This is a genomic window from Limnohabitans sp., assembly GCF_031538885.1.
In the GTDB taxonomy this organism is placed as follows: Bacteria; Pseudomonadota; Gammaproteobacteria; order Burkholderiales; family Burkholderiaceae_C; genus Limnohabitans.
Genome location: NZ_JAVKLW010000052.1, coordinates 1 through 42,314 on the forward strand (window position 1 = coordinate 1; position 42,314 = coordinate 42,314).

The 42,314-nt window shown below is 57.9% G+C and carries 31 protein-coding genes, 4 pseudogenes and 1 riboswitch; of the genes and pseudogenes, 3 read left to right on the plus strand and 32 right to left on the minus strand.

The window, feature by feature from the left end:
* Positions 1-107, minus strand: a pseudogene (locus RMS03_RS03220) (50S ribosomal protein L13); the annotation flags it as partial.
* Between the two features lie 212 nt (positions 108-319).
* Between RMS03_RS03220 and RMS03_RS03225 the strand changes: the two are divergent.
* Complete coding sequence (locus tag RMS03_RS03225; protein ID WP_310625668.1) at positions 320-1,198, plus strand: 23S rRNA (adenine(2030)-N(6))-methyltransferase RlmJ; 879 nt, start codon at positions 320-322, stop codon at positions 1,196-1,198.
* 65 nt (positions 1,199-1,263) lie between these two features.
* On the opposite strand, the gene metF is transcribed toward RMS03_RS03225, so the two are convergent.
* From metF to ahcY, 3 genes are read right to left on the minus strand one after another with little or no spacing between them, the layout of a single operon-like run.
* A complete protein-coding gene (metF, locus tag RMS03_RS03230) occupies positions 1,264-2,103 on the minus strand; it encodes a methylenetetrahydrofolate reductase [NAD(P)H] (protein WP_405023494.1) in 840 nt (279 codons plus the stop codon).
* A 22-nt stretch (positions 2,104-2,125) separates the two neighbouring features.
* Complete coding sequence (locus RMS03_RS03235) at positions 2,126-2,881, minus strand: TlyA family RNA methyltransferase (protein WP_310625669.1); 756 nt, start codon at positions 2,879-2,881, stop codon at positions 2,126-2,128.
* 19 nt (positions 2,882-2,900) lie between these two features.
* Positions 2,901-4,361 (minus strand): adenosylhomocysteinase, encoded by a 1,461-nt coding sequence (gene ahcY / locus RMS03_RS03240; RefSeq protein WP_310625670.1) that lies wholly within the window; start codon positions 4,359-4,361, stop codon positions 2,901-2,903.
* Positions 4,362-4,451: 90 nt separating this feature from the next.
* Positions 4,452-4,536: riboswitch (S-adenosyl-L-homocysteine riboswitch) on the minus strand.
* 96 nt (positions 4,537-4,632) lie between these two features.
* Between ahcY and RMS03_RS03245 the strand changes: the two genes are divergently transcribed.
* Positions 4,633-6,264: a peptide chain release factor 3 gene (locus RMS03_RS03245; protein ID WP_310625671.1), complete on the plus strand. Its 1,632-nt coding sequence runs from the start codon at positions 4,633-4,635 to the stop codon at positions 6,262-6,264.
* A 266-nt stretch (positions 6,265-6,530) separates the two neighbouring features.
* Here RMS03_RS03245 and RMS03_RS03250 read toward each other — a convergent pair whose 3' ends face one another.
* From RMS03_RS03250 to RMS03_RS03290, 9 genes are all read right to left on the minus strand, one after another.
* Positions 6,531-12,488, minus strand: a complete 5,958-nt coding sequence (locus RMS03_RS03250) for an excinuclease ABC subunit A (protein ID WP_310625672.1) — start codon at positions 12,486-12,488, stop codon at positions 6,531-6,533.
* A 141-nt stretch (positions 12,489-12,629) separates the two neighbouring features.
* Complete coding sequence (locus tag RMS03_RS03255; RefSeq protein ID WP_310625673.1) at positions 12,630-12,812, minus strand: hypothetical protein; 183 nt, start codon at positions 12,810-12,812, stop codon at positions 12,630-12,632.
* 87 nt (positions 12,813-12,899) lie between these two features.
* Positions 12,900-14,558, minus strand: coding sequence for an MFS transporter (locus RMS03_RS03260; RefSeq protein WP_310625674.1), 1,659 nt, complete (start codon positions 14,556-14,558; stop codon positions 12,900-12,902).
* Between the two features lie 514 nt (positions 14,559-15,072).
* Entirely contained in the window at positions 15,073-15,705 is a 633-nt protein-coding gene (locus RMS03_RS03265) for a 2-hydroxychromene-2-carboxylate isomerase (protein ID WP_310625675.1), read from the minus strand.
* Between the two features lie 24 nt (positions 15,706-15,729).
* Positions 15,730-16,002, minus strand: a complete 273-nt coding sequence (locus tag RMS03_RS03270) for a DUF1289 domain-containing protein (protein WP_310625676.1) — start codon at positions 16,000-16,002, stop codon at positions 15,730-15,732.
* Positions 16,003-16,031: 29 nt separating this feature from the next.
* The gene (locus tag RMS03_RS03275; RefSeq protein WP_310625698.1) at positions 16,032-16,940 is read right to left on the minus strand and encodes a hydroxymethylglutaryl-CoA lyase; all 909 of its coding nucleotides are present in this window, start codon (positions 16,938-16,940) and stop codon (positions 16,032-16,034) included.
* 8 nt (positions 16,941-16,948) lie between these two features.
* Positions 16,949-19,012 (minus strand): acetyl/propionyl/methylcrotonyl-CoA carboxylase subunit alpha, encoded by a 2,064-nt coding sequence (locus tag RMS03_RS03280; RefSeq protein WP_310625677.1) that lies wholly within the window; start codon positions 19,010-19,012, stop codon positions 16,949-16,951.
* Positions 19,013-19,079: 67 nt separating this feature from the next.
* On the minus strand, positions 19,080-19,874 hold the full coding sequence (locus tag RMS03_RS03285) for an enoyl-CoA hydratase/isomerase family protein (protein ID WP_310625678.1): 795 nt from the start codon (positions 19,872-19,874) through the stop codon (positions 19,080-19,082).
* A 12-nt stretch (positions 19,875-19,886) separates the two neighbouring features.
* Positions 19,887-21,515, minus strand: coding sequence for a carboxyl transferase domain-containing protein (locus tag RMS03_RS03290; RefSeq protein WP_310625679.1), 1,629 nt, complete (start codon positions 21,513-21,515; stop codon positions 19,887-19,889).
* A gap of 98 nt (positions 21,516-21,613) precedes the next feature.
* Between RMS03_RS03290 and RMS03_RS03295 the strand changes: the two genes are divergently transcribed.
* A complete protein-coding gene (locus RMS03_RS03295; protein ID WP_310625680.1) occupies positions 21,614-22,669 on the plus strand; it encodes an AraC family transcriptional regulator in 1,056 nt (351 codons plus the stop codon).
* Between the two features lie 40 nt (positions 22,670-22,709).
* Here the strand turns inward: RMS03_RS03295 and RMS03_RS03300 are convergent.
* From RMS03_RS03300 to glmS, 19 genes and pseudogenes are all read right to left on the minus strand, one after another.
* Positions 22,710-23,349 (minus strand): annotated as a pseudogene (locus RMS03_RS03300) (HAD family hydrolase).
* Complete coding sequence (locus RMS03_RS03305; RefSeq protein ID WP_310625681.1) at positions 23,346-23,750, minus strand: YchJ family metal-binding protein; 405 nt, start codon at positions 23,748-23,750, stop codon at positions 23,346-23,348. The pseudogene RMS03_RS03300 and the gene RMS03_RS03305 overlap by 4 nt, the downstream one beginning before the upstream one ends.
* Positions 23,751-23,764: 14 nt before the next feature.
* Positions 23,765-24,640 (minus strand): cupredoxin family protein, encoded by an 876-nt coding sequence (locus tag RMS03_RS03310; RefSeq protein ID WP_310625682.1) that lies wholly within the window; start codon positions 24,638-24,640, stop codon positions 23,765-23,767.
* Between the two features lie 68 nt (positions 24,641-24,708).
* Positions 24,709-25,875 (minus strand): acyl-CoA dehydrogenase family protein, encoded by a 1,167-nt coding sequence (locus tag RMS03_RS03315; RefSeq protein ID WP_310625683.1) that lies wholly within the window; start codon positions 25,873-25,875, stop codon positions 24,709-24,711.
* Between the two features lie 11 nt (positions 25,876-25,886).
* Entirely contained in the window at positions 25,887-27,077 is a 1,191-nt protein-coding gene (locus tag RMS03_RS03320) for an acetyl-CoA C-acyltransferase (RefSeq protein WP_310625684.1), read from the minus strand.
* Between the two features lie 38 nt (positions 27,078-27,115).
* Complete coding sequence (can, locus tag RMS03_RS03325; RefSeq protein WP_310625685.1) at positions 27,116-27,769, minus strand: carbonate dehydratase; 654 nt, start codon at positions 27,767-27,769, stop codon at positions 27,116-27,118.
* 12 nt (positions 27,770-27,781) lie between these two features.
* Complete coding sequence (locus tag RMS03_RS03330) at positions 27,782-29,779, minus strand: LTA synthase family protein (protein ID WP_310625686.1); 1,998 nt, start codon at positions 29,777-29,779, stop codon at positions 27,782-27,784.
* Between the two features lie 46 nt (positions 29,780-29,825).
* A pseudogene (locus tag RMS03_RS11620) lies at positions 29,826-30,461 on the minus strand (acyl-CoA dehydrogenase family protein); the annotation flags it as partial.
* Positions 30,462-30,532: 71 nt separating this feature from the next.
* A pseudogene (locus tag RMS03_RS11625) lies at positions 30,533-31,076 on the minus strand (acyl-CoA dehydrogenase family protein); the annotation flags it as partial.
* A 21-nt stretch (positions 31,077-31,097) separates the two neighbouring features.
* Positions 31,098-31,529: a PaaI family thioesterase gene (locus tag RMS03_RS03340; protein WP_310625688.1), complete on the minus strand. Its 432-nt coding sequence runs from the start codon at positions 31,527-31,529 to the stop codon at positions 31,098-31,100.
* Positions 31,526-31,969, minus strand: coding sequence for a MerR family DNA-binding transcriptional regulator (locus RMS03_RS03345; RefSeq protein WP_310625689.1), 444 nt, complete (start codon positions 31,967-31,969; stop codon positions 31,526-31,528). Before RMS03_RS03345 ends, RMS03_RS03340 begins: the two co-directional genes overlap by 4 nt.
* 60 nt (positions 31,970-32,029) lie before the next feature.
* On the minus strand, positions 32,030-32,947 hold the full coding sequence (locus RMS03_RS03350; RefSeq protein WP_310625690.1) for a SprT family zinc-dependent metalloprotease: 918 nt from the start codon (positions 32,945-32,947) through the stop codon (positions 32,030-32,032).
* A 10-nt stretch (positions 32,948-32,957) separates the two neighbouring features.
* A complete protein-coding gene (locus RMS03_RS03355; RefSeq protein WP_310625699.1) occupies positions 32,958-33,704 on the minus strand; it encodes a lysophospholipid acyltransferase family protein in 747 nt (248 codons plus the stop codon).
* Entirely contained in the window at positions 33,704-34,297 is a 594-nt protein-coding gene (gene gmhB, locus RMS03_RS03360; RefSeq protein ID WP_310625691.1) for a D-glycero-beta-D-manno-heptose 1,7-bisphosphate 7-phosphatase, read from the minus strand. Before gmhB ends, RMS03_RS03355 begins: the two co-directional genes overlap by 1 nt.
* Positions 34,298-34,306: 9 nt before the next feature.
* On the minus strand, positions 34,307-36,523 hold the full coding sequence (glyS, locus tag RMS03_RS03365; protein ID WP_310625692.1) for a glycine--tRNA ligase subunit beta: 2,217 nt from the start codon (positions 36,521-36,523) through the stop codon (positions 34,307-34,309).
* Between the two features lie 17 nt (positions 36,524-36,540).
* Complete coding sequence (gene glyQ / locus RMS03_RS03370) at positions 36,541-37,461, minus strand: glycine--tRNA ligase subunit alpha (RefSeq protein WP_310625693.1); 921 nt, start codon at positions 37,459-37,461, stop codon at positions 36,541-36,543.
* Positions 37,462-37,525: 64 nt separating this feature from the next.
* Positions 37,526-39,160, minus strand: coding sequence for an apolipoprotein N-acyltransferase (lnt, locus tag RMS03_RS03375; RefSeq protein WP_310625694.1), 1,635 nt, complete (start codon positions 39,158-39,160; stop codon positions 37,526-37,528).
* A gap of 3 nt (positions 39,161-39,163) precedes the next feature.
* Positions 39,164-40,048: a CBS domain-containing protein gene (locus RMS03_RS03380; RefSeq protein ID WP_310625695.1), complete on the minus strand. Its 885-nt coding sequence runs from the start codon at positions 40,046-40,048 to the stop codon at positions 39,164-39,166.
* Positions 40,049-40,193: 145 nt separating this feature from the next.
* Positions 40,194-42,086: a glutamine--fructose-6-phosphate transaminase (isomerizing) gene (gene glmS / locus RMS03_RS03385; RefSeq protein ID WP_310625696.1), complete on the minus strand. Its 1,893-nt coding sequence runs from the start codon at positions 42,084-42,086 to the stop codon at positions 40,194-40,196.
* Positions 42,087-42,314: the final 228 nt, after the last annotated feature.

The following is a 42,314-nucleotide window of genomic DNA, read 5'->3' on the forward strand; positions in this document are numbered from 1 at the left end:
AAACGGAGAGCAACTTCGCTGGCTACTCGTCCGAGCACCTTATCGGTGGCGTCAATCACAAACCACTCATGCACCACGTCAGCGGGTTTTGCGCTGAATGTAGACATAGTTAAATCCTAAAAGGAGAGTTGGTTTGTAGGGTCCTTTTCCACGGTCGGCGTTCTTCTGTTGAGAACCTCTTAGGTGGGATGTGCCCTCTTTCGAAAGCCTCTGCCGCGGGACTACTTAAACGCTGCAAAGTCGAATATTATAAGCAAAATCAATCGCTTAGCGCAAATTTCGCCCAAACAAGGTGATTTGGCGAGTTACCATTCTCGTTATGTTCAGTTATCGCCACGCTTTTCACGCTGGAAACCACGCCGACGTCCTCAAACACCTCACTTTGATTGCCACTTTGAAGCATTTGATGCACAAAGACGCGGGCATTCAGTTTGTGGATACCCATGCGGGCGCGGGCCTCTACCGCTTGGACGGCGACTATGCGGAAAAAAGTGGCGAAGCCGCCGAAGGCATTTTGAAGGTACTCAACCTCAAAGGCCCAGCGGCCCTGACTGACTATCTAGACATGGTGGCCAGCTTCAACGCCAAGGGCAGCTACAAGATTTACCCTGGCTCGCCATTCATCATCCACAAGCTGTTACGCCACGAAGCGCGTGACCGCCTCAAGCTGTTTGAGTTGCACCCCACAGACCACAAATCCCTCACAGGCAATGTGCAGCAACTCGAAGCGGGGCGCACCGTCAGCGTGGCGCGCGCCGATGGATTTGAATCGCTCAAAGCCTTGTTGCCGCCGCCCGTGTCGAGCACCGGTTCACGCCGCACCTGCGTGCTGATTGACCCCAGCTATGAAATCAAGAATGACTACTACCGCGTGATTGATTGCATTCAAGACAGCTTGAAGCGCTTTGCCACTGGCACCTACATCGTGTGGTACCCCATCATTCCTCGCCCTGAAGCGCACGATTTGCCACGCAAACTCAAAGGCTTGTGCAGCCAAGCCAAAAAACCATGGCTGCACGCCACCTTGGCGATTGGCCGCGAAACGGGCAGCAAAGACGCCGGCCTCAGCGCCAGCGGCATGTTCATCGTCAACCCCCCTTTCACCCTCAAGCCTTTGCTCAACGAAGCCCTGCCCGTGGTGGAAGAAGCCTTGGCACGCGGCCCCGGCCGCGGTTGGGTGGTGGAGTCTGGGGACTAAACGCGCACTGTAACTGGCGCACAAAAAAAGGCCTCGCACTGCGAGGCCTTGTCGGTTGGATCGCCTTAAGCGCTCAGACCCAAGTCCTTGCAAATAGCCAAGATCGGGGCGCTTTGGTTCATGCTGTAAAAGTGCAACCCGGGCGCGCCACCGGCACGCAACTGCTCGCACAAGTCGGTCACCACCTCTAAGCCAAAGGCCTTGATGGACGCGATGTCGTCGCCATAGCCTAGCAAGCGCAAACGAATCCAACGTGGAATTTCGGCACCACAGGCGTCCGAGAACCGCAGCAGCTGCGAGGAGCTGGTGATAGGCATGATGCCCGGCACAACGGGAATGTGTACACGCAACTTGTCGGCATCTTCCACAAAACGGAAATACGCATCGCTGTTGTAAAAATATTGCGTGATGGCCGAGTCGGCGCCCGCCTTCACCTTGGTGGCAAAGGCTTGCAAGTCGGCCTCGGTAGATTTCGCTTGTGGGTGAATCTCGGGGTAGGCCGCCACTTCAATGCCAAAGTCATCACCCGTTTCTGCACGGATGAAGGCCACCAAGTCGCTGGCGTATTGAAACTCGCCACCAGCCCCATAGCCACTGGGCAAGTCGCCACGCAAAGCCACCAAACGCTTCACCCCCATGGCTTTGAACTCAGACAGTTGTTGACGCACGCTGTCACGCGTGGCGCCAATGCACGAAAAGTGCGATGCAGCAGCCGTGCCCTCGCCCAAAATTTCTTTCAAGGTGGAAATCGTGCCCGCTTGGGTCGAACCACCCGCACCATAAGTGACCGAGCAAAACTGAGGCTTAAGTGGATAGAGCGCTAGGCGAACTGTGCGCAACTTCTCGGCACCCTCTGGGGTTTTCGGTGGGAAAAACTCAATGCTCAAGCTGTTGTTTGCGGTCATATCCATCTCACGTGTTGGCGCGTCACGCACGACGCGCACCGATCCAAAATTCTTGGTTGCCATCACCACCGGCAATGGCGCTGGGCCAATAACCCAGCACATCTAAATTCAATGCAGCACAGGCTTCGCGTAAACGCGCTTCGACCTGCACATAGCTGGCCGGGTCTTTGACCAAGCCGCCTTTGCCAATGTCACTGGGCTGCAGTTCAAACTGCGGCTTGACCAACATCAGCAGCGCCCCGCCCTGTTTCAACACAGGCAGCAGCGCGGGCAATACCAAGGTGAGCGAAATGAACGACAAATCACCCACCACCAAACCAAATCCAAGCTGCACCTCTGGCACACGCGCATCATTGGCTTGCAACTCACGGGCATTGATGCGTTCCACACACACCACACGCGCATCGTCGCGCAAGCGTGGATGCAACTGTCCATGCCCCACATCCAACCCTACCACTTGCGCAGCGCCTTGCTGCAACAAGCAATCGGTGAACCCGCCAGTGCATTGCCCCACATCGAGGCAATGCACACCTTGGGCCGACAGGCCACTGCTGCGCAGCGCGCCTTCGAGCTTCAAGCCACCGCGAGACACATAACGTGCCTCAGCGTTGTCCAACAAACGCAGCTCACTGGGCCGTGGCAACTCGTCCCCATTTTTGGCCACGCGTTGCCACGGCTTGGTGTCCAAGCGCCACTCGACGCCCGAAGCAATCAGCCGCTGCGCTTGAGAGCGCGAAACGGCCAATCCACGTTCGAGGAGCAGCTGGTCAGCACGCATCGGTGACGTGGGTCAGTGCTTAGTAGCGGTAGGTGTTGGCTTTGTAAGGGCCGTTCTTTGACACACCGATGTAAGCCGCTTGTTCGTCGGTCAATTCGGTCAGCTGTGCGCCTACTTTCTTGAGGTGCAAACGGGCCACTTTTTCGTCGAGGTGCTTAGGCAACACATAAACCTTGCCAGACTCGTATTGGTCTTGCTTGGTGAACAACTCGATCTGAGCGATCGTTTGGTTCGCAAAGCTAGAGCTCATCACAAAGCTGGGGTGGCCTGTGGCGCAACCCAAGTTCACCAAACGGCCCTTGGCTAACAAAGTGATCTTCTTGCCGTCTGGGAAGATGACGTGGTCGACTTGAGGCTTGATCTCGTCCCACTTGCACTTCTCCAAAGCAGCCACATCGATTTCGTTGTCGAAGTGCCCAATGTTGCAAACAATCGCTTCGTCTTTCATCACAGCCATGTGCTCGTAACGGATCACGTTCTTGTTACCCGTGGCCGACACAAAGATGTCGCACTTGTCAGCTGCGTATTCCATGGTCACGACTTTGTAGCCTTCCATGGCAGCTTGCAAAGCGTTGATCGGGTCAATCTCGGTCACCCACACCTGGGCGCTCAAAGCGCGCAAGGCTTGTGCAGAGCCCTTGCCCACGTCGCCATAACCAGCCACGCAAGCCACTTTGCCAGCGATCATCACGTCAGTCGCACGCTTGATGGAGTCCACCAAAGATTCGCGGCAGCCGTACAAGTTGTCAAACTTGCTCTTGGTCACCGAGTCGTTCACGTTGATGGCACGGAACATCAGGCTGCCCTTGGCGGCCATTTCGTTCAAGCGCAACACGCCGGTGGTGGTCTCTTCGGTCACGCCGATGATGTGCGCACCCTTGCGGCTGTACCAAGTGGGGTCCACAGCCAATTTGGCTTTGATGGCGTTGAACAGACAAGTTTCTTCTTCGCTGGTGGGGTTGGCAATCAACGAAGCATCGGTTTCAGCGCGCTTGCCCAAGTGCATCAACAACGTGGCATCGCCGCCGTCGTCCAAGATCATGTTGGGGCCTTCGCCTTCAGTGCCTGGGGCACCTACTGGTGCGCCTTTGACACCTTCGCCGAATTCAAAAATACGGTGGGTGTAGTCCCAGTACTCAGCCAAGGTTTCGCCTTTGGTGGCGAACACAGGAATGCCAGCTTCGGCAATGGCAGCAGCAGCGTGGTCTTGGGTAGAGAAGATGTTGCAAGAAGCCCAACGCACATCAGCGCCCAAAGACTTCAAGGTTTCAATCAACACAGCCGTTTGAATGGTCATGTGCAAAGAGCCGGTCACGCGAGCGCCTTTGAGCGGTTGCGCTTTGGCGAATTCTTCGCGAATGGCCATCAAACCAGGCATTTCGGTTTCGGCGACTTTGATTTCTTTGCGGCCCCAAGCAGCCAAAGACATGTCGGCCACGATGTAATCCGCGGCGACGTTGGTTTTAAGAACAGCGTTCATGAATAAATACTCCAAACAGTTGGTCAGACCAATGTCAGGGCGCAAGAAAAAGCAGCATGAAGAATCACGAGGTGCTCACCTCACGTTGACAGTGGGTGAGCGCGGTTGGAAACCCGAGCCTCGCCTGATAAATAGACCTATTGCCAGTCTGCAGGCTGCAGCGCTCCTCGGATAAGTAAGATTTTAAACGAACTTCTGGTGGCCGTGCTGGGCCAAGGGGTGGCGGCTATGATCTTGCCCTTTGACCTGCCGTGCGTTCGCGCACACCGCCATGAGCTCTTTCCTCAACGAAGTGCGCCGCCGCCGCACCTTTGCCATCATCTCGCACCCTGACGCGGGCAAAACCACGCTCACTGAAAAGCTGTTGCTGTTCTCGGGTGCGATCCAAATCGCGGGCGCCGTCAAAGGCCGCAAAGCCTCACGCCACGCCACCAGCGACTGGATGGAGATTGAAAAGCAGCGCGGCATCTCGGTGGCTTCGTCGGTCATGCAAATGCTGTATCGCGACCACGTCATCAACCTGCTCGACACCCCCGGCCACAAAGACTTTTCAGAAGACACCTACCGCGTGCTCACCGCCGTGGACTCTGCCCTCATGGTGATTGACGCGGCCAACGGTGTGGAAGCGCAAACGCGTCGCTTGATTGAAGTGTGCCGTCAGCGCGACACCCCCATCATCACCTTCGTCAACAAAATGGACCGCGAAGTGCGCGACCCACTCGACATCCTCGACGAAGTGGAGCGCGAACTCGGCATGCCCTGCGTGCCCATGACTTGGCCTGTGGGTCAAGGCAAATTGTTTGGTGGCATCATCAACTTGCGCACGCAAGCCATGACCGTGTTTGACTCGGGCTCAGAGCGCTTGCCGCAAGATTTTGAAACTCACCCACTGACAGAGCAAGCCAAACTGGCCGAACGCTTCGGCGCAGAATGGGCCACGGCCATGGAAAGCATGGAGCTGGCCACGGGTGCATCCCCCAAGTTCGACAAAGAAGCCTTCTTAGCGGGCAAACAAACCCCCGTCTTCTTTGGCTCGGGCGTGAACAACTTTGGTGTGATGGAAGTGCTCGATGCCTTGGTCGACCTCGCGCCCTCGCCTCGCCCGCGCTTGAGTCATCTGGTCATCAACAAGCAAGTCATTGAGAAAACCATTCAGCCCGAAGACGAAGGCTTTGCAGGCGTGGTGTTCAAAGTGCAAGCAAACATGGATGCCAACCACCGCGACCGCATTGCCTTTGTACGCGTGGCCTCGGGCAAGTTCACGCCTGGCATGAAGCTCAAGGTGCAACGCACCGCCAAAGAGCTGCGCCCCACCAGCGTGGTGACCTTCATGTCGCAACGCCGCGAAGCCGTGGAAGAAGCCTATGCCGGCGACATCATCGGCTTCACCACCCACGGCGGCGTGCAGTTGGGCGACACCATCACCGACGGCGCCGCACTGCAATTCACGGGCTTGCCCTTCTTCGCCCCTGAATTGTTCATGACCGTGATTTTGAAAAACCCCTTGCGTACCAAGCAACTGCAACAAGGCTTGGACCAACTGGGCGAAGAAGGTGCGATTCAAGTGTTCAAGCCCGAAGCCGGCGGCGCCATGCTGCTAGGCGCGGTCGGTCAATTGCAGTTTGAAGTGGTGCAACACCGCTTGAAAGCCGAGTACGACTGCGATGTGAAGCTAGAGAGCTGCCAATACACCGGTGCGCGTTGGATCACGGCTGACACGCCTGCGGAGCTGCGCGAGTTCACGTACGCATACCCACAGCGCATGGCCTTGGATGCGGCCAACACTTTGGCGTATTTGTGTACGTCGCCTTATGACGTGCGCTTGGCGCAAGAGCGTTTTTCAAAGATTCATTTTCACCCGCTGCGCGAGCATGCAGGGTTGGCGTTGTCGACGGCGGGGTAATTTTTCTTTCGTTGCTTTTGTAGTGAAGAGAGGGAGCGAGTACAACTCCATACGAAGGTACCGACCGCCGACGGAAACGCTACACATTCGGGGCAGCAGTTAAACACCACGCTGATGGAGCAAAACCTACGTTCACAAACAAGTGCTGCGAGATAAGCCGTAGCGACATTCTGAGCGCAGCGAAGAGGAGCCTAGGCTTATCCCGCAGCACGCAGTCACGTCAACGAAACGCGCAGAACCCAAAACGCAACGCAACAGAAGAAGCGTTACGTGCGAGCCAGCACAGGCTGCAAAGCCACCCCCGTGTGCGTCCCCAACGCCACCACCGCCTCGGGCGTATCCGCTGCCACGATCAAACCCCCGCCGTTGCCACCTTCGGGGCCGAGGTCAATGATCCAGTCGGCTTCGGCAATCACATCGAGGTCGTGCTCAATCACCACCACGCTGTGACCGCCATCCACCAAACGGTGCAGCACACGAATGAGTTTGTCCACGTCGGCCATGTGCAGGCCCACGGTGGGCTCGTCCAACACATACAGTGTGTGCGGTGCTTTGTTGCCGCGTCGCGTCACGTCGTCGCGCACCTTGCTGAGCTCGGTCACCAGCTTGATGCGTTGCGCTTCACCACCACTGAGGGTGGGTGACGGTTGACCCAAGGTGAGGTAGCCCAAGCCCACGTCTTTGAGCAGTTTCAAGGGGTGGGCAATGTTGGGCATGGTGGCAAAGAAGTCCACCGCCTCATCCACTTCCATTTGCAACACATCGCCAATGCTTTTGCCGCGCCAGCTCACCGCCAAGGTCTCGGGGTTGAAGCGTGCGCCACGGCAGGTTTCGCACGGCACTTTCACATCGGGCAAAAAGCTCATTTCAATCGTGCGCAGGCCTTGGCCTTCGCAAGTGTGGCAGCGGCCCTCGCCCGTGTTGAAACTAAAGCGCCCAGCGCCATAGCCACGCGCTTTGGCTTCCAGCGTTTCAGCAAACAGTTTGCGAATCGTGTCCCAAAAACCAATGTAGGTGGCGGGGCAGCTGCGTGGGGTTTTGCCAATGGGGGTTTGGTCCACTTCCAGCACGCGGTCGATGGTTTGGTAACCGTCCAAGCCCGTGCAGCCCACCCACGCAGGATGTTTGCCTTCGTCGTCGAGCTTGCGCCCTGCTTGCGTCGAGCGCTGCGCCACCGCTGCCGCCACGTTGTGCAGCAACACATCGCGTGCGAGTGTGGATTTGCCCGAGCCCGACACACCTGTCACCGCCACCAAACGTTTGAGCGGAATCAATACGATCACATCACTCAAGTTATGCAATGACGCACCTTCGAGCGACAGCCACTGAAGCGCAGCAACCACCTTGGCAGAAACAACTTCAGTAACAGGCGCAACCGCCTTGCGCTTACCCACCTTCGCAGCGAGTGCAGCCGCCGCAAAAGCAGAAAGCGCAGCCTCAGAAACAGGCCGTCTCGCCTGCAACGGGTGGCGCATCGCATGCAACAAATAACGCCCCGTCTGAGACTCACTCTGCGAGGTGATGTCCTTCACCGAACCTTCGCCCATCAGCCGCCCACCGCGCTTACCGGCGCTAGGCCCAATGTCAATGATGTGATCGGCACGGCGAATCGTGTCTTCGTCGTGCTCCACCACCACCAAGGTGTTGCCCTTGTCGCTCAGCAAGTGCAAGGCGTTCAACAAAATTTGGTTGTCCCGCGCATGCAAGCCAATGGTGGGTTCGTCCAGCACATAGCACACGCCTTGCAAGTTGCTCCCCAGCTGCGCTGCCAAGCGAATGCGTTGCGCTTCGCCACCGCTGAGGGTGGGTGCGCCGCGGTCGAGGGTGAGGTAGTTCAAGCCCACTTGCTCTAAGAACTCCAAACGGCTCTTGATTTCAGGCAACAGGTCGCGCGCAATGTCGGCGTCGCGGCCTGTCATGGTCAACTTCTCCACCCACTTGCGAATCTCGGTCACGCTCAAGCGCGCTATGTCGGTGATGCCCACGCCCGCAAACTTCACCGCACGTGCGGTGGCGTTCAAGCGTGTGCCCTCGCAGGTGGGGCAGGCGGTACCGACCAAGTCGTCCACATCAGGTTCGGCAAAGGTTTGCTCGCGGCCTGTGCTTTGTCCTTTATCTTTGGAGTCTGGTACCGAGTCGTCCAACACTTGGCGTTGGTCTTTGCTGAGCTTCACGCCTGTGCCCACGCAGTCGGGGCACCAGCCGTGTTTGCTGTTGTACGAGAACAAGCGTGGGTCTAGCTCGGCATACGAGGTGTCGCACACGGGGCAGGCACGCTTGGTGGAGTACACATCCAAGCGGCCAATGCTGTTGGTGTCAGCCCCCGCTTCCATCGCTTCGCGCAAGCCATCCAGTTGGCTCAACACATGCACCACGCCTTTGCCATGCTCTAACGCCGTGGTCAGTGCTTGACGCAAGGCAGCTTCGTTTTGCGCAGAGACTTCCAAACTCGCGACAGGCAACTCAATGGTGTGCTCTTTGAAACGGTCCAAACGCGGAAAGCCATTGGTGGGCAAAAAGTGGCCATCCACACGCAAGTGCGTGTAGCCACGCGGACGCGCCCAATCGGCCAGTTCGGTGTACACACCCTTGCGGTTCATCACCAGTGGGCTCATCAGGCCGATGTGCTGACCTTTGAACTCGCGCATCAGTTGCGCAGCAATGCGCTCTGCGGTTTGCGGCTGCACCGCCGCACCGTCTTGTGTGCAATGCTGGGTGCCGAGCTTGACATACAACAAACGCAAAAAGTGCCACACCTCGGTGGTGGTGCCCACGGTGGATTTGCGACCACCACGGCTCAAACGCTGCTCAATCGCCACAGTGGGCAGAATGCCATACACCGCATCGACCTCGGGGCGACCTGCGGGCTGCACGATGCTGCGCGCGTAAGCGTTGAGGCTTTCTAAATAGCGGCGCTGGCCTTCGTTGAACAAGATGTCAAACGCGAGCGTGGACTTGCCCGAGCCCGATACGCCGGTGATGACGTTGAACTTGCCGCGCGGAATGTTGACGCTCAAGTTTTTGAGGTTGTGCTCTTTGGCGTTGATGATTTGAATCGCCCCATCGGCCACAGACACCCCACGCGCTGCTTTGGCAAACCGTGCGGCACCTTCGGCCGCGAGCAGACCCGCAGAGGCTTTTTCGCCATCAATCTCGTACACCACGCCCATGGACGCGGCGTAGTCGCGCAGGGCTTTGCCCGTGTGCGAGGTGGGGTGTAAGCGCACGTCTTCGGGCGTGCCTTCGGCCACCAATAAACCACCAGCGTCACCGCCTTCGGGGCCGAGGTCGATCAACCAATCGCTGGCACGGATGACATCGAGGTTGTGTTCAATGACGATGAGCGAGTTGCCGTCTTCCAGCAAGCGGCGCATGGCACGCATGAGTTTGGCGATGTCGTCAAAGTGCAAGCCGGTGGTGGGCTCGTCAAACAAAAACAGCACGCCTTTTTTGGCAAGCGTTTGGCGACTGGATGTTTTGGCTTTGGCGGCTTCGGCGAGGAAGCCTGCGAGTTTCAAGCGTTGCGCTTCGCCGCCGCTGAGGGTGGGCACGGGTTGGCCGAGCTTCACATAGTCCAAGCCGACATCGACGATGGGTTGCAGGGTGCGCACGATTTCGCGGTCGTTGGCAAAAATCTCTAGCGCTTCGCCGACGGTGAGATCGAGTACATCGGCCACGTTGAGGGTGATTCGTGTCGTGGCTGCGGGGGTAACGTCTTGCTCCTCTTCGCGTTGTTCAGAATGTCGCTGCGCCGTCACCCCCGCAGCCACGCCACGAATTTGGCGTTCGATACGGACTTCTAGGATTTCGGGTCTGTAGCGTTGACCGTTGCAATCTTGACAGCGCAAATACACGTCGCTCAAGAACTGCATTTCGACGTGTTCAAAACCGGAGCCACCGCAGGTGGGGCAGCGGCCATCGCCGCTGTTGAAGCTGAACTTGGAGGCGGTGTAGCCGCGTTGCTTGGACAAAGACGCAACTGCAAAAATTTCACGCACGGCGTCCCACGCGCCTACATAGCTGGCGGGGTTGGAACGTGCGGTTTTGCCAATGGGAGACTGGTCGACAAACACCACATCGCTCAAGTAATCGGCGCCCAGCAAACGGTCGTGCGCGCCCGGTGTTTCGGTGGCGCGGCCATAGTGGCGCAGCAAGGCGGGCGTGAGCACGTCTTGAATGAGGGTGGATTTGCCCGAGCCGCTGACGCCGGTGATGCACACCAAACGTTGCAAGGGAAATTCGATGCTCAGGTTTTGCAGGTTGTGCTCGCGCGCGCCTTCCAAAATCAAACGCGGCGTGTTGTCGGTCACCAAACGCTTGAGGCCTAGGCCAATGGTTTTGCGTGCACCCAAGTAAGCACCCGTCAAAGTGTCGGCCGACTTCAAGGCCTCGGTCGTGCCGTCAAACACAATCTGCCCGCCCTTCACGCCGGGGCCGGGGCCCATGTCGATGATACGGTCGGCGCACAGCATGACCGCGGGGTCGTGCTCCACCACCACCAGCGTGTTGCCCGCGTTGCGCAAGCGCAGCATGGCTTCGTTGATGCGGTTCATGTCGCGCGGGTGCAAGCCAATGCTGGGCTCATCCAACACAAACAAGGTGTTCACCAACGAAGTGCCGAGAGCGGTTGTGAGGTTGATGCGTTGCACCTCGCCACCACTGAGGGTGCGGCTTTGGCGGTCGAGGGTGAGGTAGCCAATACCCACATCGCTGAGGTATTTCAAGCGTGTGCGAATCTCGTCCATCAGCAAGTGCAGGGCTTGTGCGTCAGCGCCCGCCACGTCCACCTGCGTGGCGTTGAAGAACTGGTGCAGTTTGTCGATGGGCAAGAGCATCAAGTCATGCAGGCACAGGCCGGGCATGGCTTCGAGTTGGGCACGCGTCCATTGCACGCCTTGCGGCATGAAGCGCTTGGCGGGTGGCAGCACGGCGTCCGCGTGGGCTTGGGTGCCGATGCGCCACAGCAAGCTGTCGGTTTTCAAACGTGCGCCTGCACAGGTGCCGCACGGTGTGTAGCTGCGGTACTTGGACAGCAACACACGGATGTGCATCTTGTAGGCCTTGCTCTCCAAGTACTCGAAAAAACGTTTGACGCCGTACCACTGGTGATTCCATTTGCCCTTCCACAAGGGCGAGCCGTGGATGACCCAGTCTTTGTGCGCTTGGCTCAGCTTGCACCAAGGCGTGTCGCGCGGAATGCCCTCGGCTTCGGCGTGGCGCATCAGGTCATCTTGCGTCTCCACCCATGCAGGGGTTTGGATGGTTTTGATGGCGCCCGCACGCAAGGTGAGTTTGTCGTTCGGAATCACCAGCCCATAGTCCACCCCAATCACACGGCCAAAGCCACGGCAGGTGTCACAGGCCCCCACGGCCGAGTTGAACGAAAACATCGAGGGGATGGGGTCGCTGTAGCGCAAATCACTGTCGGGACAATGCAAGCCGGTGGAGAAGCGCCAGAGCGAAAAACTGGGGTCAGCGCCCGAGTTTTGCTGCGCCAAATCGGGGTCTGGCCCCAGTTTTTCCCAATACGCATTCAATCGGCCGCCACCTCGTTTGATGGCCAGCTCAATCGCTTCCACCACGCGGGCTTGCTCAGTGTTGCCTAACTTGAAGCGGTCAGCCACCACGTCGAGCAATTTGCGCGGGCCGGTGGGCGTGGCCACTTCGCGCTCGGCATAGACCCGCGTGAAGCCACTGGCACTGAGCCACTGCTCCACCTCGTCCGCCGTGGTGTTGGCGGGCAGCTCCACCGGGAAGGTCATGATGAGGCGCGGGTCTTGCGGCAGCGCCGCACAGCGGCGTTGCAACTCGGCATAAATGGTTTGCGGTGTGTCGTGCTGCACAAGCTGCGCGGTTTGACGGTCAAACAGCTGGCCCGCACGCGCGATGAGCAGCTTCAAGTGGTCATTCAACTCCGTCATCGTGCCCACGGTGGAACGCGAGCTGCGCACGGGGTTGGTTTGGTCAATCGCAATCGCGGGTGGCACACCCTCCACCTTGTCCACCGCGGGTCGGTCCATGCGGTCTAAGAACTGACGGGCGTAAGCGCTAAAGGTCTCGACATAGCGGCGTTGGCCCTCGGCATACAAAGTATCAAACACCAGGCTCGACTTGCCCGAGCCACTGGGGCCGGTGACCACGGTGAGCTCACCAGTGCGAATGTCGAGGTCTAAGTTTTTGAGGTTGTGCTGGCGTGCGCCACGGATACGAATGGTGCCTGTCATGGCGGGGCCTTTGGAAGTGTGGCAAATATTTTAGAGAGTCGCACAGGTCCGCATCGGCGTGGGGCATTGCGGCCGGCCGGGCACAGAACGCAAAACGCCACGGACAGGCCGTGGCGTTTAAGCAAACAAGGTCGCTAGCAGTTACTTGGCAGCAGAGGCGTCTGTTGTCGTGGCCGAGGCAGCGCCCGAAGCCGCTTCTGACGGCGCATGAATCGCTTCATCACCGTGCTTTTCTCCGCCCATGTCCAAACTGTTACCACCTTTGAAAATGACGAACATCGCCAGTGCAGCGAAGATCACAAAGCCTACAAAAATTTTCAACATGTCATATCTCCGAAATCAGTAAAAAGCCCTCCACAAGGGAGGGCTTAAATGTAGCACTCTGGTCTCCCAGCGTACTGGCATGAGCGCTTAGTCGTGCTCGTAAATATCGACGTCTTTGGTTTCCTTCACAAAGATCATACCGATGACGAAAGTCATACCCGCGATGATGATGGGATACCACAAGCCGTTGTACATATTGCCCGTCTGCGCCACGATCGCAAAGGCAGTGGTGGGCAGCAAGCCGCCGAACCAGCCGTTACCGATGTGATAAGGCAGTGACATCGAGGTGTAACGGATACGTGTGGGGAACATTTCCACCAACATGGCAGCAATAGGACCGTAGACCATGGTCACCAAAATTACCAAGTAAGTGAGGATGATGGTGATCTTGACTTGGTCCACTTTCGCTGGGTCAGCTTTGGCTGGGTAGCCTGCTTCTTTCAAAGCATCAGCCACTGCCTTTTTGAACTCTGCAGATTTGGCCTTGGCATCGTCTGCCGACAAGCCTTTAGAGCTGTAGCTTGGGATTTCCGTCTCGCCGATCTTAATGCTCGCAGGTGTACCCGCAGCGCTCAAGGCGTTTTCATAGCTCACAGAGCTCGAAGCCAACACTTGCTTGGCAATATCGCATGAGCTGGTGAACTTCACGGTGCCCGTTGGGTTGAACTGGAATGAACACTCGGCTGCATCAGCAGTGACCACCACTTTGTTCTTTTGTTGTGCGGCATACAGGTCGGGGTTAGCAGCCTTGGTCAACGCTTCAAACACAGGGAAGTAGGTCAGCACAGCCAACAAGCAGCCCAGCATGATGATGGGCTTGCGGCCAATCTTGTCAGACAGCGAACCGAACAAGATGAAGAACGGTGTACCGATCAACAGCGACACGGCCACCAAAATATTGGCCGTTGCGCCGTCCACTTTCAACGCCTGTGTCAAGAAGAACAAGGCGTAGAACTGGCCTGAGTACCACACCACGGCTTGACCAGCAGTCAAACCGATCAGCGCCAAAATCACGATCTTCAGGTTTTTCCATTGACCGAAAGATTCGGTCAGAGGTGCTTTGGATGTTTTGCCTTCTGCTTTCATTTTCTGGAAAGCAGGCGATTCGTTCATCGATAAACGGATATAGACCGACACGGCCAACAGCGCAATCGACACGATGAACGGCACGCGCCAACCCCACTCAGCGAAGGCAGCTTCGCCGATGGCGGTACGTGTACCCAAGATCACCATCAGTGACAGGAACAAGCCCAGCGTCGCCGTGGTTTGGATCCATGAGGTGTAAGCACCTCGCTTGTCATGCGGTGCGTGCTCTGCCACATAAGTTGCAGCACCACCGTACTCACCACCCAAGGCCAGACCTTGCAACAACCGCAGGCAGATCAAGATGACGGGAGCCGCCACGCCAATGCTGGCGTAGTTAGGCAAGATGCCCACGATAAAGGTGGACAAACCCATGATGAGGATGGTCACCAAGAAGGTGTACTTGCGACCGATCATGTCGCCTAAACGGCCAAAGAAAATGGCACCAAAGGGGCGAACGATGAAACCCGCCGCGAACGCCAGCAACGCAAAGATGAACGCAGAGCCTTCATCCAAACCGCTGAAAAATTGCTTCGCAATAATTGCGGCGAGTGAGCCGTACAGGTAAAAGTCATACCACTCGAAAACGGTACCCAGAGAAGAGGCAAAAATGACCTTCTTCTCTTCCGCCGACATCGGGCGGTCTACATCTAGTGTTGCCATCTGTTTTGTCTCCTTAGACTGTTTATCCACCACCCTGGCTGGGTGCTGTGCCGCGCAACTATCTCGGTACTTGCTGACCAATTTCTGACGAACTTAATCAGCTTTGAATCACGTAAAAAAAGCGAACCCACACAAACACAGTAGTAACCCTTTGTTATTTTTTCTGAATGCGAAAAAAATACCAAAATGAAGCCGCTTCTGTGTAAAAAACCACGCGCAATCGCAAGGGTTTACACCGACAAAATTTGTTTATTTCTAAGCGTTCTCATCCGAAAACAAGCCACTAAACCATAACCAAAGTAAGGACATAGCCAGTCCCCCTTCACACAATGGATCGGTTGCTGGTTTTGCCAGCCACCAAGCCGCGTCCTCCGTCAAAGGCGCCATTAGGGCCGTAAGTGACGATGGTTCATCGCCCTCGTACTGCGTGACAAAGCCTTTGATGATGACAAACAAATGCCTTGGTGCCGCGCCTACATCGAGGATAGGACGGGGCAAAACCCAAGTCCTCCATTCACCGCTTCGTGCCTTGCTGAATGCTTGCGGCAGCGTCCCAAGCCGTATCGAACCATTGATCTCCGTCAAGGTAAGCACGCATCATGGGCAAGGCATCCAAGCCCCAAAACACTTTGTCATCCACGCAGAAAGTGGGCACACCAAACGCGCCCCGTGCAATCGCTTCTTCGGTGTTGGCCTTGAGTTGCGCTTTCACCGCAGGGTCGTCCACCGAACGTGCGGGCGCGAGTTGTGCGGTCAACGCAAGCAAGCGCGTGGCGTCATCCGCCGCTGCACCGCCTTGCCACACATGCTTGAAAAGAGTGTCACACACGTAGCGGTTAGGCTCCCCGTCAGAACTGCACGCCACGGCCAAGCGCAACAAAGCCAATGGGTTGAACGGGTGAGACAAGGGCATGTCCAACACCACGCTGAGCTGCTTGGCCTGCCACAGCACTTGGCGATAGGTCCACTCACGCTTACCCGCAATTTCAGCGGGGCCCAGCTGACCGTGGTGTTTGAGCATGGCCGCAAACAACACGGGTTTGTAAACCATGCAATGGCTCACGCCCATCAAACTTTGCGGCAACGCCTCAAACGCTAGGTAGGCATAGGGCGAAATGAAGTCAAGGTAACAAGTGATGGTTTTCATGGTGTCATTCTCGTAGGCATCCACTCACACAGCCGTCGCGTACGCGGCCAATCGCTCACCCAACAACTGCCATACCACACGCTTGTCTGGCGTCGTGCGTTGCGCCCAACCCGCAATCTCATCCAAGGTACGCCAGCACCCTTCGCAGTACGCGGTGTCGTCCGACATGCGACAGATAGAAATACAAGGCGAGGGCGGTGTATCGGCGCTGTTGAGCACACGTTTGACCTGCGCTTGCAAACGCAGATCAGACGGCTTGAGTCCTGCCACTTTTGGGGTGAGTTCGCTTCCACACATGGACTGTATTGTCAGCGAACGCCGCACACTTAAACGGCACGTTTGTTCAAAACCGCCCTTGCCACCAGGGAATTGGGCTGACGGCCTAAGGCTTGGCTGATGAACACACCCGCATCAATCAGCAAATCCAAGTCGATGCCGGTGTCGATGCCCATGCCTTGCATCAGGTAGACCACATCTTCGGTGGCCACATTGCCCGTGGCCCCTTTGGCATACGGACACCCGCCCAACCCCGCGACTGACGACTGAAAATTCCACACGCCCATTTGCAGCGCAGCCAATGTGTTGACCAAGGCTTGGCCATAGGTGTCATGGAAGTGGACCGACACATCGTTGAGTGCGTAGTGCTCGAGCGTGGCCTCTAGAGCCGCTTGCACTTTGCGCGGGGTACCCACGCCAATGGTGTCGGCCACATCCACACGTTGAATGCCGATGCCCTTCATCAGCCCAGCCAAGTAGCCCACACGCTCAGGTGCAATCTCGCCCTCATAAGGACAACCCACGGTACAGCTCATCGCGCCACGCACGGCAATGCCTGCATCACGAGCGGCTTGCACCACGGGCGCGAAGCGCTCGATGCTTTCAGCGATGGAGCAGTTGATGTTCTTTTGACTGAACGCCTCGCTGGCCGCACCAAACACCACGATTTCGTCGGGCTTGGTTTTGATCGCGGCTTCAAAGCCCTGCAAATTGGGCGTGAGCACCGAATAACGCACACCGGGTTGCCGATAGATGCCGGCCATCACCTCGGCGTTGTCCGCCATTTGCGGCACCCATTTGGGTGACACAAAACTGGTGGCTTCAATTTCTTTAAGCCCCGCCGCTTGCAGGCGGTGTACCAGCTCCACCTTGACAGCGGCAGGCACAGGTTGTTTTTCGTTTTGCAGGCCATCACGCGGGCCTACATCCACCAACTTCACACGACGCGGCAAATTCATCACCATGGTTACACCTTCAATTTCAAAAGTTCCGCGCCTTCGGCCACTTGGTCGCCCGGCGCATACATCAACTCCAGCACTTCACCATCGGCGGGCGCGGTGATGGTGTGCTCCATTTTCATGGCTTCCATGACCGCCAATGCTTGCCCAGCTTTCACCTTGTCACCCGCGGCCACCGCAAATGACACCACCTTACCCGGCATCGGTGCCGTCAAGCGCCCCCCCGCCTCTTGCGCTTCGCCGGCATGGGCCAAGGCATCGACCACGGTGATGCGTGTCGCGCCTTGCGGCGCAAACACATGGGCCACCTCTTCGTGGCCTTGGGTTTCGTGAAACACCTGCACACGGGCTTGTTGACCCGCAAAGCTGACGTGCAGCGCGTCGCCATCTTGGTGGTAGGTCAAAGCCCCCGACACACGCGCTCGCAAAGCGCCATCCGCATCGCTGCGGGGCTCGACGATGCACAACTGCAAGCTGCCGTCATGCAGATAGGTCAGCACCGCCTCAACCGCAGCGCCGTGAAAGACAAAACCAAAGTTGCGTGTGGCCACACCATAAGCTCGCCAGCCATCGCGGCGGCTGAACGGGTCGTGGTTTGTCAACGCTTGCTCTTGGTGCAAGGTGTTGGCCATCACCGAAGCAGCGGTGAGAGCCAAGCCCAACGGCTCTTGCGCGAACAAGGCTTTTTCTTCACGTTGAATCAACGCGGTATCGAGCTTGGCCGTGGCGAATGAATCGGTGCGAATGATGTGACGCAAGAACTGCACGTTGGTGGTCAAACCGACGATGCGGGTTTGCGACAGGGCTTCGTCCAAACGCGCCAAGGCTTGTTCGCGCGTGTCCCCGTGGACGATGAGCTTGGCCACCATCGAGTCGTAAAACGGGCTGATGCTGTCGCCCTCGCGCACGCCGTCGTCAATGCGTACACCGCCATGCCCATCGCTGGGCAATGCAAAGCTGCTGCACACGGGCTTGCGGTACACCGCCAAAGTGCCGGTGGCGGGCAAGAAGTTGTTGTCGGGGTTCTCGGCGCAAATGCGCGCTTCAATCGCGTGGCCGTGAGTGCGCAAGTCGCTTTGCTTCAGCGGCAGCGGTTCACCGCTGGCCACACGCAGTTGCCACTCCACCAAGTCCAGCCCCGTGATGGCTTCGGTCACGGGGTGTTCCACCTGCAAGCGCGTGTTCATCTCCATGAAAAAGAACTTCATCGAGTCGGGTTGGTCATAACCGGTTTGCTCCACGATGAACTCCACCGTGCCCGCCCCCACATAGTTCACCGCTTTGGCAGCGGCCACAGCGGCCTCACCCATCTGCTTGCGAAGTGCGTCGGTCATGCCGGGCGCGGGCGCTTCTTCCAACACTTTTTGGTGGCGGCGTTGCACCGAGCAGTCGCGTTCAAACAAATACACGCAGTTGCCGTGGGTGTCGCCAAATACTTGGATCTCAATGTGCCGTGGGCGTTGCACGTATTTCTCGATCAACACCGCATCGTCACCAAAGCTGTTAATAGCTTCGCGTTTGCAACTGGCCAAGGCGTCGGCAAACTCGGCGCTGCTATTGACCACGCGCATGCCTTTGCCGCCGCCGCCCGCGCTGGCTTTGATGAGCGCGGGGTAGCCAATGCGGTCGGCTTCGCGTTGCAGCAAGGCGGGGTCTTGGTCGGCTGCGTGGTAGCCGGACACCAGTGGGACGCCCGCTTTTTCCATCAGTTGTTTGGATTCGGCTTTCAAACCCATGGCCAAAATAGCCGACGCGGGCGGGCCGATGAACACCAAGCCTGCTGCGGCACACGCTTTGGCAAAGTCTTCGTTCTCGCTCAAAAAGCCATAGCCTGGGTGCACCGCTTGCGCGCCTGTGTCTTGGGCCGCTTGCAAGATGCGCTCCCAACGCAAGTAACTGTCCTTCGGTGCGCTGCCGCCAATGTGCACGGCTTCGTCGCACACCTGCACATGTTTGGCTTGCGCGTCGGCGTCCGAATACACGGCCACAGTTTTAATGCCCAGACGGCGGGCAGTAGCGGCAACTCGGCAGGCAATTTCGCCACGGTTGGCGATGAGGATTTTTTTAAACATGGCAGTGTGTCTTTCTAAATTCAAGGCGAGGCATGAAATTGCGAATGGTCAAGCGATGTAGGCCACATCAAAGCAGCCAGTTGGGTTTGCGTTTTTGCAAGAACGACTGCACGCCCTCTTTGCCTTCTGCGCTTGAACGAATGTCGGCAATCCCTGCCACGGTGTGCGCCACCAAAGCGTCGTCGATCTCGCGCTCGGCCACGTCTTGCACCAAGCGCTTGCAGGCACACACGGCGTTGGGGCTGGCACTGACCAAGGCGCTGGTCAGCTCGGCCACTTTGGCATCCAACGCATCCGAAGTCACCACCTCATGCACCAAGCCCATGCTGTGTGCCTCGCCTGCGCTGAAACGCTCGGCCGTTAAAAAGTAGCGATGCGCCGCGCGTGCGCCCATGGCGCGAATCACATAGGGGCTGATGGTGGCGGGGATGAGGCCAAGCTTCACTTCACTCAAACAATAGGTAGCAATGTCCACACTCACCGCCATGTCGCACGCAGCAACAAGGCCCACACCGCCCGCAAACACATCACCTTGCACGCGGGCGATGGTGGGCTTGGGGCATTCGTAAATCGCACGCAGCATGGCGGCCAACTGACCTGCGTCGGCGAGGTTTTCGTCACGCGTGTAGTCGGCCATGCGGCGCATCCAATTCAAGTCGGCACCTGCGCAAAACGCGGGGCCTTCTGCGGCGAGTACGACACAGCGCACCTCGTCGGCAAGGCCTGCTTCAGAGAAAGCGGCTGTCAGCTCGGCAATCACCTCGTCGTTGAACGCGTTGCGCACCTCGGGGCGGCAGAGCGTGAGGGTGCGAATGGCACCTTGGTTTGTGATGCTCAGTGCAGTGGGTGTCGTTGCGCTCATATCCATCGTCCCTCACATGCGGAACAAACCAAATTTGGTTTCTGGAATCGGCGCGTTGAGTGACGCGCTCAATCCCAATGCCAAGACGCGGCGTGTGTCGGCGGGGTCAATCACGCCGTCGTCCCACAGACGGGCTGTGGCGAAATAGGGGTGGCCTTGGTGTTCGTACTGTTGGCGAATGGGGTCTTTGAAGGCTTGCTCTTCTTCGGCACTCCACTGGCCGCCTTTGACTTCAATGCCATCGCGCTTGACCGTGGCCAACACGCTGGCCGCCTGCTCGCCGCCCATGACGCTGATGCGTGCATTCGGCCACATCCACAAAAAGCGCGGGGCGAATGCACGGCCACACATGCCGTAGTTGCCCGCTCCAAAACTGCCGCCAATGATGACGGTGAACTTAGGGACAGCGGCGGTGGCGACAGCGGTAACCATCTTCGCGCCGTTACGGGCGATGCCTTCGTTTTCGTATTTGCGCCCCACCATGAAGCCGGTGATGTTTTGCAAAAACACCAGTGGGATTTTGCGTTGGCAACACAGCTCAATGAAGTGCGCGCCCTTCAAGGCGGATTCGCTGAACAAGATGCCGTTGTTGGCAATGATGCCCACCGGCATGCCTTCGATGCGCGCAAAGCCGCACACCAGCGTGGTGCTCCCACCGGAGGGGGCTCCGCCCCAGCGCGATTTGAACTCGTCAAACTCAGAGCCATCGACGATGCGGGCAATGATTTCGCGCACATCAAAAGGCTTGCGCGTGTCGGTGGGGATGACGCCATACAACTCTTGCGCGTCGTACTTCGGAGCCACAGGTGCATGGATGGCGATGTTGGGCTGCTTGTGTTGGTTGAGGTTCTTCACCGCTTGACGCGCCAGCGCCAGCGCATGCACATCGTTGTGCGCCAAGTGGTCGGCCACGCCCGACAAACGTGTGTGCACATCGCCACCGCCGAGGTCCTCTGCGGTCACCACCTCGCCTGTGGCAGCCTTCACCAAAGGCGGGCCACCTAAAAAGATGGTGCCTTGGTTTTTCACAATGATGGTCTCATCGCTCATGGCCGGCACATAGGCGCCGCCTGCGGTGCAACTGCCCATCACCACGGCGATTTGTGCAATGCCCTGCGCACTCATGTTTGCTTGGTTGAAGAAGATGCGGCCAAAGTGGTCACGGTCTGGGAACACCTCGTCTTGGTTGGGCAAGTTGGCACCGCCCGAGTCCACCAAGTAGATGCATGGCAAGTTGTTTTGTTGCGCAATCTCTTGCGCACGCAAATGCTTCTTGACGGTGAGGGGGTAGTAGGTGCCGCCCTTCACGGTGGCGTCGTTGCACACGACCATGCAGTCCACACCGCTGACGCGACCAATGCCGGCAATCAGGCCCGCGCACGGCGCGTCGTCGTTGTACATGTGCAGGGCAGCGAGTGGGGCCACCTCTAAAAACGGGGTTCCGGGGTCGAGCAACATCTGCACACGGTCACGGGGCAAGAGCTTGCCGCGGGCTGTGTGTTTGGCACGGGCGGCTTCGCCACCGCCGACCGCAATTTTTTCAAGATGGACTTTGAGGTCGTCCACCACGGTGCGCATGGCAGCGGCGTTGGCCGTGAAATCGGCAGAGCGTGGGTTGAGCTGAGAGTGCAAAACAGTCATCGTGCTTTCCTTGAAAGGCGTATGTCTGCAAGCTTAGGCTGTTTGACGCTACGGCATGTGTCAGATGGGTTGCAAATCCTGCCACAATGATGACTCCTATGGTTCACCCTGCCCCTGCCCCTGCCCCTGCCCCTACCCCTACACCCACGCCAACGCAAGGCCGCGCCGAAACGCCTATTGCTTTTATTCAGGCGATTACAGCCGCCTATGCACAACGCGGCTTGGATGTCAGCGAGGCTTTGATCAAGGCACAAATCGAGCCAAAACTTCTCAAGAAAAATAATACCCGCGTCACCGCCATGCAAATGGAGTTGTTTTCGGGATTGGCCATGCAAGAGCTGGATGACGAAGGCTTAGGCTGGTTCAGCCGCCGCCTGCCGTGGGGCAGCTATGGGCTGCTGGTGCGCGCCTCGCTCACCTCGCCCACGTTAGGCTTGGCGCTGACGCGCTGGTGCCGCCACCACGGTTTGTTGACCGAGGACATTCACCTCTCCCTCACCGAGCGCAACGGCGTGGCCACCTTGCAACTCGACGAGGTGCGCGACCTCGGCGTGTTCCGTGAGTTTTGCGTGGTGTCGGTGTTACGCAATGCCTTGGGCGTGGCGTGTTGGCTGACCGATTCGCGCATCCCGCTGCTGGCCACGCAGCTGCGTTTTGCGCCGCCCGCGCATGCCGACAGTTACCGTGTGTTGTTTGACGGTCCCACGCATTTCAAAGCCAGCGCGAACAGCTTGGCGTTTGATGCGGGCTACCTCGCCTTGCCGGTACGCCGCGACGAAGCGGCACTGCAACAGATGCTGCAACGCGCCTTGCTGCTGACGGTGCGGCCCTACCGACGTGACCGATTGCTGGTGGCGCGCGTGCGACAAACCTTGGGCCAACACCCAGCGCACAGTCGCAATGCCGACGACTTGGCCGCATGGCTGAACATGTCTGCCCGCACGCTGCACCGCCAACTGCAAGAAGAAGGCGCCAGCCTGCAGCAACTCAAAGACAGTGTGCGTGAGCAACGTGCACGCGCGCTGCTGCTGCGCACCAGCAAACCCCTCAAGCAAATCGCCACAGAAGTGGGGTTTTCGAATGAGAAAAGTTTTATTCGGGCCTTCAAAACTTGGACGGGGCAAGCGCCTGAGTCATTCAGACAAAGCGCGTGAGCCCTGCGTGTGCTTAGGCCAGTCGCGTGCAAGGGTGGCGTTAAAAGCGTAAGTCGTTCATGTGCGCAAACACATGCGTGGCACTGGCCTGCGTCAGCACATCCGTGGGTGCAAGCGGCGGGGCATAGGCCCACACCGTCGCGCCAGCCGCCACACCCGCCGTGATGCCCAGAGGCGTGTCCTCCACCACCAAGCACCGCGACGGGGCAACCTGCAAATGCGCCGCGGCGGCCAAGTACACATCAGGGTGCGGTTTACTGCGTGGCATTTCGTGGCCACTGAAAATGCGGCCTTCAAAAAACTGAGCCAAGCCCACGCGCTGCAACATCATCTCCACCTTGAGTCGGTCGGCGCCTGACGCCACGGCGATGCGGCCTTCGCAGCGCTCGTGCACATGGTGCACAGCGTCGTGGACGCCGTCGATGGCGGTGATTTCGTTGTCAAGTCGTACGTTGCGGCGGCGGTAGAACTCGTCCATGAACGCCTCCGTCAAGGGCTTGCCCGTGTGCGCTTCAATCAAGTCGGCGCGGCTGCGCACGGTGTGCCCCACAAAGTGCGTCATGCACTCGGCTAGCTCCAAGCGCCAGCCGTTTTCATCCAGCATGTCGCGCAGCGCAGGCGATGGCTTCGCTGTCGATCAGCACCCCGTCGCAATCAAATAAAACCGCTTGAAATGTCATCTCGGGTCGCCATCCACATAAAACCAACGATCGGCTTCGCGCACGAATCTGCTGCGCTCGAGCAGGCGAACTGCTTTGCCATCAAGACGGTAACGCGCCACAAACGCCACCTCGGCTGTATCCGCGCCTGTGACTTTGTGCTCTCGAACCTCAAGACCTAGCCACTTGGCACCTGCATCCAAGTCAAACGACGCAGGACATGTGCTGTTGTGCCATGTGGTCCGCAAGTAGTCAGCTCGCGCCAACACAAACGCGCAGTAGCGGGATCGCATGAGATGCTCGGCATCGGGAGCTGGCGTAGTGGCGAAATGTTCCACAAAGCGGCCGCAACAGTCGGCGTAAGCCACGGCTCGCTTCTTGGCATTCACGCGTCCGCAAGGGCAGCTAGCAAGTGCGGTCATGTCAGCTGTAGAAATTAAGGCAATACCAAAATAGTGCCACGCATGCCTGCGTCGTAATGGCCGGGCTCGAAGCACGCGATGTGCAACACGCCTGCATCAGTGAAGGCCCACACCAGCTCACCCTTGCTACCAGCAGCCACGCTCACGGCGTTGCCAGCGTGGTGGTTGTGGCTGGTGTTTGGCTTTTTCATTTCTTCGGCATGGGCTTGCAACTCGGCCTCTGTGCCAATGATGAACTCATGGCGCACTTTGCCCGTGTTCACCAGTTGGATTCGAACGGTTTCGCCTGATGTGGCTTGCCAGTTGTCAGGCGTGAAGCGCATATCGTCACTGAGCGTCACCGTCACGGTGCGCGTCGGGGCTACTGCGCCCGCGCCACTGTGCTCGTGAGCATCTTGTGTTTGTAAGGTAGCTTCCCCATGGCTGTGACCGTGACCATCGCCCGCTTGCCCTATCAGCTGCAACCACGCCAAAGCTGAGCAAGCACAGACCACTGCAATTGAGAACAAAGCGTAGGTGATGAGTCGATTGACCGACATGCGCGTGCGCCAATCCATGTAGTACATGGCCAGCAAACTCAAGGCAAAGCCCAAGGGAACGACCCACACGCTACGGTCAGGTGAATCAGGAAAGTGTTGCAGGCCGCCCGTGAAGAAACCAAGCCCAATAGACGACACAATGCCGACGCCTAACACATCGGCCCAGCTTTGACGCTGCGCGTCTTGCACGCGCATTTCTAGCCACGAGCCGAGCAAGTAAAAGCACACGCCAAATGCGGCGGTGATGGCCGAGCGGCTTTCGCTGAACATGCCGTGGTTTACTGCGCCCGCAATGAAGCTGATGCCGCCGTATTTCAGCAAAGTGGCGGTATGGGTAGTGGCGAAGGACATAGACAGCTCCGTTTTCAAACTACCGCCATTGTCCTGCACGTAGTGTCAGCCTTGGCTGGCAGGGGGCTTTAAGCCAGTGCGCGTTGGATGATGATTTTTTGTACGTCGCTGGTGCCTTCGTAAATTTGGCACACGCGCACATCGCGGTAGATGCGCTCCACGGGGAAGTCGCTGACCACGCCATAACCACCCAAGGTTTGAATGGCGACGCTGCACACCTGTTCGGCGGTTTCGCTGGCAAAGAGTTTGGCCATGGCCGCCTCTTTCAAGCAAGGCAAGCCAGCGTCGCGCAAGGCAGCGGCGTGGTACATCAACTGACGTGCGGCTTCGAGTTGGGTGGCGCAATCGGCCAAACGAAAGCCCACCGCTTGGTGGTTGAAGATGGCGGTGCCAAAGCTCACGCGTTCTTTGCTGTAGTGCAAAGCGGCTTGAAATGCGCTGCGTGCCATGCCAATGCTTTGTGCGGCGATGCCAATGCGCCCGCCTTCTAAAGCAGACAGGGCAATCTTGTAGCCCTCGCCTTCCGAGCCAATCAAGTTCTCGGCAGGGATGCGGCAGTTGTCAAAGTTGATTTGCGCGGTGTCGCTGCTGTGTTGGCCCAGTTTGTCTTCGAGGCGCGCCACTTGGTAGCCGGGTGCGCTGGTGGGCACGATGAAGGCGCTCATGCCTTTTTTGCCTGCGCCTTTGTCGGTGACGGCGATGACGATGGCGACGTGGCCGTTTTTGCCGCTGGTGATGAATTGCTTCACCCCGTTGATGACGTATTCGTCGCCTTGTTTGGTGGCAGTGGGCCCTTCCTGTGACGCGGACACCCGCGTCGCGGTTGTCCTGAGTGCAGAAGCGTCAGAGCCGACATGCGGCTCGGTCAAACAAAACGCGCCCAGCATCTGCCCTTGGGCCAAGGGCGTGAGCCATTGTTTCTTTTGTGCGTCGTTGCCGTAGCGCATGAGGATGGCGTTGACGGGGCAGTTGGTCACGCTGATGGCGGTGCTGGTGCCGCCGTCGCCTGCGGCGATTTCTTCTAAAACAATCGCGAGTGTGGTGTAGTCCAAGCCTGCGCCGCCCAAGTCTTCGGGCACACAAATGCCATAGGCACCGAGCGCGGCCAAGCCCTGGTGCACCTCATGCGGAAAGGTGTGCGCTTTGTCCCACTGGGCCGCGTTGGGCCAGAGTTCTTGTTGGGCAAAGTCGCGCACCGCGTCGCGAATCATGGTTTGGTCTGGGGTGAGCAACATGGCACGCGTCCTTAAATAATTTCCAACGCCACCGCCGTGCCTTCACCGCCGCCGATGCACAAGGTGGCCAAGCCTTTTTTGAGGCCACGTGCTTTGAGGGCGTGAATCAAAGTGACCATGATGCGCGCACCCGATGCGCCAATGGGATGACCCAAGGCACACGCGCCGCCGTTGACGTTGACCTTGTCGTGCGACACGTTGAGCTCTTTCATCAAAGCCATGGGCACCACCGCGAACGCTTCGTTGACTTCCCACAGGTCCACGTCTTCCACTTTCCAGCCGGCTTTGGCCAAGGCTTTTTGTGTCGCGCCCACGGGGGCGGTGGCAAACCATTCAGGTTCTTGCGCGTGGGTGGCGTGACTCACGATGCGGGCCAATGGCTTGCAGCCTAACTTTTTGGCTGTGCTCTCGCGCATCAACACCATGGCTGCGCCGCCGTCGTTGATGGACGAGCTAGAAGCGGCGGTGATGGTGCCGTCTTTTTTGAACGCAGGTTTGAGCGAGGTGATTTTGTCGAGCTTGATTTTTCCTGGGCCTTCGTCAATCGAGACCACGGTATCGCCCGCACGAGTCTTGACCGTGACGGGGGTGATTTCGGTGGCGAAAGCGCCACTCTCGGTGGCGGCTTTGGCGCGCTGGACGCTGGCGGTGGCAAACGCATCTTGCTCGGCACGGGTGAAGCTGTATTTGGCCGCGCAGTCTTCACCAAAGGTACCCATGCTGCGGCCTGGCTCATAAGCGTCTTCCAAGCCATCGAGCATCATGTGGTCAAAGATGCGGTCGTGGCCAATGCGATAGCCGCCGCGGCCCTTGAGCATGAGGTAAGGCGCGTTGGTCATGCTCTCCATGCCACCGGCCACCAACACATCGTGTGTGCCTGCGATCAACATGTCGTGCGCAAACATCGCGGCGCGCATGCCTGAGCCGCACATTTTGGACAGGGTCACTGCGCCAGCCGACTTGGGTAACCCGCCTTTGAACGCGGCTTGGCGAGCAGGGGCTTGACCTTGACCCGCCATCAAACAGTTGCCAAACAACACCTCCGTCACCCACTCTGGGTTGATACCCGCACGCTCGACAGCAGCCTTGATGGCGGCGCCGCCTAGGTCGTGTGCGGCGAGGCTAGAGAAGTCGCCTTGAAAACTGCCCATAGGTGTGCGCGCAGCGCTGACGATGACGATGGGGTCTGTGTGGGTGGTCACGTGAGGGATCCTGCTGCGGGTTTGAAAAATGAAAACGGTTATGCGCCGCGTGGGTATTTCTTGAAGGCGCGACGAAAGACATCGACGACTTCGCCGGGACGGCTCATCGTCACATCCAAGTCATGGGCCAAGCCGTCGGAGACGCGGTAAATCCAACCATGAATCGCGACTTTTTGCCCACGGCTCCAAGCATCTTGCATGACGTTGGACAGCGCGACGTTGCCCACTTGCTCAATGACGTTCATCTCACACATGACTTCTTCGAGTTGCGCTTGCGGCAAATGGTTGAGGCGCTGACGATGGCGCAAACGCACGTCTTGCACGTGGCGCAGCCAGTTGTCGGCCAAACCAATGCGCGTGCCGCGCGTGGCGGCCAAGACGCCACCACAACCATAGTGGCCCACGACCATGATGTGTTCGACCTTCAAACAATCGACGGCGTATTGAATGACAGACAACGCATTCAGATCCGAATGCACCACCACGTTGGCGATGTTGCGATGCACGAACACTTCACCAGGATCGAGGCCCGTAATTTGGTTGGCCGGCACGCGGCTATCGGAGCAACCGATCCACAAATACTTAGGTGACTGCTGTTGCGACAAACGCGAGAAGAACCCAGGCTGCTCGCGCTCCATGCGCTCGGCCCATTCACGGTTGTTGTCGAAAAGATGTTTGAGAGAGTGAGGCATGTTTGATGTTTCCTACCGTTTGGGGTGCGCAGCTTGATGAATGTGGTGACGGACATTCCAGTCCATCAATGCCACGCGGGCACGCGCTTTGGCGTCTTGCTGAGGCGCCCATTCACACACACTTCCGACAGGTTGACAAGCCAAGGTGTTGGCGCTGCTCATACTCCAAATCGCGTCGTTGGTGCGTACTTGGCCAATGAAGGTGACGGCCATGGCCTCGGCGGTGCTTCGCGCTGTAGGGCACACGGCCAAGTTACGCCCCGTCATCAGATAGCCCTCACCAATGCCCAGCATGGGGAACAGGGTGGGGAACATGTCTAAATGGCTGGCGACTTGTTGCAAGGCTTGGGGACAGGCCAACTTACCTGCGCCCCACACGATGAAGGGCACTTGCTGGCGCAAGATTTGACGGCTGGGGGAGATGTACTGACCAAAGGTGCGCACGTTGTGGTCGCCTGCTGCGGCTACCACCGTTCGTGCCGCAGCAGGGCTTGCCTCTACCGCTGTGACGAACTTGGCCAATTCGTCATTTGCATAGCGATAAGTTTGTAAATTTGGTATCAAACCCTCTGCCCCTTTTTCACCTGGCCACTTGTTGATGTCAAACGCAAAAGGCTTGTAGTCCGAGGGCAACTCATACGGGGGATGGTTGGTGGTGGACATGGCGTAAATAAACAATGGCCGGTCTTTGGGCTGTTGGGCCAAGCGCTCTTCGATGGCGCGAAACATGTAGGCATCCCACACGCCCCAAATGCCACCCTCAGCCCCTGGGTACTTGGCGCGCAAGGTGGCGGCATCGATGACTTCATCAAAACTTTGTGTCAGCAAAACACGGTTGAGTTCGCGCCAGCCAGACTGGCCAGAGGTGACAAACAAGGTGTCGTAGCCTGCTTTTTTGAAGGCGAACGGTACACCCCAATCCAGCTGAATATGCCTGTATTTGCCGTTGGTGATGGGCGTGACAGGGGTGTTGAACAAAATCGCTTCCAGCGCGGGGTGCGTGCCATGATGCGCGGCGTCGAAGTTATTGAAGACCCATGCATGGTCGAGTTGATGGTTCAAACCCGCCAGCACATCCAAGTCTTTGGATTGGTATTTGAAAGGCTCGGCACTCCACGACTCCATCTGGAAGAAGACCAAATTCTTGCCATTGGGTTGGTTGCGCCCTGAGGCCATCAAGGCGCGCTGCACACCTTGCGGCGTGGTGGCCGTGATGCCGTAAGCACGTGCCGCCTCTTGGTAGGTTTGAAACCCAAAAGCTTTGAGGCCTGTGTCTTCTTCGCCAATATCAATTGATGAACGGTAAGCATCCCAGGCGTTGTAGAGCGCGGTTACCCCGTTGGGGATGACGTTGTTCAAAAACGGTTTGCTGGTGGCGGTGATATTGTCCAACTGCAAGGCCATGCCTTTGAGCGTGCCCTTGCCCACCATCAAGACGAGGAGCAACAAGACAGGAATCCACAACAAGTGCCACGCACGCACCCAACGCGATTGCACCCACACCAGCACGCGCTGGCCCACATGCAAGGCAGCGGCATTGGCAGACCACACGGCCAGTGCCAGCACCGCGGCGATTTGCAGCATGGGGAAGTCTTGCCAAATGGTGTGCAAAACAGCCACCGTGTCATCATCGGCCAAGCCAAAGATCACACTGTCGATGGGCAGTTTGTAAAAGCCGTAGTAGTAAAAGTTGATGACAGCCAACACCGCAAAAACGCTCGCCCAGACTTGAATGAGCACCGCACTCATGCGCCAGCGCCAGCCCAACAGCGGGAACAACAGCAGCGCAGCAATGGCCCCCATCTTCAGGTCAAACCGAAAGCCCATCAGCATGGCAACGGGCAACTCGGCCCACAAATCAGCACCTGGGCTGGGCCAGTAGTAACCCAGCATCAAACAGCGCGCAAGGCTGAACCACGCAGCCAAGGCCACGCCGACACACAAGCCCAAACTCAAACCGTGCAAGACAGCGCGAAGCGGGGCCAAGAAGAGGGCAAAAAATTTTGTCATTCAGTCACACATTCCAAAGGAAAGCACTCCGAACCAGAGCGCACCCTTACATTGTCTCGGCAAACAGTTCGCGGCCAATCAACATGCGACGAATTTCGCTGGTCCCCGCGCCAATTTCGTACAACTTGGCATCGCGCCATAGACGGCCCAAGGGGTATTCGTTGATGTAGCCATTGCCACCAAAAATTTGTACGCCTTCACCCGCCATCCAAGTGGCTTTTTCGGCTGTCCACAAAATCACAGAGGCGCAGTCTTTGCGAACTTGGCGCACATGGTCAGCACCCAACATATCGAGATTTTTCGCTACGGTGTAGGCAAACGAACGCCCCGCTTGCAGCACGGTGTACATGTCGGCGACTTTGCCTTGGATGAGTTGGAACTCGCCAATGCTTTGGCCAAACTGCTTGCGGTCGTGGATATAGGGGATGACGTTGTCCATCACCGATTGCATGATGCCCAAGGGGCCGCCCGTGAGCACGGCGCGCTCGTAGTCCAAGCCGCTCATCAACACTTTGGCGCCCATGTTCAAGCCGCCCAAGATGTGGCTTTCAGGCACTTCGACGTTTTGAAACACGAGTTCACCGGTGTGGCTACCCCGCATGCCCAGTTTGTCGAGTTTTTGCGCGACGCTGAAGCCCTTCATGCCCTTCTCGATCAAGAAGGCTGTGATGTTGCGTGCGCCTCCGCCTGCCGCACGGCCGCCCGAAGGCAGGCGAGCCCCCTCGGGGGGCGGCGAAGCGTGGGGGCCCTCGCTGTCAGGCTCAGTCTTGGCGTAGACCACAAGCGTGTCGGCGTCTGGGCCGTTGGTGATCCACATCTTGCTGCCGTTGAGCAGGTAGTAGCCGCCTTTGTCTTCCGCTTTGAGCTTCATGCTGATGACGTCTGAGCCCGCGCCAGGTTCGGACATGGCCAAGGCCCCCACATGCTCGCCGCTGATGAGTTTGGGCAGGTACTTGGCGCGTTGCTCTGGTGTGCCGTTGCGTTTGATTTGATTCACACACAAGTTGCTGTGCGCGCCGTAAGACAGGCCCACGCTGGCAGAGGCCCGCGAGATTTCTTCCATGGCAATCATGTGGGCCAAGTAGCCCATGTTGGCACCGCCATATTCCTCACCCACGGTGATGCCCAACACACCGAGGTCGCCCATCTTGCGCCACAGGTCCATGGGGAACTGGTCGTCATGGTCAATCTGCGCGGCGCGTGGTGCGATTTCGGCTTGCGCGAAGTCGCGCACGGCATCGCGCAGGGCGTCGATGTCTTCACCGAGTTGAAAGTCCAGGCCTGGTAAGTTGCTCATGCTTGTCTCCTGTCGTTGGCTTTAGTAGGTTTTGTTGACGGTGGCGAGGGTTTGCTGCATCAACGCGCAGGGCGATTCACCACCATCGTCGTCAAGGTGTACCACTTCGGCAGTGGTGATGATGAGACGTTTGCCCACACGCACCACATGGCCGCGTGCGCGTAATTCGCCACCTTGGAAGGCGGCTAAAAAATTGATCTTGTATTCCACCGTGGTCACTTCTTGCCCCTCTGGCGCCACGGTCAGTCCGGCATAACCCGCCGCGATGTCGGCCAGTGCGCCCATGGCACCCCCGTGGTAGCCCCCCTGCTGCTGGGTAACGCGCTCCGAGTACGGCAAGGCGACTTCCACCTTGCCCGGGGCCACTGCCACGATGCGGGCACCCAGGTGCTGCATCATGCCTTGGCGCACAAAGCTGGCGTCAATGCGGGCGTGGAGTTTAGGATGCGTCATACGTGACCTTTCGCGATTTTTACAGTTTTTTGGGTGGGCTTTTTGATGGGCTTGTCACCTTGCTTGGCGAGCAGGCTACGAGCTTCTTTTTCGTGGGCCTTGACTTCATCGAGGTTGGCTTGAATTTCACCCATTTGTGCTTCTAGCTCACGCTTGTGGGCATCGAGGACCTGCAAGAACTTTTGTAGCTGCGGGCCCGTGTCGCGTGGGCTGTCGTACATGTCGATGAGGTCTTTGGCCTCATTCAACGACAAGCCCAGGCGCTTGGCGCGCAGGGTGAGTTTGAGGCGCGTTCGGTCGCGGTGGCTGTAGACACGGTTACGTCCGCCAGGGCCCGAACGTTCGGGCCGCAACAAGCCCATGTCTTCGTAAAAACGGATGGCCCGTGTGGTGAGGTCAAACTCCCGCGCCAAGTCGCTGATGGAATAGGTGGTCGCCATGATGTCCTTGTTTACGTTTACGTAAACGTCAATTATGGCGGGAAATCTCCTGAAACCAACTCAAGACCACGGGGGTAAGGGTTCATCCTTAAGGACACGGCGGCGCTGCGCATAGTCGGGCATGACGCTTTGCACGGTCTCCCAAAAGCGCGGGCTGTGGTCCATGACGCGCAAATGGCTGAGTTCGTGGGCGACCACATAGTCAATCACGTCGCGTTTGTGGTGGACCAACCGCCAGTTCAGTCGAATAGCGCCGTTAGCACTGGCACTGCCCCAGCGCGTGGCCGCGCTACTGAGGGACACACGCTGCCACTGCACACCCAACTGCGGCGCAAAGTGGTCGAGGCGTTCCACAAACAAAGCTTTGGCTTGGCGCATGAGCCAGGCTTGCACAGCGTCCCGAATTTGCGGGGGTTCGGCGTTGAGCGGTAGCCCTAGACGCAGCGTATGGCGCAAGGGCATGCGCTCGACCAAAGAGGCAGGGGACGGCTCCGCGGGCTCAAACTGTGCACTGTTTTTTTTCAAGGCACGGGTGGAGTCCAGCACAACTTGCATGGGTTGGCCCAAATACGGCAGCACGACACCATCGGCCCAGACGATGCGGGCGGCGCCGAGCTGCTGTTGCCGCTCTTGCATCTCGACCAACTTACGGGCAATCCAATCGGTTTTTTCGCGCAGTGCGGATTCCACTTCGCCCACCGTCACCCAGCGTGGTGCGCTGACTTCCAAACCATCGGGGCCAATCGCCATGCCGATGGTGCGACGCTTGCCGCGCCGAAAGGCATAGGTCACATCGGCGTTGCCCAACTGAATGCGCCTTGTGGCGCGGGGGTGTGCGTAATGGGCCTTGGGCAGAACTTGCGCCAAAGGCTCCGAGGGGCGATGCGGGCCTTGCACCGCAGGAGGCACGATGCGCGGCGGAGCTGGGGCAGGCCCGCCCTCAAACATGTCGAGCACGAGTTGCAAGAAGCGGCCCATGCGTCGTGGCTCAGTGTTGGCCGTTGTAGGCCTCAGGATCGAGGCGCTGCATTTCGGCTTCGATCCAGATTTCGACTTCACGCATCAACTCGTCTGCCTCGCGCCCCACGCTGGAAATGGGTTTGCCAATGGAGACATCCACCACGCCTGGGTACTTGATGAAGGCTTTGCGAGGCCAACACTTGGCCGACGTCACGGCCACGGGAATCACGGGTGCGCCCGTGGCAATGGCCAAGCGGGTGCCACCGCTTTTGTAGCTGCCGCACTGACCGCGTGGAATGCGTGTGCCTTCTGGAAACATGATGACCCACACGCCTTTGGCCAACAGGGCTTTGCCTTGCTCTACCACTTTGGCAAATGCGCGTGCGCGTTGGCTGCGGTCGATGTGGATCATGTCCAGACTGCCGATAGCCCAACCAAAAAATGGCACATACAACAACTCTTTTTTGAACACGTAGGCCAAGGGGTGCGGCATGATGGCCGGCATCAAAAACGTCTCGTAGGTGGACTGGTGTTTGACCAACAAGATCGCAGGGCTGGTTTCGCCCGCAGGCAGGTTGTCTTGGCCTTGAATGACGTAGCGAACACCCATGATGACGCGTGCGGCGTCCACACTCAAGGTCAACCAACGCTGCGCCAGCGCATACAGCTTGTCACCTGGAGTGCCGAGCAAGCGAGCCAACACGATGAGCGTCGCATAGGGAATGACGGTGACAAACATGAAGGCCATGTGGGCAGTGGAGCGCAGCATGGCCATCATGCTTTGGCTCCGGCTTTATGGGCTTTGCTTGCCGCTTCGGGTTGCGTCAACAACCAATCGGCGAAGGCGCCGAGGTCTGCATGCACGTGCGTCCCCGCAGGAAATTCAGTCGGCAAGGTTTTGCCCTTGAGGCACTCGCCTTTGCCAGTGAGCACCAAATGCGTGGCACAGTCCGCAGCGGCACCGGCTTGTAAGTCGCGCAAGGTGTCGCCCACAGCGTGTACGCCCGTCAAGTCCATTCCATAGCGCTCGCCAATTTGCTCAAACAAACCAGGGAGGGGCTTGCGGCAGTTGCAGGTTTCTTCGGGGCTGTGCGGGCAGTAAAACACGGCGTCAATGCGCCCGCCTGCGGCCGCCAAAAGCTTGTGCATTTTGGTGTGCATGGCGTTGAGGGCGGCGACATCAAACAAGCCACGGCCTAAGCCGGATTGATTGGAAGCCACTGCGACATGCCAGCCGGCATGGTTCAAACGCGCAATCGCTTCGAGTGCGCCGGACATGGGGATCCACTCATCGGCCGATTTGACGTAGTCGTCGCGGTCTTGGTTGATGGTGCCGTCGCGGTCGAGGATGACGAGTTTGGTTTGCATGGTGGGGTGTTAAGCAACGAGGCAGGACAAGTCGGCCACACGGTTCATGGCGAGGTGCAAGCTTTTGAGCAGGCCTTGGCGGTTGAGGCGCAAGTCCTTCTCTTCGGCGTTGACCATCACGTCGTCAAAGAAGGCGTCCACAGGCGAGCGTAAGGTGGCCAAGGTTTGCAGCGAAGCGGTGTAGTCGCCTGCGTTGAACTGCGCTTCGGATTCGGGCAACAGTTTTTGCATGACGGCGTAGAGGGCTTGTTCGGCGTCTTCTATGAACAAGGCGGTGTTGACATTCGCATCGACTTCGCCAGCTTTTTTGAGCACATTGCCAATGCGTTTATTGGCGGCGGCAAGAGCAGGCGCTTCAGGCAACGCGGCAAAGGCGCGGACCGCAGCGAGGCGTTTGGCCACGTCGCTCAAGCGTTGGGGGCGCAAGGCCAAGACGGCTTCGACTTCTTGCGCTGAGTAGCCTTGCTCGCGCAGGCCGACTGAGAGGCGGTCGTAAATAAAGGAGCTCAGAGCCGCAGCGGGGTCGGTGATTTTGTCGCCGAAGGCCGGAATGGCTTGTGCAATCAGTGCGTCCAATGCCACATCCAAATTGGCCTCGCTCAACATGCGCACCACGCCCAAAGCGTGGCGACGCAATGCAAATGGATCTTTGTCGCCGGTCGGCAAATTGCCAATGCCAAACATACCCACTAGGGTTTCAAGCTTATCAGCCAAGGCAACCACAACGCCCACGGTATTGCGTGGCAATTCGTCGCCGGCAAAGCGTGGTTTGTAGTGGTCTTCAATGGCTTGTGCCACGTCCTCGCCTAAACCATCGTGGCGCGCGTAGTAGCCGCCCATGATGCCTTGCAACTCGGGAAACTCGCCCACCATGTCGGTGAGCAAGTCGGTCTTGGCGAGTTGCGCAGCGGTGTCAATATCACGCTCAAACGTTGACAAAAACGCAAGCGCTTTAATTTCTGCATTCATTGCGGCCTCGCTCTTTGCGCTACGCAACAAAGCGGCAATGCCTTTGGTAATGGCGCGCACACGGTCGGTGCGCTCACCTTGGGTGCCAAGTTTGTTGTGATACACAACCTTGGCCAAACCGTCCACGCGCGAAGCGAGTGTCTTTTTGCGGTCTTGGTCAAAGAAAAATTTGGCGTCAGCCAAACGGGGGCGCACCACGCGTTCGTTGCCACCAACGACTGCCGACGCATCATCAGGTGTGATGTTGCTGACCACCAAGAATTGGTGCGTAAGCTTGCCTGCGGCATCAAGCAACGGGAAGTATTTTTGGTTGGCCTTCATCGTGAGGATGAGGCATTCTTGGGGCACGTCGAGGAACTGTTTTTCAAACTCGCACACCAACACGTTGGGGCGCTCCACCAAGGCAGTGACCTCTTGAACCAATGCGTTCTCAAGCAAGACCTCTTCTGCTTCTGTTTCGGTGAGAGCTTGCATTCCACGCTCAACTTCAAGTGCGGCATTGCATTGCTTTGCTTTTGCTCGCAGTTGTCGGATCATTTCTCGACTACGGCCTTCATAACTGGCGATGACTGCGCCGTCATTGGCGAGTGTTTCAGCGTACACGTCGGCATTGGCCAACACCACAGGCGACACTTTGGCCTCAAAGCGGTGGCCTTGCGTGCGGTTGCCCGCAGTGAGGCCCAAGGCTTTGACGGGCACCACGGTGCTGCCGTGCAAAGCGACCAAGCTGTGCGCAGGGCGCACAAAATTAACGCTGCTCCAGCCGGGCAATTCACAGTCGGTTTCAAGCTGATAGCTCATCACTTTCGGGATGGGCAATTTAGCAATGGCTTCGCTCAAGGCTTTTTGCAAGCCATCCGTCAAGCTCGCGCCTTGGACGATGCTGTCGTAAAACAAAGCTTCGGCTTTGCCGTCGGGGGCGCGTTTGAGTTGCGCCACGGCTTCGGGGCCTGCGCCCAAGGCTTGGAGCTTTTTCAGCAAGGCAGGCGTGGCGTTGCCGCTGGCGTCTAAGCCCACAGTGACGGGCATGAGTTTTTGCTGCACCGCTTTGTCAGCAGCCAAAGCAGACACGGCGGTGATGTGCGCAGCCAAACGGCGTGGTGAGGCGTAGGCGGTCACGACCGAGTTGGCAGCCGTCAAGCCTTGGACTTTGAGTTGTTCAAACAGCACGCCAGAGAAAGCGTCGCCCAGCTTTTGCAACACCTTCGGTGGCAGCTCTTCCACGAAGAGTTCGATGAGTAGGTTTTGGGTGGTCATGTTTTGGTGTCCTACGCTCATGCGGTCTTCTTGGGCATTTGTTCGACCCACGCACGCGGGGCCATGGGAAAACCCAATCGCTCGCGGCTCTCGTAATAGCTTTGCGCCACCGCGCGTGCGAGGTTACGGATGCGGCCAATGTAGGCGGCACGCTCGGTCACGCTGATGGCACCACGGGCATCTAGCAAGTTGAAGGTGTGTGCGGCTTTGAGCACTTGCTCATACGCAGGCAAGGCGAGTTGCGCGCCCACGAGGTGCTGCGCTTGTTTCTCGTGGGCACCAAACGCAGTGAACAAGAACTCGGCATCGCTGTGTTCGAAGTTGTAGGTGGATTGCTCGACTTCGTTTTGTTTGTAGACGTCGCCATAGGTCAGTTTGTTGCCCTTGAGGTCATCGGTCCACGTGAGGTTGTAGACGTTGTCCACGCCTTGCAGGTACATGGCCAAGCGCTCGAGGCCGTAGGTGATTTCGCCGGTGATGGGTTTGCAATCAATGCCGCCGACTTGCTGGAAGTAGGTGAATTGCGTGACTTCCATGCCGTTCAACCAAACTTCCCAGCCCAAGCCCCAAGCGCCCAAGGTTGGGTTTTCCCAATCGTCTTCGACGAAACGGATGTCGTTTTTCTTGAGGTCAAAGCCTAGCGCTTCAAGCGAGCCCAAATACAGCTCCAAGATGTTGCTGGGCGCGGGCTTCAACACCACTTGGTATTGGTAGTAATGCTGCAAGCGGTTGGGGTTCTCGCCATAACGGCCGTCTTTGGGGCGGCGGCTGGGTTGCACATACGCGGCTTTCCAAGGCTCTGGCCCTAGGGCGCGCAAGAAGGTGGCGGTGTGCGAGGTGCCAGCACCGACCTCCATGTCGATGGGTTGCAACAAGGCGCAACCCTGTTCGGCCCAGTAGGACTGGAGTTTGAGAATGATTTGTTGAAAAGTCAGCATGCAAGGTGGCCAGCAAACGCTGGCAAATTAGGCTGCGGGTCAAGACGCCCGCAAACCTCTGATTTTACGGGCCGAAACGCCTCTGACCGTGGCGCGATGCATGTGCCATCCCCGCGACGATCAATAAGGTGAGTAAGGCCAGCATTGCCAGTGGCCACAGCCCCCACACGGACACCCAGCGGGCATACGGCGTGATGGAGCCATGTACGCCATAGACATCGGCGGTGAGTGCACCCTGTACGGCGCTTGGCAAACGGTGTGTTACTTGGCCTTGTGCATTGATGATGGCGGTGGCGCCTGTATTGGTGGCGCGCAGCATGGGGCGGCCCAGTTCTAAGGCCCGCATACGGGAGATGTGCAAGTGCTGATCGATGGCCACTGTGTTGCCAAACCACGCGATGTTGCTGAGGTTGACCATCAAGGTCGGAGCTTGATCGTGATCTGCAAAACTGCGGGCCATCTCCTCGCCAAACAAATCTTCGTAGCAAATATTGGGAGCGATGCGTTCGCCTTTGAAGATGAAGTTCGGTTGAACCACATCGCCACGCGTGAAGTCACCCAAAGGGATGTTCAGCAGCTGCACAAACCACTGAAACAAGGGGGGTACAAACTCGCCAAACGGAACAAGATGATGCTTGTCGTATTGATAGGTGGCCGTGGATGCGGGCGTGACTTGTGGCATCAAGCCCAAGACAGAGTTGCTGTATTGCAATTGGCCTTCCTCGTTGCGTCGGACAAGGGGCAAGCCAATCAACGCAGCTTGCGAGCCTTTGGAGAAATGTGTTTGCAGTTGTGCCCAGTAGTGCTCGGGCATTCGCTCTGGGATCAACGGGATGGCGGTTTCGGGGGTGACTATCAAGTCACTGCCGCCCGTGAGCAAAGCGTCGCGGTAGTCGTGCAGCGCTTGGTTCACGCCTTCTGCGAATTTCAAGTCTTGCGGGATATTGCCTTGCAGCAAGGTGACGCGCAAAGAGTGTGCCGACCGCTGTTCGTTTTCTGTGTGACGGCCGGGGGATGTGAGCCAAGTAAAGCCCAAAACGGTCACGCCGAGCGTGATACTGACAAGGGTGGCTCGTGAAGTGGAACGATAGCCTCGGCGTTCTGCTGCGACGGCCATAGCAAGAAAGGCCGACAAAGCACATAGGCCGTAGACGCCCACCCAAGGGGCCCAGTGCTGCAACAAGCTATCCACATGTGCATAGCCCACGGCGCCCCAAGGAAAGCCCGTCCAGAGCGTGCCACGCGCCATTTCAGCTAGCGCCCAAACGGCGGCAAAGGCACAAGCACGCGGGAATACGCCAACGCTTGTTTGACAAATGGCATAGAAAGCGGCACTGGCCATCCCATAAAACAAGGCCAAGCCTGCGGACAACGCAAAGACTGCGATGGCGGCAACTGGCACAGACAGGCCACCGTAGCGATTCATAGAAATAAACAACCACCAAGTAGAGCCGATGAGCCATGCCAGCGAAAAGGTCCACCCTGTGGCGAATGCCTGTTTGCCCGATTGGCTTCTGTCCAAAAGTCCAGCCAATACCGCCAAACTGACGCACTGCAACCACCCTTGGGGAACGCCTTTGAAGTCACCTTCAAACGGCCAAGCCAGCGAGAGGGCTTGGGTGAAACCAAAGAAGATGAGCCATGTGGTGGTGGTGACGTTCAAAGGCCACCGCTTGGATTGCTGTGCGTTGTCGTGCATGCCTTACTGCGATGCTTTGTCGATCGGCGCGGGATACGCCTTGAACCACTTGACTGCGCCGCCACGGGTGTGGAGAACTTCAAAGCGTAGTTTGTTGATTTCAAAGTATTCACCGCGGCGTGGCACGTGGCCCATGGCATGTGCAATGAAGCCACCGATGGTGTCGAAGTGCGTGTCTTCGCTTGCTTCTGCGGCTGTAACTTCGAGGTGTGTGCCGAATGCTTCAGCGACACGCTCCAAAGAGGCATCACCGCTGACCCTATAGGTTTGATCTGCAAGGGCAAAGATGTCTCCCACATCTTCTTGGCTGTCGAATTCGTCTTCAATGTCACCGACGATTTGTTCAAGCACATCTTCAATCGTGATGAGTCCGGCAATTCGTCCGAACTCATCGACCACCAAGGCCATGTGATTGCGTGTGTTACGAAATTCGCGGAGCAAGTCGTTGAGTCCTTTACTCTCTGGCACGAAGACGGGGAGGCGCAGCAAGGTTCGGATGTTGAGTAACGGTGCGCGCTGAAGTTTGAGCAAATCTTTCGCCAACAAGATGCCAACCAAGTTGTCGCGCTCTGTCTCGTAAACTGGGAAGCGTGAGTGCCCTGTGTTGATGACTTGGTGCAGACTTTCCTCGATGGGCGCGTCTAAGTTGATGAGATCCATGCGTGGGGCAGCCACCATGACCTCGCCTGCTGTGAGGTCCGCCATGCGTAGCACACCTTCGAGCATGAGCCGGCTTTCGGCACCAATGACTTGGTTGTCCTCTGCATCGGAAAGGGCATTGAGAAGCTCTTCACGCGAGTCGGGGCCTGGGTGTATGAACTCAAGCAAACGTTGCCAATAGCTGCGCTTGTCTTGCTTTTCTAATTCACGGGAATGCGGGGGGATCACAGTGTTGCAGCGAAAAGCTGCGAGAGTCTTACAAGCCTTAAGCATAGCCCATGCGCTTGGGCTTTTGTCTTACTCAGCAGCTTATCGGGAGGTTTTGCAAGGGCGTTAAATATAGTGACGCAATCAAAATTACTCACTTGCGCGACTACTCCACTGTGACCGACTTCGCCAGATTGCGCGGCTTGTCCACATCCGTGCCACGCGCACACGCGGTGTGATAACTCAGCAACTGCAAAGGCACCACGTGCAAGATGGGCGAGAGCACGCCGTAGTGCTCGGGCATACGGATGACGTGCACGCCTTCGCTGCTTTCAATCTTGGTGTCGCCATCGGCCAGCACGTACAACACGCCGCCACGGGCGCGCACTTCTTGCATATTGCTCTTGAGCTTTTCTAGCAAGGCGTCGTTAGGTGCCACTGTCACCACAGGCATGGCACTGGTGACGAGTGCCAAGGGGCCATGCTTTAACTCACCTGCGGCATAGGCCTCGGCGTGGATGTAGGTGATTTCTTTGAGCTTCAACGCACCTTCGAGCGCGATGGGGTAGTGCGTGCCACGGCCCAAGAACAAGGCGTTTTCTTTGCTGGCAAAGTCTTGCGACCACGCGATGAGCTGCGGCTCTAGCGCCAGCACGGCTTGCAAAGCGGCGGGCAAGTGGCGCATGTCTTTGATGTGTGCCTCTTCTTCTTCTTCACTCAAATGGCCCTTGGTTTGTGCCAAAGCCAAGGTCAACAAAAACAAACCTGCAAGCTGCGTGGTGAAAGCTTTGGTGGACGCCACGCCAATCTCTGCACCCGCACGCGTAACATAGGCCAGCTTGCACTCACGCACCATGGCGCTGGTGGACACATTGCAAATGGTGAGCGTTTTGTCCATCCCCAAACCTTGCGCGTGGCGCAGCGCGGCCAAGGTGTCGGCCGTCTCGCCCGACTGACTGATGGTGACCACCAAGCTGTAGGGGTTGGGCACCGATTCGCGGTAGCGGTACTCGCTGGCAATCTCCACTTGGCAAGGAATTTTGGCAATCGCTTCTATCCAATACTTGGCCACGCAGCCGCTGTAGTAGCTGGTGCCGCAGGCGAGGATGAGCACGTTGTCCACAGCTTTGAACACCGAGTACGCGCCGTCACCAAACAACTCGGGCGTGATGCCCTCAATGCCTTCTAGCGTGTCGGCAATCGCGCGCGGCTGCTCGAAGATTTCTTTTTGCATGTAGTGGCGATACGGGCCCAACTCTGCTGCGCCGCTGTGCGCTTGCACAGTTTTGACTTCGCGCGTGACGGCCTTGTGGTGGCGATCTTGCACCCAGTACTTACCAATTTGAATGTCCACCACATCGCCCTCTTCGAGGTACACGATTTGGTCGGTCACGCCCGCCAAGGCCATGGCGTCGCTGGCGAGGAAGGTTTCGCTGTGCGTTTTGCCCACGCCCAAGATGAGCGGAGAGCCCGCGCGTGCGCCGATGACGCGGTGCGGCTCGTCTTTGTGGAACACGGCAATCGCATACGCGCCGTGCAGTTGAACGATGGCGGCTTTGACGGCCTCAAACAAATCGCCGTTGTAGAGGCTGTCCACCAAGTGGGCGATGACCTCGGTGTCGGTTTGGCTTAAAAACTCATAGCCCTTGGCTCGCAGAGCGGCACGCAACTCGTCGTGGTTTTCGATGATGCCGTTGTGCACCAAGGCCACACGGCCCAATTTGTTGGGCACATCGCCTGTGTAAACACCTGCGCCAGCGCCCGTGCCGTGGCTGAAGTGGGGGTGCGCGTTGTGCACCGCAGGCGCACCGTGCGTGGCCCAACGCGTGTGCGCAATGCCAATGCCGCCTTCGATGTGGTCGGCCTTCACCTGATACATCAGCTCAGACACACGCGCCGTGCTGCGCGTACGCTGCAAGCCGCCCTGCTTGGTACCCAAACTGGCCGCATGCACCGCCACGCCGCACGAGTCATAGCCACGGTATTCCAAACGCTGCAAACCTTGCACGAGGATGGGAACGATGTTGCGGGGAGAAACGGCGCCGACAATGCCACACATAAAGAGCACTCCTAAATTGGGTTACCCGAATATTAGGCGCCACCTAGAGAAATTTTTGTACATTTTTTATATTATTTGAATGAAAATTAGGCGGATTCAAGGACGAAGTGCAACAAAGATGAACTGGTTATAGGTGGCTGAGGATGCGAGAGCATCATGGCCGCTTTAACCGCCAAGTCGAAGTTGCCCAATGTACAAGCACCTCAGCCGAGAAGAACGATACCAAAT

Coding starts and splice junctions, on each gene's coding strand:
- can (WP_310625685.1), bottom strand. CDS start 27,769: ATGCCTCACTCTCTCAAACATCTTTTCGACAACAACCGTGAATGGGCC.
- RMS03_RS03235 (WP_310625669.1), bottom strand. CDS start 2,881: ATGCGTGCTGACCAGCTGCTCCTCGAACGTGGATTGGCCGTTTCGCGC.
- ahcY (WP_310625670.1), bottom strand. CDS start 4,361: ATGAACGCTGTTCTTAAAACCAACGTCGCCGCGGATTACATCGTGGCC.
- metF (WP_405023494.1), bottom strand. CDS start 2,103: ATGACCGCAAACAACAGCTTGAGCATTGAGTTTTTCCCACCGAAAACC.
- RMS03_RS03225 (WP_310625668.1), top strand. CDS start 320: ATGTTCAGTTATCGCCACGCTTTTCACGCTGGAAACCACGCCGACGTC.
- RMS03_RS03315 (WP_310625683.1), bottom strand. CDS start 25,875: ATGTTGCTCACCCCAGACCAAACCATGATTCGCGACGCGGTGCGCGAC.
- RMS03_RS03295 (WP_310625680.1), top strand. CDS start 21,614: ATGGTTCACCCTGCCCCTGCCCCTGCCCCTGCCCCTACCCCTACACCC.
- glmS (WP_310625696.1), bottom strand. CDS start 42,086: ATGTGTGGCATTGTCGGCGCCGTTTCTCCCCGCAACATCGTTCCCATC.
- RMS03_RS03245 (WP_310625671.1), top strand. CDS start 4,633: ATGAGCTCTTTCCTCAACGAAGTGCGCCGCCGCCGCACCTTTGCCATC.
- RMS03_RS03305 (WP_310625681.1), bottom strand. CDS start 23,750: ATGACCGCACTTGCTAGCTGCCCTTGCGGACGCGTGAATGCCAAGAAG.
- RMS03_RS03280 (WP_310625677.1), bottom strand. CDS start 19,012: ATGTTTAAAAAAATCCTCATCGCCAACCGTGGCGAAATTGCCTGCCGA.
- RMS03_RS03290 (WP_310625679.1), bottom strand. CDS start 21,515: ATGACTGTTTTGCACTCTCAGCTCAACCCACGCTCTGCCGATTTCACG.
- RMS03_RS03310 (WP_310625682.1), bottom strand. CDS start 24,640: ATGTCCTTCGCCACTACCCATACCGCCACTTTGCTGAAATACGGCGGC.
- RMS03_RS03260 (WP_310625674.1), bottom strand. CDS start 14,558: ATGGCAACACTAGATGTAGACCGCCCGATGTCGGCGGAAGAGAAGAAG.
- lnt (WP_310625694.1), bottom strand. CDS start 39,160: ATGCACGACAACGCACAGCAATCCAAGCGGTGGCCTTTGAACGTCACC.
- RMS03_RS03355 (WP_310625699.1), bottom strand. CDS start 33,704: ATGGCCATGCTGCGCTCCACTGCCCACATGGCCTTCATGTTTGTCACC.
- RMS03_RS03270 (WP_310625676.1), bottom strand. CDS start 16,002: ATGTGTGGAAGCGAACTCACCCCAAAAGTGGCAGGACTCAAGCCGTCT.
- RMS03_RS03340 (WP_310625688.1), bottom strand. CDS start 31,529: ATGACGCATCCTAAACTCCACGCCCGCATTGACGCCAGCTTTGTGCGC.
- RMS03_RS03345 (WP_310625689.1), bottom strand. CDS start 31,969: ATGGCGACCACCTATTCCATCAGCGACTTGGCGCGGGAGTTTGACCTC.
- RMS03_RS03285 (WP_310625678.1), bottom strand. CDS start 19,874: ATGAGCGCAACGACACCCACTGCACTGAGCATCACAAACCAAGGTGCC.
- RMS03_RS03350 (WP_310625690.1), bottom strand. CDS start 32,947: ATGGGCCGCTTCTTGCAACTCGTGCTCGACATGTTTGAGGGCGGGCCT.
- RMS03_RS03330 (WP_310625686.1), bottom strand. CDS start 29,779: ATGACAAAATTTTTTGCCCTCTTCTTGGCCCCGCTTCGCGCTGTCTTG.
- glyQ (WP_310625693.1), bottom strand. CDS start 37,461: ATGCTGACTTTTCAACAAATCATTCTCAAACTCCAGTCCTACTGGGCC.
- glyS (WP_310625692.1), bottom strand. CDS start 36,523: ATGACCACCCAAAACCTACTCATCGAACTCTTCGTGGAAGAGCTGCCA.
- RMS03_RS03250 (WP_310625672.1), bottom strand. CDS start 12,488: ATGACAGGCACCATTCGTATCCGTGGCGCACGCCAGCACAACCTCAAA.
- RMS03_RS03265 (WP_310625675.1), bottom strand. CDS start 15,705: ATGAAAACCATCACTTGTTACCTTGACTTCATTTCGCCCTATGCCTAC.
- gmhB (WP_310625691.1), bottom strand. CDS start 34,297: ATGCAAACCAAACTCGTCATCCTCGACCGCGACGGCACCATCAACCAA.
- RMS03_RS03275 (WP_310625698.1), bottom strand. CDS start 16,940: ATGAATTTGCCGCGTCGTGTGAAGTTGGTGGATGTAGGCCCGCGTGAT.
- RMS03_RS03255 (WP_310625673.1), bottom strand. CDS start 12,812: ATGTTGAAAATTTTTGTAGGCTTTGTGATCTTCGCTGCACTGGCGATG.